General features: G+C 70.0%; 58 protein-coding genes and 2 pseudogenes (2 of these 60 running past the window's edge). 20 read left to right on the top strand and 40 right to left on the bottom strand.

Annotation, left to right across the window (positions count from 1 at the left end; translation table 11 throughout):
• From ACZ5NH_RS14100 to ACZ5NH_RS14085, 4 genes are all read right to left on the bottom strand, one after another.
• Positions 1-410, bottom strand: the 5' portion of a protein-coding gene (locus tag ACZ5NH_RS14100; RefSeq protein ID WP_388620293.1) for a hypothetical protein. Its footprint begins 16 nt before the window's first position; the window shows 410 of its 426 coding nt (coding positions 1-410); it begins with the start codon at positions 408-410; its stop codon lies beyond the left edge, outside the window.
• Between the two features lie 3 nt (positions 411-413).
• Positions 414-800, bottom strand: coding sequence for a roadblock/LC7 domain-containing protein (locus ACZ5NH_RS14095; protein WP_468775127.1), 387 nt, complete (start codon positions 798-800; stop codon positions 414-416).
• Positions 801-861: 61 nt separating this feature from the next.
• On the bottom strand, positions 862-1728 hold the full coding sequence (locus ACZ5NH_RS14090) for a MarR family transcriptional regulator (protein WP_468775125.1): 867 nt from the start codon (positions 1726-1728) through the stop codon (positions 862-864).
• Between the two features lie 174 nt (positions 1729-1902).
• Positions 1903-2850, bottom strand: coding sequence for a LysR substrate-binding domain-containing protein (locus tag ACZ5NH_RS14085; RefSeq protein WP_388621049.1), 948 nt, complete (start codon positions 2848-2850; stop codon positions 1903-1905).
• A 138-nt stretch (positions 2851-2988) separates the two neighbouring features.
• On the opposite strand from ACZ5NH_RS14085, the gene ACZ5NH_RS14080 reads away from it, so the two are divergent.
• On the top strand, positions 2989-3543 hold the full coding sequence (locus tag ACZ5NH_RS14080; RefSeq protein ID WP_067047469.1) for a peroxiredoxin: 555 nt from the start codon (positions 2989-2991) through the stop codon (positions 3541-3543).
• Positions 3544-3546: 3 nt separating this feature from the next.
• Positions 3547-4080 (top strand): alkyl hydroperoxide reductase, encoded by a 534-nt coding sequence (locus tag ACZ5NH_RS14075; protein WP_388620284.1) that lies wholly within the window; start codon positions 3547-3549, stop codon positions 4078-4080.
• Positions 4081-4101: 21 nt separating this feature from the next.
• On the opposite strand, the gene ACZ5NH_RS14070 is transcribed toward ACZ5NH_RS14075, so the two are convergent.
• From ACZ5NH_RS14070 to ACZ5NH_RS14050, 5 genes are all read right to left on the bottom strand, one after another.
• A complete protein-coding gene (locus ACZ5NH_RS14070) occupies positions 4102-5436 on the bottom strand; it encodes an AI-2E family transporter (RefSeq protein ID WP_468775122.1) in 1335 nt (444 codons plus the stop codon).
• Positions 5437-5586: 150 nt separating this feature from the next.
• Entirely contained in the window at positions 5587-6285 is a 699-nt protein-coding gene (locus ACZ5NH_RS14065) for an aggregation-promoting factor C-terminal-like domain-containing protein (RefSeq protein WP_388620278.1), read from the bottom strand.
• A 400-nt stretch (positions 6286-6685) separates the two neighbouring features.
• The gene (locus ACZ5NH_RS14060) at positions 6686-8011 is read right to left on the bottom strand and encodes a PhoH family protein (protein WP_351799110.1); all 1326 of its coding nucleotides are present in this window, start codon (positions 8009-8011) and stop codon (positions 6686-6688) included.
• A gap of 345 nt (positions 8012-8356) precedes the next feature.
• A complete protein-coding gene (locus tag ACZ5NH_RS14055; RefSeq protein ID WP_468775120.1) occupies positions 8357-9130 on the bottom strand; it encodes an isoprenyl transferase in 774 nt (257 codons plus the stop codon).
• Positions 9131-9869: 739 nt separating this feature from the next.
• The gene (locus tag ACZ5NH_RS14050) at positions 9870-10652 is read right to left on the bottom strand and encodes a class I SAM-dependent methyltransferase (protein WP_468775118.1); all 783 of its coding nucleotides are present in this window, start codon (positions 10650-10652) and stop codon (positions 9870-9872) included.
• 68 nt (positions 10653-10720) lie between these two features.
• Between ACZ5NH_RS14050 and ACZ5NH_RS14045 the strand changes: the two genes are divergently transcribed.
• Positions 10721-11218, top strand: coding sequence for a DinB family protein (locus ACZ5NH_RS14045; protein WP_468775116.1), 498 nt, complete (start codon positions 10721-10723; stop codon positions 11216-11218).
• Here the strand turns inward: ACZ5NH_RS14045 and ACZ5NH_RS14040 are convergent.
• The 3 genes from ACZ5NH_RS14040 to ACZ5NH_RS14030 form a co-directional block, all read right to left on the bottom strand.
• Complete coding sequence (locus tag ACZ5NH_RS14040) at positions 11202-11465, bottom strand: hypothetical protein (RefSeq protein ID WP_468775114.1); 264 nt, start codon at positions 11463-11465, stop codon at positions 11202-11204. The two genes, ACZ5NH_RS14045 and ACZ5NH_RS14040, sit on opposite strands and share 17 nt — an antisense overlap.
• 204 nt (positions 11466-11669) lie before the next feature.
• Positions 11670-12158 carry a GNAT family N-acetyltransferase gene (locus ACZ5NH_RS14035; RefSeq protein WP_468775112.1) on the bottom strand — a complete coding sequence of 163 codons (489 nt, stop codon included), beginning with the start codon at positions 12156-12158 and terminating at the stop codon, positions 11670-11672.
• A gap of 45 nt (positions 12159-12203) precedes the next feature.
• The gene (locus ACZ5NH_RS14030) at positions 12204-13112 is read right to left on the bottom strand and encodes an LLM class flavin-dependent oxidoreductase (protein ID WP_468775110.1); all 909 of its coding nucleotides are present in this window, start codon (positions 13110-13112) and stop codon (positions 12204-12206) included.
• Between the two features lie 42 nt (positions 13113-13154).
• Between ACZ5NH_RS14030 and ACZ5NH_RS14025 the strand changes: the two genes are divergently transcribed.
• A complete protein-coding gene (locus tag ACZ5NH_RS14025) occupies positions 13155-13592 on the top strand; it encodes a DUF192 domain-containing protein (RefSeq protein ID WP_468775478.1) in 438 nt (145 codons plus the stop codon).
• Positions 13593-13627: 35 nt separating this feature from the next.
• Positions 13628-14047, top strand: coding sequence for a DUF3224 domain-containing protein (locus ACZ5NH_RS14020; RefSeq protein WP_388620259.1), 420 nt, complete (start codon positions 13628-13630; stop codon positions 14045-14047).
• Positions 14048-14124: 77 nt separating this feature from the next.
• On the opposite strand, the gene ACZ5NH_RS14015 is transcribed toward ACZ5NH_RS14020, so the two are convergent.
• From ACZ5NH_RS14015 to ACZ5NH_RS13950, 14 genes are all read right to left on the bottom strand, one after another.
• Entirely contained in the window at positions 14125-14739 is a 615-nt protein-coding gene (locus ACZ5NH_RS14015; RefSeq protein ID WP_451555820.1) for an OmpA family protein, read from the bottom strand.
• 7 nt (positions 14740-14746) lie between these two features.
• On the bottom strand, positions 14747-15328 hold the full coding sequence (locus ACZ5NH_RS14010) for a hypothetical protein (RefSeq protein WP_468775108.1): 582 nt from the start codon (positions 15326-15328) through the stop codon (positions 14747-14749).
• 34 nt (positions 15329-15362) lie between these two features.
• Positions 15363-15953, bottom strand: a complete 591-nt coding sequence (locus ACZ5NH_RS14005; protein WP_468775476.1) for a pilus assembly protein TadG-related protein — start codon at positions 15951-15953, stop codon at positions 15363-15365.
• A complete protein-coding gene (locus tag ACZ5NH_RS14000) occupies positions 15953-16150 on the bottom strand; it encodes a Flp family type IVb pilin (RefSeq protein WP_388620251.1) in 198 nt (65 codons plus the stop codon). The genes ACZ5NH_RS14005 and ACZ5NH_RS14000 overlap by 1 nt, the downstream gene beginning before the upstream one ends.
• Before the next feature lie 125 nt (positions 16151-16275).
• The gene (locus ACZ5NH_RS13995; protein ID WP_388620248.1) at positions 16276-17028 is read right to left on the bottom strand and encodes a response regulator; all 753 of its coding nucleotides are present in this window, start codon (positions 17026-17028) and stop codon (positions 16276-16278) included.
• A 14-nt stretch (positions 17029-17042) separates the two neighbouring features.
• Positions 17043-18407, bottom strand: coding sequence for a sensor histidine kinase (locus tag ACZ5NH_RS13990; protein ID WP_468775474.1), 1365 nt, complete (start codon positions 18405-18407; stop codon positions 17043-17045).
• Between the two features lie 79 nt (positions 18408-18486).
• Entirely contained in the window at positions 18487-19374 is an 888-nt protein-coding gene (locus ACZ5NH_RS13985; protein WP_468775472.1) for a DUF5936 domain-containing protein, read from the bottom strand.
• Positions 19375-19393: 19 nt separating this feature from the next.
• Positions 19394-20338 carry a type II secretion system F family protein gene (locus ACZ5NH_RS13980; protein ID WP_468775106.1) on the bottom strand — a complete coding sequence of 315 codons (945 nt, stop codon included), beginning with the start codon at positions 20336-20338 and terminating at the stop codon, positions 19394-19396.
• A 7-nt stretch (positions 20339-20345) separates the two neighbouring features.
• Positions 20346-21683, bottom strand: coding sequence for a CpaF family protein (locus ACZ5NH_RS13975; RefSeq protein ID WP_468775104.1), 1338 nt, complete (start codon positions 21681-21683; stop codon positions 20346-20348).
• Between the two features lie 18 nt (positions 21684-21701).
• On the bottom strand, positions 21702-22046 hold the full coding sequence (locus ACZ5NH_RS13970; RefSeq protein WP_451555815.1) for a TadE/TadG family type IV pilus assembly protein: 345 nt from the start codon (positions 22044-22046) through the stop codon (positions 21702-21704).
• 1 nt (position 22047) lies between these two features.
• The gene (locus ACZ5NH_RS13965; protein ID WP_388620237.1) at positions 22048-22428 is read right to left on the bottom strand and encodes a TadE family protein; all 381 of its coding nucleotides are present in this window, start codon (positions 22426-22428) and stop codon (positions 22048-22050) included.
• A 7-nt stretch (positions 22429-22435) separates the two neighbouring features.
• A complete protein-coding gene (locus tag ACZ5NH_RS13960; protein ID WP_468775101.1) occupies positions 22436-23677 on the bottom strand; it encodes an AAA family ATPase in 1242 nt (413 codons plus the stop codon).
• Positions 23678-23689: 12 nt separating this feature from the next.
• Complete coding sequence (gene cpaB, locus ACZ5NH_RS13955) at positions 23690-24397, bottom strand: Flp pilus assembly protein CpaB (protein ID WP_388620232.1); 708 nt, start codon at positions 24395-24397, stop codon at positions 23690-23692.
• A gap of 58 nt (positions 24398-24455) precedes the next feature.
• Positions 24456-25337, bottom strand: coding sequence for a hypothetical protein (locus tag ACZ5NH_RS13950; RefSeq protein ID WP_468775099.1), 882 nt, complete (start codon positions 25335-25337; stop codon positions 24456-24458).
• Between the two features lie 310 nt (positions 25338-25647).
• Between ACZ5NH_RS13950 and ACZ5NH_RS13945 the strand changes: the two genes are divergently transcribed.
• Positions 25648-27369, top strand: coding sequence for a chitinase (locus tag ACZ5NH_RS13945; RefSeq protein WP_468775097.1), 1722 nt, complete (start codon positions 25648-25650; stop codon positions 27367-27369).
• A 165-nt stretch (positions 27370-27534) separates the two neighbouring features.
• Here ACZ5NH_RS13945 and ACZ5NH_RS13940 read toward each other — a convergent pair whose 3' ends face one another.
• A complete protein-coding gene (locus tag ACZ5NH_RS13940; protein ID WP_468775095.1) occupies positions 27535-27945 on the bottom strand; it encodes an ATP-binding protein in 411 nt (136 codons plus the stop codon).
• Positions 27946-28149: 204 nt separating this feature from the next.
• On the opposite strand from ACZ5NH_RS13940, the gene ACZ5NH_RS13935 reads away from it, so the two are divergent.
• Both ACZ5NH_RS13935 and ACZ5NH_RS13930 read left to right on the top strand, forming a co-directional pair.
• Positions 28150-29001, top strand: a complete 852-nt coding sequence (locus ACZ5NH_RS13935) for a helix-turn-helix domain-containing protein (protein ID WP_468775093.1) — start codon at positions 28150-28152, stop codon at positions 28999-29001.
• Positions 29002-29003: 2 nt separating this feature from the next.
• Positions 29004-29207, top strand: a complete 204-nt coding sequence (locus ACZ5NH_RS13930; protein ID WP_468775091.1) for a DUF397 domain-containing protein — start codon at positions 29004-29006, stop codon at positions 29205-29207.
• Positions 29208-29237: 30 nt separating this feature from the next.
• On the opposite strand, the gene ACZ5NH_RS13925 is transcribed toward ACZ5NH_RS13930, so the two are convergent.
• From ACZ5NH_RS13925 to ACZ5NH_RS13905, 5 genes are all read right to left on the bottom strand, one after another.
• On the bottom strand, positions 29238-29795 hold the full coding sequence (locus ACZ5NH_RS13925) for a hypothetical protein (RefSeq protein ID WP_468775089.1): 558 nt from the start codon (positions 29793-29795) through the stop codon (positions 29238-29240).
• A 73-nt stretch (positions 29796-29868) separates the two neighbouring features.
• Positions 29869-31347 carry a GntP family permease gene (locus ACZ5NH_RS13920; RefSeq protein ID WP_468775087.1) on the bottom strand — a complete coding sequence of 493 codons (1479 nt, stop codon included), beginning with the start codon at positions 31345-31347 and terminating at the stop codon, positions 29869-29871.
• A 122-nt stretch (positions 31348-31469) separates the two neighbouring features.
• The gene (locus ACZ5NH_RS13915) at positions 31470-31880 is read right to left on the bottom strand and encodes a RidA family protein (protein WP_468775085.1); all 411 of its coding nucleotides are present in this window, start codon (positions 31878-31880) and stop codon (positions 31470-31472) included.
• 22 nt (positions 31881-31902) lie between these two features.
• A complete protein-coding gene (locus ACZ5NH_RS13910; protein ID WP_468775083.1) occupies positions 31903-32676 on the bottom strand; it encodes an IclR family transcriptional regulator in 774 nt (257 codons plus the stop codon).
• The gene (locus ACZ5NH_RS13905) at positions 32673-33704 is read right to left on the bottom strand and encodes a sugar kinase (protein ID WP_468775081.1); all 1032 of its coding nucleotides are present in this window, start codon (positions 33702-33704) and stop codon (positions 32673-32675) included. The genes ACZ5NH_RS13910 and ACZ5NH_RS13905 overlap by 4 nt, the downstream gene beginning before the upstream one ends.
• Positions 33705-33864: 160 nt before the next feature.
• On the opposite strand from ACZ5NH_RS13905, the gene ACZ5NH_RS13900 reads away from it, so the two are divergent.
• Positions 33865-35139, top strand: a complete 1275-nt coding sequence (locus ACZ5NH_RS13900; RefSeq protein ID WP_468775079.1) for an amino acid deaminase — start codon at positions 33865-33867, stop codon at positions 35137-35139.
• A gap of 20 nt (positions 35140-35159) precedes the next feature.
• Complete coding sequence (locus ACZ5NH_RS13895; RefSeq protein ID WP_468775077.1) at positions 35160-36770, top strand: N-acyl-D-amino-acid deacylase family protein; 1611 nt, start codon at positions 35160-35162, stop codon at positions 36768-36770.
• A gap of 3 nt (positions 36771-36773) precedes the next feature.
• Here ACZ5NH_RS13895 and ACZ5NH_RS13890 read toward each other — a convergent pair whose 3' ends face one another.
• Positions 36774-37607, bottom strand: coding sequence for a trypsin-like serine peptidase (locus ACZ5NH_RS13890; protein ID WP_468775076.1), 834 nt, complete (start codon positions 37605-37607; stop codon positions 36774-36776).
• Between the two features lie 202 nt (positions 37608-37809).
• Positions 37810-38634, bottom strand: a complete 825-nt coding sequence (locus ACZ5NH_RS13885; protein ID WP_468775074.1) for a hypothetical protein — start codon at positions 38632-38634, stop codon at positions 37810-37812.
• A 216-nt stretch (positions 38635-38850) separates the two neighbouring features.
• Here ACZ5NH_RS13885 and ACZ5NH_RS13880 point away from each other — a divergent pair, with 216 nt between their 5' ends.
• The 5 genes from ACZ5NH_RS13880 to ACZ5NH_RS13860 all read left to right on the top strand — a co-directional run bounded on the left by ACZ5NH_RS13880 (position 38851) and on the right by ACZ5NH_RS13860 (position 43459).
• Positions 38851-40062, top strand: coding sequence for a pyridoxal phosphate-dependent aminotransferase (locus ACZ5NH_RS13880; protein WP_468775072.1), 1212 nt, complete (start codon positions 38851-38853; stop codon positions 40060-40062).
• 112 nt (positions 40063-40174) lie between these two features.
• Positions 40175-40597 (top strand): SCO4983 family protein, encoded by a 423-nt coding sequence (locus tag ACZ5NH_RS13875; protein ID WP_468775070.1) that lies wholly within the window; start codon positions 40175-40177, stop codon positions 40595-40597.
• Between the two features lie 250 nt (positions 40598-40847).
• The gene (locus ACZ5NH_RS13870; RefSeq protein WP_468775068.1) at positions 40848-41402 is read left to right on the top strand and encodes a tetratricopeptide repeat protein; all 555 of its coding nucleotides are present in this window, start codon (positions 40848-40850) and stop codon (positions 41400-41402) included.
• A 52-nt stretch (positions 41403-41454) separates the two neighbouring features.
• Positions 41455-42750 carry a glycosyltransferase gene (locus ACZ5NH_RS13865; protein ID WP_468775066.1) on the top strand — a complete coding sequence of 432 codons (1296 nt, stop codon included), beginning with the start codon at positions 41455-41457 and terminating at the stop codon, positions 42748-42750.
• 121 nt (positions 42751-42871) lie between these two features.
• Complete coding sequence (locus tag ACZ5NH_RS13860) at positions 42872-43459, top strand: tetratricopeptide repeat protein (RefSeq protein WP_468775064.1); 588 nt, start codon at positions 42872-42874, stop codon at positions 43457-43459.
• A 54-nt stretch (positions 43460-43513) separates the two neighbouring features.
• Here the strand turns inward: ACZ5NH_RS13860 and rfbD are convergent, their stop codons facing one another.
• The 5 genes and pseudogenes from rfbD to rfbA all read right to left on the bottom strand — a co-directional run bounded on the left by rfbD (position 43514) and on the right by rfbA (position 48010).
• Positions 43514-44425: a dTDP-4-dehydrorhamnose reductase gene (gene rfbD / locus ACZ5NH_RS13855; protein ID WP_468775062.1), complete on the bottom strand. Its 912-nt coding sequence runs from the start codon at positions 44423-44425 to the stop codon at positions 43514-43516.
• Positions 44422-45396: a dTDP-glucose 4,6-dehydratase gene (gene rfbB / locus ACZ5NH_RS13850; protein ID WP_468775060.1), complete on the bottom strand. Its 975-nt coding sequence runs from the start codon at positions 45394-45396 to the stop codon at positions 44422-44424. Before rfbB ends, rfbD begins: the two co-directional genes overlap by 4 nt.
• Before the next feature lie 169 nt (positions 45397-45565).
• Positions 45566-46201 carry a hypothetical protein gene (locus tag ACZ5NH_RS13845; protein ID WP_468775058.1) on the bottom strand — a complete coding sequence of 212 codons (636 nt, stop codon included), beginning with the start codon at positions 46199-46201 and terminating at the stop codon, positions 45566-45568.
• A 217-nt stretch (positions 46202-46418) separates the two neighbouring features.
• Positions 46419-47047: pseudogene (locus ACZ5NH_RS13840) on the bottom strand (dTDP-4-dehydrorhamnose 3,5-epimerase family protein).
• 30 nt (positions 47048-47077) lie between these two features.
• The gene (gene rfbA / locus ACZ5NH_RS13835) at positions 47078-48010 is read right to left on the bottom strand and encodes a glucose-1-phosphate thymidylyltransferase RfbA (protein ID WP_468775057.1); all 933 of its coding nucleotides are present in this window, start codon (positions 48008-48010) and stop codon (positions 47078-47080) included.
• Between the two features lie 312 nt (positions 48011-48322).
• Between rfbA and ACZ5NH_RS13830 the strand changes: the two genes are divergently transcribed.
• Positions 48323-49744, top strand: a complete 1422-nt coding sequence (locus ACZ5NH_RS13830; protein WP_468775055.1) for a DUF2079 domain-containing protein — start codon at positions 48323-48325, stop codon at positions 49742-49744.
• 195 nt (positions 49745-49939) lie between these two features.
• Positions 49940-50647 (top strand): annotated as a pseudogene (locus ACZ5NH_RS13825) (hypothetical protein); the annotation flags it as partial.
• 286 nt (positions 50648-50933) lie between these two features.
• Here ACZ5NH_RS13825 and ACZ5NH_RS13820 read toward each other — a convergent pair.
• On the bottom strand, positions 50934-52754 hold the full coding sequence (locus ACZ5NH_RS13820; protein WP_388620184.1) for a phosphoenolpyruvate carboxykinase (GTP): 1821 nt from the start codon (positions 52752-52754) through the stop codon (positions 50934-50936).
• 286 nt (positions 52755-53040) lie between these two features.
• On the opposite strand from ACZ5NH_RS13820, the gene trhA reads away from it, so the two are divergent.
• The 3 genes from trhA to ACZ5NH_RS13805 all read left to right on the top strand — a co-directional run.
• Positions 53041-53751, top strand: a complete 711-nt coding sequence (trhA, locus tag ACZ5NH_RS13815) for a PAQR family membrane homeostasis protein TrhA (protein ID WP_388620181.1) — start codon at positions 53041-53043, stop codon at positions 53749-53751.
• 217 nt (positions 53752-53968) lie between these two features.
• Entirely contained in the window at positions 53969-54604 is a 636-nt protein-coding gene (locus ACZ5NH_RS13810; RefSeq protein WP_468775053.1) for a TetR/AcrR family transcriptional regulator, read from the top strand.
• A gap of 33 nt (positions 54605-54637) precedes the next feature.
• On the top strand, positions 54638-54980 hold the 5' end (the start) of the coding sequence (locus ACZ5NH_RS13805; protein ID WP_451554764.1) for a Mut7-C RNAse domain-containing protein. It continues 380 nt past the right edge of the window; only the first 343 of its 723 coding nucleotides appear in the window; the start codon lies at positions 54638-54640; its stop codon lies off the right edge, out of view.

Genomic DNA, 54980 nt, shown 5'->3' with positions numbered 1-54980 from the left:
CGCACCACCCTCCGCGCCTGGGCGAACAGCATGCCGACGTTCACCGACTTACGGCAGACGACGACGGCGACGACGTCCTGCTGGTCGTTCATCCGCAGGAACAGGTGGGTGAGGTTATCGCTGTTGACGAGGATCTCCTGGAAGAAGTGGTTGTCGTCGCTGACGCCACGGCGCTCCTTGAAGACGTCCTCGATCATGACGACCGTACGCCCCTGGAACAGGTCGAGGGTCGCACCCGCCAGCAGGTCCAGCACCTCCGGCGGGTGGTTGTCGACGGTCTCGTAGGACAGCAGCATTCCGGTGGCCATGTCGACCACACCGGCCGCGACGCAGTCGGGCGTCTCGGCGCGCAGCGACTTGACCAGGCTCATCACCTGGTCGGAGAAGCCCGTCATGCGTTTCGTCGCCATCCCTCACACCCCCTCTGGCGTCTTCTCGGTGAGGATCGATCCGATGCGGTCGAGGGCCGGGTGGGTCGCCCGGTGCAGGCGGCTCACGTCCATCCCCTCGTCGCCGAGGACCACCATCAGGGCGGTGTCGCCGACGGCGTAGAAGGCGACGCAGCCGTGGCTGCCGTACGTCACCGTCTGCCGCAGCGCGCCGCGCGCCGTGGCGGCGGTGGTGCGGCGCGCCAGGCACAGGCCCGCCGCCGCGAGCGCGGCGAGCCCCTCCGGATCGATCGACTCCGCGGTGTCGGCCGCGATCAGCATGCCGTCGGCCGCCGCCAGGGCGGTGTCGGTGATCCCGGTCACCTGTTCGCGCAGTCCGCGCATCTCCCGCGCCAGGGCTTCGTGGTCCATGTGCTCAACTCCCTTGTTTTCCTTGCCGGTTCGACCGCTGCGAGCCGTCGGCGGACCACTGTCAGCCAGCGGTTCCGTGGCGCAGCCGGAAGAACCCTTTCCAGCCCGTCCCGCTCACCGGCGGGACGAGGACTTCGGTGATGCCGCTGGCGCCGGGTGCGCGGCGCGGCAGTTCGGCGGGGGCGGTCGGCGCCGGCTCCGGCGGTGACTGCTCGCGATGCCGTACGACCGGAGCCTCGGGCGCCACCAGGAGCGGGGTCCGGGCGAGCGGGCCGGGGCACTCCAGCAGCCCCTCGCTCAGCATCCGCGCGACCTCCACGGTGACCGTGTAGACCCCGCGGCCGGTGCGGAAGGCCAGGTCGCGGGCGGTACGGCGGCCGTCGGCGTGCGCGAGCAGCTCCCGTTGCAGCGGGGTGCCGGCGTCCTGCGGCGCGGCCATGGGCAGGGGCCGTTCCCGGTCGGGGCGCACGGGGTGCGGCAGCGCGTCCACGGCGGCCACCTTGCGCACCGCGTCCTCCAGCAGCCGGGCGGGCCGCTCGCCGGTGGCGACCGGGGCGTGCGGCTCGGTGCCGGTGATGCGTGCACAGGCGTCCACCCGGCCGGCGACGACGGCGAAGGCCGCGTCCCGCAGCGCCAGCAGGCACACCACCCGGAGCTGGGCGGCCCCCGCGTAGCCGTGCGCGATCAGCCCGGCGGCCGGCCAGCGCGCCCCGGATTCACGCACCAGCTCCGCCCACTGCTCGCCGTCGATGCGCTCGGAGCGCAGCAGCAGCGCCTCGGCGCCGGGGGCGCCAGGACTCTCCGCCGCCACGACGAGTCCGTCCCGCAGATGGAAGGCGCCGCCGGGGCTGCCCGGCACCCGCAGTTCCCCCGTGAATCCGTCACGCCCGCACGCGGTCAGCGCGTGCGCGAGCCCGCCGTGATCCATCGCTCCCCTTGGCATTTCGTACAGACGCCTGACGTGTCGCACCGAGGGGGTATGTGTATCAGTCGATCGGCATATTTCAGCCGAAGGTTTCCGACCTGACCCGGACTGACGGAACTTGGAGTTTCGAGCCGATCACATCGCTTTGTTCGACACTCATTTGATCGATCGGCGGGCTCAGGCGTCCCGGTCGAGCACCCGCACCGGGAGCGAGCGCAGCGCCCCGCGCAGGGCCGCCGCCAGCTCCTCGTACTCGGCGGACCGGGCCGCGCCCGCGCGCATGGCGAAGGCGACCCGACGGCTCGGTGCCGGCTCGGCGAAGTAGCCGGTGAGGAGCTGGCTGCTGCGGGTGGTCTCCAGCTTCAGGGCGGTGCGCGGGAGCAGGGTGCAGCCGAGGCCGCCGGCGACCAGCTGGACCAGGGTGGACAGGCCGGCGGCCGTGGTCGTGACCGGGGCGTCCTCGCGGCCCGCCTCCCGGCAGATGTCGAGGGCCTGGTCGCGCAGGCAGTGGCCCTCGTCCAGGAGCAGCAGGTTCAGCTCCCTCAGCGCCTCGCGCGGGATGCCCTCGCGGCCACCGAGCCAGTGGTCCAGCGGGGTGACCAGCACGAAGTCCTCGTCGAAGAGCGGGAGTTCGACGACTCCGGGCACGCCGAGCGGCACCGCGAGCAACAGCAGGTCGAGACGGCCGGAGCCCAGGCCGTCGATCAGGTTGGCGGTCTGCTCCTCGTGCACCTGGAGGTCGAGGTGCGGATAGCGCTCGTGGACCAGCCGCAGCACGGTCGGCAGCAGGTACGGCGCGACCGTGGGGATCACTCCGAGGCGCAGGGCGCCCGTGAAGGGCGCCCGGACCGCCTCGGCCTCCTCCAGCAGTGCCCCGACCGCGTCCAGCACCGCCTTCGCGCGTACGGCCAGCCGCTCGCCGGCGGGCGAGAGCAGCACCTTGCGCGTCGTACGCTCGAGGAGGGTCACCCCGAGGGTCTCCTCCAGTGCCGAGACCGCGCCGGACAGAGCGGGCTGGCTCATCCCGATGGCGGCCGCCGCGTCCCGGAAGTGCAGATACTCGGCGACAGCGGCGAATGCACGCAGCTGTGCGAGGCTCGGCTGCCTCCGCTTGCCGTTACTCATGGTCACTGATAACTACCTCCGATCAACATGACCGAGTGTAGCTATTTCACTAATCAATGCACCCTGTGCCAACATCGACAAAGTCCAACCCATGGGAAACGCCCTCAAAAGGGGTGTTCCTCGCTGCAAGGAGAGCGTGTGCTCACTGTCGGTGACAAGTTCCCCGAGTTCGAACTGACCGCCTGCGTCTCGCTGGAGAAGGGCAAGGAGTTCGAGCAGATCCACCACAAGTCCTACGAGGGCAAGTGGCTGGTCGTCTTCGCATGGCCGAAGGACTTCACCTTCGTCTGCCCGACCGAGATCGCCGCGTTCGGGAAGCTGAACGACGAGTTCGCCGACCGCGACGCGCAGATCCTCGGCTTCTCCGGTGACTCCGAGTTCGTCCACCACGCCTGGCGCAAGGACCACCCGGACCTGACCGACCTGCCGTTCCCGATGATGGCCGACTCCAAGCACGAGCTGATGCGTGACCTGGGCATCGAGGGCGAGGACGGCTTCGCGCAGCGCGCCGTCTTCATCGTCGACCCGAACCGCGAGATCCAGTTCACCATGGTCACCGCCGGTTCCGTGGGCCGTAACCCCAAGGAGGTCCTGCGGGTCCTGGACGCCCTGCAGACCGACGAGCTGTGCCCGTGCAACTGGACCAAGGGTGAGAACACCCTGGACCCGGTCGCGCTGCTGGCCGGTGAGTGACCCATGTCGCTCGACTCGCTGAAGTCCCGCGTCCCGGACTACGCCAAGGACCTGAAGCTCAACCTGGGCTCGGTCATCGGCAACTCCGACCTGCCCGCGCAGCAGCTGTGGGGCACGGTGCTGGCGACCGCCATCGCCTCCCGTTCCCCGATCGTGCTGCGTGAGCTGGAGCCGGAGGCGAAGGCGAACCTCTCGCCGGAGGCGTACACGGCCGCCAAGTCGGCCGCCGCCGTCATGGCGATGAACAACGTCTTCTACCGGACCCGCCACCTGCTGTCCGACCACGAGTACGGCACCCTGCGCGCCGGTCTGCGGATGAACGTCATCGGCAACCCGGGCGTGGAGAAGGTCGACTTCGAGCTGTGGTCGTTCGCGGTGTCCGCCATCAACGGCTGCGGCATGTGCCTGGACTCGCACGAGCAGGTGCTGCGCAAGGCGGGCGTGGAGCGCGAGGTCGTCCAGGAGGCGTTCAAGATCGCATCGGTGATTCAGGCCGTGGGCGTCACCCTCGACGCAGAGGCCGTGCTGGCCGAGTAGGCGGTTCTGCGAAGGCCCCGCTCACCCTTGGTGGGCGGGGTCTTCCGCGTTCCGAGCGACGGACTCGTCCGCGGCGGCCTTCTGCCGCTGGAGTTCCTCCGAATACTGCCGCAGATACCCGACCACCGTGTTCGTCACCGCCACCAGCGGTACGGCCACCACCGCGCCGCCGATGCCGGCCACCATGCCGCCGGCGGCGACCGCGAGGACGACGGCCAGCGGATGGACGCGGACCGCACGGCCCAGGATGAACGGCTGCAGGACGTGGCCCTCGATCTGCTGGACCGCGAGGACGACCACCAGGGTCATGACGGCCGTGAAGACGCCCTGGGTGACCAGCGCCACGATCACCGCGAGCGCGCCGGAGGCGACCGCGCCGACGAGCGGGATGAACGAGAACAGGAAGATGAAGACGGCCAGCGGGACGGCCATCGGCACGTTGAGGAAGTAGATGCCGATGCCGATGAAGGTGGCGTCGATGAGGGCGACCAGGACCGTGCCCCGGACGTAGGCGGTCAGGGTGCGCCAGGCGCGCGGGCCGGCGCCGGCCACGCCCGGGCGGGCCGCGGCGGGCACCAGCTTCAGGAACCACTCCCAGATGCGCCTGCCGTCGTAGAGCAGGAACAGCGTCGAGAAGAACACCAGCAGGAGGCCGGTGAGGAAGTCGACGATGACCTGGACGCCCTCCAGACCGGCGGACGTTATCTGGTCGGTGTTGGCGCCGATCGCCTCGCGGAGGTTCTTGGCGATCTGATTGATCTGCTTGTCGGTGACGTGGAAGGGGCTCTTCAGCAGCCAGTTGCGCAGGTCGTCGATGCCGGACTGGATCTGGCTGGAGAGCGTGTCGATGTTCTCCATGACCTGCCAGGTCACGAACCAGCCCATCAGCCCTATGACCACGAACCCGCTGATCGCGGTGAGCGCGGTGGCCGGTCCGCGCGGCACTCCGCGGCGGGTGAGCCGGGCCACCGTCGGCTGCAACAGCGCGGTGACGAGCAGCGCGATGACAAAGGCGAACACCACCAGCTGGACCGCGCTGATGACCTGGATCAGCACCCAGACGGTGCCGGCGAGGACCAGCACGCGCCAGCCGGCCTCGGCCGCGACCCGCACACCCCAGGGCACGGCCTCGGCGGGGTCGGGGCGGTGGCTGGCCGCGGGTGCGGGTACTGGCCGGCGGGCGGGCGGTACGACGGCCTCGGCGGCGGGCTGCGGCGGAGGCAACGGGGTGTCCGAGGGGTCCGGCGGCTCCGGGGCGTGCTCGCGCTCCACCTCCGCACGGCGCTCGTCCAGGCGCTCGCCCATCTCGGTGAGACCGGCACCGAGCCTGCCGAGCCACCCTGGCACTCGCGACATGATCCGTCCTCTTCCCCCGCGTCCCCGCGTGCTCGCCACCTCTCCTCCCCCTGGAGGCATCCGGGTACGACCGTACAGGGCGAAAGCCCCTCCCCTAAGGACGGGGAGGGGCTGCGCGAGGTTGAGTGCGACCGGCGGTGACCGACGGGCCTAGTACCAGTGGTTGGCCGCCCAGAACGACCAGGCCTGGCAGGGGCTGCCGTACCGGCTGTCCATGTAGTTGAGGCCCCACTTGATCTGGGTGGCGGGGTTGGTCTGCCAGTCGGCGCCGGCCGAGGCGTACTTGCCGGCGGGCAGAGCCTGGAAGAGACCGTAGGCGCCGGAGGAGGCGTTCGTGGCCTGGTAGTTCCAGCTGGACTCGTGGTCCACGATGTTGCTGAAGCACTGGAACTGGTCGCCCGCCACCATCTGCCGTGCCATCGCCTGGATCTGCGCGACGGTGTAGCTGCTCTGGACGGGGAAGCTGGAGGAGTCGCGGGCGCTGTCACGGCTGGCCGCGGCCTTCGCCTCGGCGCGCGCCTTGGCCTCCTTGGCCGCCTGCTCGGCCGCCGCCTTCTTGGCGATCGCGGTCTCGGCGGCAGCCTTGCGGGCCGCCTCCTCGGCGTCCTTCTTGGCGCTCGCGTCGGCGGCGATGGCCTGGGCGTCCGCCTGCTGCGTCAGGGAAGCGGACTGGACCTGGGCCTGCTGACCCGCGGGTATGTCCGCGAGGAGCGTGGTGTCGGCTGCCGTCGCCTCGGCGTCGTTGTTGTTCTGCGCGACGCTGCCCGAGGCAACTCCGACGACGCTTCCGACGGCGGTGACCGCGGTGGCCGAAGCCACTGCGAATCCCCGGACCGAAATCCGGCTCACACGGTTTCCTTCCAGCATCGCCCGCTTCGGTGACCCTGGCGGACGCAATCGTGCCCCTGGCACTGGCCTCCCAACTGCGGGGTCACGGGAGGCGCGGGCCCGGTGGGCAACTCCCCCTTCGGGGAGTGCCGCGAGGTGCTCGGGCGGCATACGACGAGCTCTATGGAGTTGGTGGTGCTGCTGTGGTGCCGTACCGCTGGGGGTACAGGTGTGTCGTATGCGGGGCCTGACAGGACTGAGACTCTGCCGTAACCGGACGCCGGGTGGCAATTCTGAGTTGAGTGTGAAAGCTCACATCCCGTTTGGCCCTGGGGATTTCCGGAAAGTTCCGCACACCAAGGCGCCGCCCGGCTAGGCTCTTGGCCTTTGCCGGACGGCGCCAACTGCCGTGCGGGTCGAATCAGATGTGACCGTCCTCCAGCATTTCGGTCACAAGTGCGGCAATCTGGGACCTCTCGGACCGGGTCAGCGTGACGTGCGCGAAGAGCGGATGCCCCTTCAGCTTCTCCACGACGGCGACGACACCGTCGTAGCGACCGACCCGCAGATTGTCCCTTTGTGCCACGTCATGGGTGAGAACGACCCGTGAATTCGCGCCGATTCGGGACAGAACAGTGAGAAGCACATTCCGTTCGAGGGACTGCGCCTCGTCCACGATCACGAACGCGTCGTGCAGGGAGCGGCCGCGGATGTGGGTGAGCGGGAGGACCTCCAGCATCCCGCGCGCGGTGACCTCCTCGATGACCTCGCGGCTGGTGACCGCCGACAGCGTGTCGAAGACGGCCTGCGCCCACGGGCTCATCTTCTCCGCCTCGGTGCCCGGCAGATAGCCCAACTCCTGCCCGCCGACCGCGTACAGCGGCCGGAACACCATCACCTTCTGGTGCTGGCGGCGCTCGAGGACCGCCTCCAGGCCCGCGCACAGCGCCAGCGCCGACTTGCCGGTGCCGGCCCGGCCGCCCATCGAGACGATCCCGACGTCCGGGTCGAGCAGCAGGTCGAGCGCGATGCGCTGCTCGGCGCTGCGGCCCTTGATGCCGAACGCCTCCCGGTCGCCGCGCACCAGGCGGACGTTGCCCTCGGCGGTGATCCGGCCGAGCGCCTTGCCGCGCTCGGAGTGGATGGTCAGGCCGGTGTGCACGGGCAGCTCGGCGGCCTCGGGGACGTACAGATGCCCTTCCTCGAAGAGGATGTCCACCTGCTCGCCGGAGAGCGTCAGTTCGGACATTCCGGTCCAGCCGGAGTTCTCCGTGATGGCGAGCTCGGCGCGGTACTCCTCGGCGAGCAGACCGACCGAGGACGCCTTGATCCGCAGGGGCAGGTCCTTCGAGACGACGGTGACGTCGTACCCCTCGGCCTGCAGATTGCGGGCCACCGCGAGGATGCGGGAGTCGTTGTCCCCCAGGCGGTAGCCGGTGGGCAGCACGCTGGGGTCCGAGTGGTTGAGCTCGACACGGACGGTCCCGCCCAGCTCCCCGATCGGGATGGGGGCGTCGAGGCGACCGTTCTTCACCCGGTAGTCGTCCAGCAGGCGCAGGGCCTGGCGGGCGAAGTAGCCGAGTTCCGGATGGTGCCGCTTGGCCTCCAGTTCCGTGACCACCACGATGGGGAGCACGACCTCGTGCTCGTCGAAGCGGGTCAGGGCGTTCGGGTCGGCCAGCAGGACGCTGGTGTCGAGAACATAGGTGCGCCGGTCTGGCTTGTGGCGCTTTGTGCTGGTCACCACGGAAGGACGTACCCCCTCGGATGAGGTCGGGGAGCGACGAGATCGAGCTGGGCCGGTCGTCGGCCGCCCTGCACGGGCCGACAGCCGGCCCTCCGCCTCTTCGTCCGTGCTGTGACCGCACGATCGGGCTGGTGCAAAGGGCCTCCCGGGCGGACGGCCCCGTGCCGCCCGCTGAGATCCGACACCCGTGGTTCGGGCGTCGACCTGTTTGGCTTATGCCCTCGAACATGCACTGCCATGCAAAAGTGGCCACCGGCGTACCGGTGAACTCATCGTTACGTCCGCAAGAATCCGGGTGTGCGAACGCCCCGCTGCCTTGGCGGCCGGCGGGGCGTCGGTCGGGTCTCAGCCGCCGTAACGGCGGTGACGTGCGGCGTAGTCACGCAGGGCGCGCAGGAAGTCGACCTTGCGGAAGGCGGGCCAGAAGACCTCGCAGAAGTAGTACTCGGAGTGCGCGGACTGCCACAGCATGAATCCGGACAGCCGCTGTTCGCCGCTGGTGCGGATCACGAGGTCCGGGTCGGGCTGGGCGCCCGTGTAGAGGTGACGGCCGATCATGTCGATGTCGACGGACTCGGCGAGGTCCTCCATCGGCACGCCCTTGTCGTGGGCGTCGAGCAGCATGGAGCGCACGGCGTCGGCGATCTCCTGCCGGCCGCCGTAGCCGATGGCCACGTTGACGAGTATGCCGTCGATGTGGGCGGTGGCCTCCTCGGCCTCCTTCAGGGTGCGCTGCATGCCGCCCGGCAGCAGGTCCATGGTGCCGACGTGGTGCACGCGCCAGCGGCCGTCGGCGGCGAGTGTGCGGACGACGTCCTCGATGATGCCGAGCAGCGGGACGAGTTCCTCCTGCGGCCGGTCGAAGTTGTCCGTGGACAGCAGCCACAGGGTGACGACCTCGACATCGGTCTCGGTGCACCAGCCGAGGAACTCCTCGATCTTGTCCGCACCGGCCCGGTGGCCGTGGACGGTGGTGGAACCGGACGCCTTCGCCCAGCGGCGGTTGCCGTCCATGATGACGCCGATGTGCTTGGGCACCTGAGCATGGTCCAGGTGGCCCTCCACCCGGTGTGCGTAGAGCCTGACGAGCAGGCTGCGCAGGTTTTCGCGCAGGTTCACGTGGCCCTCCGGGGGTGTGGCGGCGGGTTCGGGGTGCGGGGGTGTTTGAGCCTACCCCGCTGGCGGCTTCGTGTCGGCCGGGGGTTTGCGGAGTGGGGTCGGGGTCCTGCGGATGCGCCGTCGAGTGCGGCCGTGTGGGGTGATCGCCCGGTTCCCGCGCCCCTTGGTGGGGACGCCGAGCCGGCCCCGAGCGGTTCCCGGAGCCCCCGCCGAAAGGGCTGCCGATGGACGGAACGAAAAACGGGCCGGTCCGTGGGGGGGAGACGGACCGGCCCGAGGGGGGGTTTCCACCATAACCCTTCGTAAGGGATGGTGGGTGCATCGGCGGGACACAACTACTCTCCGGAATCATCCGGCAACGCCGTGGTGGGCGCGGAAGGCTGGATTCAGAGGTGTCACATGGCCGGTTCGCAGTGGATTCCCAGGGATGACGGTCAGATGCGAAAGGATTCAGAAGGAATCCGAACGGTTTACGCCATCTTGCGGAGATGTCGGCGAGTTGCGCCGGGGTCCCCCCGATGGGCTACCCGACCGGCGAACGGCGACTTGACGGTTCCGGTACGGCGACCCGGGGAGCGCGCTCGGGCTCACAGCACCGCGCAGCCCCCTCCACTGCGCGGTGCCAGCCGCGCGGGGTTTGCCGACGCGAATTACCTTGGTCTGAACTTATGTGACAGATGAGGCCGATGTGAACCGCACTGCATAACGATGTGGAAACCGTTGGCAAACTGCGGGTGAATCAGCGGGGTTTGCGGACATCGAAGAGGTGCCGGGTGCTGTGCGCCACGAACGGCCCCTCCCTCTCGATCCGCTCGTGCAGTGAGCGGAGTTGGGGTTCGTAGGCCTCCACCGTGAAGCCCGGGACCATCCACACCACCTTGCGCAGGAAGTGGACGACGGCGGCGATGTCGTGGAACTCCATCCGCAGCCGCTCCGCCCGCAGCCCGGCCACCGCCAGGCCCGCCGCCTCGGCGTCGGCCCGCTCCCGCTCGGAGTCCCGGCCCGAGCGCGCCTCCTCGGGCAGCGGCCCGAGGAAGTACTCCACCAGCTCGAAGACGCTGGCCGGACCGACGTGCTGGGCGAAGTACGTGCCCCCCGGCCGTAGCACCCGGGCGATCTCGTCCCAGTACGGCCGCACCGGATGCCGGCTGAGCACCAGGTCGAAGGTCTCGTCGGCGAACGGCAGCGGCGCGTCGTCCGGGGCGGCGACGACCACCACCCCGCGCGGTCGAAGCAGCGCGGCGGCCCTGGCCACATTCGGCGGCCAGCCCTCCGTCGCGGCGGCCACCACCGGCCGGGCGGGCTCGGCCCTGCCCAGCGCGAAGTCCAGGACCTCACCGCCACCGGTCTGGATGTCCAGCACGGCCTCCGCCCGGGCCAGCCGCTCCCCCGCCGACACGGCGTACCCCCACGAGGGCCGCTCCTCACTGGCCCGCCCCTCGAACCAGGAGAAGTCCCAGCCGTCGGTGGGCACGGCGGCGCCCTCGGCCACGAGGTGTTCGAAGGAGTGGTTCACGGACATGCCGTCCATGATCGCAGGGCACTGCCCGACGGGGCCTGCTAATTTCCGCCCGTATGACGAGCTCCCGCATGACGACCTACTCCGCCGGAGAGAAGCAGACGCTGCACGCGAGCCTGGACCGGCACCGGAACGCCGTGCTGTGGAAGCTGGACGGCCTCGACGACGAGCAGTTGCGCCGGCCGATGACACCGTCCGGCACCAACCTGCTGGGCCTGGTGAAACATCTGGCCTGCGTCGAGTACGGCTGGTTCGTGGACACGTTCGGCGGCGAGGCCGAGCCTTTGTGGTTCGACCCCCATGACGACATGCGGGTCACCCCCGAGGAGACGACCGAGCGGATCGTCGCCTTCTACGGCCGCGCCCGCGCCGCCGCCGACGCCGTGATCAACGAGCTGCCACTGGACGCCCAGGGCAGCCCAGCCTGGCGGGACATCACCGTGACCCTGCGCTGGACCCTGGTCCACATGGTGGAGGAGACCGCACGGCACGCCGGCCACATGGACATCCTGCGGGAGCTGATCGACGGCGCCACCGGGGACCATCCGCCGGTCACCGGCGCCGGCTGACCGTGCTGTACATCGACCCGTACGCCGGCTGGGCCGTGGCCGCGTCGAGCAGGCCGGCGTCCAGGTGACGGCGGGCCGCTCGGGGGGCGGGGCCCTCGGGCACCAGGTCGTGCGTGTGCACCAGCCCCCACAGCGTCATGAGCAGGGCGCCGAAACGGGCCGGCGGGTGGAGCGGGCCGTCCGGCGGACCCTCGCGGGTGGCCCAGCGGGCGGCTGTCGTGCCGCCGACCTCCGGGACGCGCTGCACTCCGCGCCGGCGGAGCGTCGGCGGTGGCGTGGACGACGTGCGGGACCTGGGCGTGGATCAGCGCGCCGCTGCACAGCGGTGGCCTCCCGGCCGCGACGGCATCGCCCTCCGGGTCGTACAGCGCGGCACCGATGGGTCGGCTGCCGGCCCGCAGCGCCTCCCAGGCCAACTCGAAGGGAAGGCGCCAGAGGAGGGGGATCGAGGTCACGGGGCCGCCCCCGGCCCCCCGAGCACGAGGAGGATGTGCTCGTCTTCGCCGTGCCGGATCGTGCCGGCCCGCTCGAAGCCGTGTCTCTCCAGCAGCCGGACGGAGGCGGTGTTGCCGCCGAAGGGGTCGGCGTACAGGGGCCGTACGCGCTCCAGCTCCAGGAAGAGGCCGAGGGCGCGGGTGCCGACGCCGCCGCCCCAGTACGGCCGCCCGAGCCAGTAGCCGACGAACCGCCGCTCGCCCTCCGTCCAGGAAACGACGTGCCCGGCGGCCGCACCGCCCACGGTGACCGTCCGCACGAGGCAGTCCGGATCGCCGAGAACACGCTCTCGCCAGTGCCGCAGGAAGGCGTCCCGCGGCCGGGGCGTGAATCTCGACCGCCGGACGGCCTCCGGGTCGTGCTCATAGGAGAGGAAGGCGAACAGGTCGTCGTCCGTGACGCCCCGAAGGCTCACTTCGCTGTGCTCGTCGCGCTCGTCGGTCATGTCGGGCAGTGTGGCAGCCGCCACTGACAACGCCCCCCTGTCGCGTCAGGCCACCAGGAGCCGTACCTCCTCGGCGGCGAACCGCACGAACCCCTCCGGGTCGGGCTCGTCCCCGGTCGGCTGGAGCACGACGGTGTCGGCACCGGCCTCGGCGAGCCGCCGTACCGCCGCGGCCACGGCCGCCGCGTCCCCCGCGACCCCGACGCCCGGCACCGACTCAAGCCCCTCGTCGGCGAGTTCGGCCCGCAGCCGGGCGGCGGCGTCGGCCCCCGTGGCGGCGAGCAGATAGACGACGACCGGGTGGTGCTCGCCGCGCCCCGCCTCCTTCTGCCCCTCCTCGATGAGCTGCCGGGCCTGGCGTACGCCGTCCGGGGAGGTGGCGGCGGTGAGGAGGGTGCCGTCGGACTTGGCGCCGGAAAGGCGGAGGGTACGCGGGCCGGTGGCGCCGGTGAAGACGGGCACCGGCTGCTCCGGCGGCCAGTCGAGGGCGACGTCGTCGAGGGAGACGTACCGGCCCCGCACGGTGAGCCGTTCACCACCGAGCAGGGCGCGCAGGGCGTCGAGATGCTCGCCGAGGAGGGTGAGCGGGGAGGCGGCACGGGCACCGACCTGCCCCATCCAGTCCTGCACCCCGTGTCCGACGACGATAGTGGCCCGCCCGGGGAACATCCGGTGCAAGGAAGCGGCCTCCATCGCGGTGATTGCCACGTTCCTGAGGGGCACGGGCAGCAGCCCGACACCGACCCGCACCCGCTCGGTCCAGGCGAGCGCCGCGGCGGCGGTCGTCATGCCGCCCTCCCGGAAACAGTCCTCCCACAACCACAGTTCTTCAAGGCCTGCTTCGTCCGCCGCACGGGCCACGGCCCGCAGCCGCTCGGGCGGAAGCTGGGGGCGGAAGACGACACCGAGTCCAGTCATGGACCTCTTCCTAGTGGGGAGGACGTGGGGTGACAAGTGGTTGTGCCCGGCGGAGAGTTGGAGGGGACGGGGATGGGGATGGGGAGACGCTGGCGGGACGGGGTCGGGAGGCTGATCGTGCCCCGGGGTGAGGGAACGGAAGACCCGCTGGTGCTTCCGCTGGAGATCTCGGCCTCCTACCGGGCCCGGACGAAGGGCCTGCTGGGCCGGGAGTCCATCGCCGGGGCGATGCTGCTGTCACCGGCGAGCGGGGTCCACACCTTCGGCATGCGCATCCCGATCGACGTCGCCTACCTGGACCGCCGCCTGACCGTCCTCGCCGTCCGCACCGTGCCCCCGGGCCGCCTGGGCCTGCCCCGGCTGCGGGCACGGCACGTACTGGAGGCGGAAGCGGGCGTGATGGCGGGGTGGGGGCTGCGGGCGGGGGTGCGGGTGCGGGTGGAGGCCGGGGGCGACGCAGACGGTGTTCGCGATGGCGGTGTCGGCGATGCCGGTGGGGCGAACGGCCCGGGTTGAGGGCTGTTGTCAGTGGCACGTCCTAGCATCGCGGCATGAGAGCTTCAGGGACGTTCAAGGTCGAGGAGTTCACTCCGGCGGAGGTGCGACTGCCGGAGCCGGTGGTCGAGACGGCGGTGCCGGTCGGGGTGGCCACGATGCGGAAGCGGTACGAGGGTGAGGTCGCCGGGGTGTCGCAGACGCTGTTCACCGCGGCGTACGACCAGTCCAGTGGGACCGGCACGTATGTCGCCATGGAGTCCTTCGAGGGGAGCCTCGGCGGGAGAAGCGGCAGCTTCAACTTCGCCCACTCGGCGACGACCCTCGGAGAGGGCAGAGAGGCCGAGTTTTTCGTGATCGTGCCGGGGAGCGGGACGGGGGCGCTCGCCGGGATCCGAGGGGCCGGCGGTCTGCGGATCGATGCGGACGGCACCCATCGGATCTGGTTCGAGTACGAGGTGGGCGGCAGATCCTAGGGTTCCGCGGAAAATCGGACCCTGCCGATATCCACATGGTCAGCGGTTGAGGTCGACCCTTCGGAATGCGGGTGCGGTCAGCTCTCCGAGCGCGGAAAGGACACCTCGACACGTCGGTTCTTCCGCCGGCCCTCCTCCGTCGAGTTGTCGGCGATCGGATACTGCTCGCCGTAGCCGCGGACCTCGAAGGTGATGTTCGGGTCGTTCAGGTCCTGGCCCAGGACTGCCTGTACGGCGTTGGCTCGCTGCCTGGACAGGATGTCGCCGTGGGCGGACGAGCCGAGGTTGTCGGTGAACCCGAAGACGCGGACCCGGGTCGCGTTCTGCTTCTTGATCTCGTCGGCGATGGTGGCGATCCGCGCCTTGGCCTCTCCGCTGAGCCTGGCGCTGTCCTTGCTGAAGAGGACTTCGGCCTGGAGCGCGAAGGTGACGTCGGCGTTGGTGTCCTCACGCCGCTCGTCCCCGCTCTGGTCCTCTACGACCGACTTGATGTCCAACACCTTGGGCGCGGCGAGCGTGGCGCCCTCGGGGAGCTTGAGGTCGGGGTCGGTGGGGTCGATCTTCACCGGGGCGGCGGCGGAGGGCGCGGTGTCGGGAGGCTGACTGGGGTCCGTGTCGTCGGCGTAGGAGGGGGTGGCGGTGAGGAGGAGGGCGACAGCGGTGAGGGTGGCGGCGAGACGGGGGGTGGTCACTTTGGCCTCACCCGGAGATCTTGATGGTGGCGGAGGAGAGGGTGGGCAGTTGGAGGGTCACCTCGGTGGTGTTCGTGGGCGGGGAGGGGAACTGCATGAAGACCTGCAGTGACTGACCCGCCTTGAGCGTGCCGAGTCCGGTTGTGGTGAGCGGGCGGCCCTCTGTGTCGCGCAGTACGTAGTAGCGCTTCTTGCCCTTGGAGTCGACAAGGGTGGCTCCACCCAAGGACGGGCCGTTCTTGGTGATCTCGGTTTCATTGCCGCTAAGGGCGGACGGGATGAGCAGATCACCGGCCCCGTCGTTCTTCAGGGTGCCGTTCACCGTGACGAAGCCACCAGAATCACGTTGCACGGAGGTGATCTGGAGAAGCAGGCCATCCGAACCCTTCAGTTCGGCCAGAGGTTGATCCGACTGCCCCTCCTGGGCGCTCGGGCCGGAGTTGGCACCCTGGGAAGCGGACGCGGAACTGTGCGGCTTCTTGTCGTCGCCGGTGCCTCCGCCGCAGCCGGCCACACCGACAGCCAGACCAGCCGCAACGGTCAATGCGACCATCCCCCTGCGGGCCTTCGCAGTGAACCGAATGCTCATCGCTCCGCTTCCTTCGTCATTGATCGTTCGCTCGTCAGTCGGCCAGATGGACGTCGAAGAGGTCTTGGGGCTTCGGCAGCCCCGTTGTGTCGTCCGGCTTCAGATGCCAGACCTTGTCCCTGCAGGTGAGTTCGGGCAGGGCGGCGCCGTCCGCACCCTTGTCGGGGAGCTTGAAGGTGCAGAGGGGCTGGATCTCGGCGGTGGCGGAAGCCCTCGACTTGTAGTTCTCCGACCCGGGCACCACGGACCTGCCGACGGACTTGTTGGTCTGCACGTCGACCCGGTACTTCAGCAGCCCTTGCGGAGAGCAGCCCGTCAACGAGGCATGGTTCTGCCCGGCGAGTTGGCCGGCCCGCAAGCACGGGGCGACGTCGAACGTCACCCTGCCGTCGAAGATGTCCTGCCATTTGTTGGGATCGGCCAGTACGCGCACCCACTGTGCCGTGAGCTGCTCCCTCGCGTTCTGGGCCGCCGCAAGTGCTGCCGCGTCCGCAGCTGTCTGGGCACCGCTGCGATTCACCGACGCCTGGCCGACCGCGAGGTAGGCCAACGCAAGAAAGAGCAGGCCTGCCACCACCGTGATGTAGATGGGGAAGGCCTGCCCTGCGTCGCGGCGTGGAGAAATCAGCCGCCGGTGACCTGGGCGATCTTGTTCCTGATCGCGTCGAAGATCGTCTGACCGATGCTCGTACCCGTGATCGCCAACACGATGGCCACCACCACCGCGATGATGCCCAGATACTCCACCGCGGTCTGCCCCTTGTCGCTGCGAGCAACCCGGGCCTGCAGGTACGCGACGGTGGTGTTGAACCAGTTGCTCATGGTGGTCCCCTCCGGGTTCGCCTCCGATCCGGGAAACGTACGCCGGGACCCAGCCCTCTTGAGAGGGCCCCAGGACCCAACCCCGGACCCATTCCCCCCGCCGTCCGCTCCCCCACGCTCCCACCTCAAGCCACCCCCAACCACTTCGCGGTCGCCTGGGACCGGGTGGTGGTCTGGAGCTTGGCGAAGATGCGGTTGATGTGGTTCTTGACCGTCTTCTCGGAGATGAAGCACGCGGCGGCGATCTGCTGGTTGGTCATGCCGGACGCGATGAGGTCCATGATCTCCGCCTCCCTCGTGCTCAGCCGGAAATGTGAACGGAATGACTGTCCCATGGAGGATTGCAGTTGCGAAAGAACTTGGGGCGCAGTTTTCCGCAAATATTGCGGGACTTGAGGTTCCGCCTGTGCAGGTGCACTGGCCCGCAACTCCGTCAGCAACGCCTTCGCCGCCCCGGGAGTCACATGCGGCCGCCCCTCCCGGACGTCCCGCACCGCCCGCACCAACTGCTCCGTCGTGAACTCGCCGTGCACCAGGTATCCCCCCGCACCCAGCCGCAACGCCTCCCGCACGGTCTCCGTCTCATGGCTGTAGGTGAGCATCATGACCGGCGCCACCCGTACCAGGTGCGGCAATGCCGAGATTCCGTCGACTCCGGGCATGCGGACGTCGAGGAGGATGACGTCCGGGCGGTGCCGTACAGCCGCCTCGTACGCCTCCCGGCCGTCCGTCGCCTCCGCCACCACCGTGGTGTCCTCGCGGCCGGACAGCAGGGCCGTCAAACCCGCCCGGACCACGGGGTTGTCGTCGGCCACCAGCAGGCGCAGGGGAGGTGCAGCCGGTGCGGCCTCCTTCGGCCAGGGGGGACTGTGCTGCATGATGCCGCCTCCTCTCAGGCTTCCCGGGATGCGGGGTCGGAGCCGTTCATGGACGGCACGGAGGGCGTAAAGGACACGGAGGGCGGGAACGACACGGGAAGCTCCACCCGCACCTCCGTGCCCCGTTCGTGGTCGCCCCTGCCGATGCGGATCCTCGCGCCCATCTGCGCGGCCCGCTCCACCATGCCGAGCAGCCCGAAGTGGCCGGAGTCGCGGAGCCGGTCGAGTGTGGTGCCGGGCGGCAGGCCCCGGCCGTCGTCGTGGATCGTGAGGCGCAGCAGGCTGCCGTGCACCGCCGCTGCCACCTCCACCTGGGTCGCGGAGGCGTGGCGGTACGCGTTCTCCAGCGCCTCTGTGGCAATGGAGAGAAGGTGACGGGACAAGGGGGCGGACAGGGTGGGCAGGTCCGGAGCGCCGGCGGGGTCGTTCGGCCAGCGGCAGGTCACCCGCAGGCCCGTGCGGGTCGTGAAGCTCCGGGCCACGGAGGTCAGTTCGTGCCACACCGCCGTCTCGGTCTCCCCCAGCGGATCCGGCTGCTGTCGGCGCAGGTCCGTCAGCAGTTCCCGCGACTCCGCCGCCGCCCTGCGGGCCGAGCGGGACACCAGGTCCGCCTGTTGCCGGATGCGGCCGGGGTCGGGTGCGTCGGCGGAGGCGGTCGCCGCCAGGCCGTCCGCCGCGAGGGCCACGCCGTACAGGGTCTTGGCCACGGAGTCGTGCATCTCGCGGGCCAGCCGGGCGCGTTCCGCGCTCACCGCCTCCGCCGCCGCGAGGCGCGCCTGGACCGTCGTCAGGGCGTGGGTCGCGGCGCCGAAGCGGAGCATCAGGTTGCGCAGGGTCGAGCCCATGGCGCCGGAGATCACGCACAGGCCGGGGAGCAGGAGGGCCTCGGCCACCGGGGCGTGGCGGTCGGCCTTCAGGGTGGCGTGGACCAGCAGCAGGATCAGGGACTGGAGGGAGGCGAAGCACGCCGCGCCGCGCCAGCTGTAGACCAGGCCGGCCAGCAGCGGGGTGCAGACGCTGACGTAGGCGAGGGTGGTGTCCGGGCCCGCCGAGATCAGGAGGAACGAGCCGAAGAGGGTGTCGGCGGCAAGGAGGCTGGGGTGGCGCAGGAGGAGCGGGCCGAAGCGTTCCCAGTCGCGGAAGAGGACGTACGACACCATGAAGGTGACCACCACGGCCGCACCGACCAGGCGGGCGCCCAGGCCGGGGGCCGCGTGGAGCAGCGCGGCGGGCGCGGCCAGGGCGATCATGGCCAGGCGGAAGCCGAAGACCTGCCGGCACATGGCCTGCAGCGCACGGATCTGGATCTTCTCCGAGGGTTCGGCGGTGGCGGAATCCGCATGGGCAGTCGCCCGCCAGCGGCGTACGAACCAACCCATGACCGCGCGCACCCGGCCGCCGGCCCCGGAGAACACTCCTCCCCCGCGCCCCATCAGCCCCGCCACCGTCACGCCCGCCTCACTTCCCCGTGAGCGAGCCGAAGTCCACGCCGGAGCCGAGGATCAGGCCGGCGCCCAGCAGCAGCATCGTGGCCGGGACCATGAACGTGGTGATCACCAGCGTGGCCTTGGGCACCGCGCGGGCGGCCTTGCGGCGGGCGTTCTGCGCGTCGGTGCGGCGCATGTCCTTGGCCAGGGAGACCAGCGTGTCCACGATGGGGGCGCCCAGTTCCTCCCCCTGCTGCAGTGCCGTCACGAACATCGCCACCTGTTCCGAGTCGTTCCTCCTCCGCAGCTCCGCGAAGGCCTGGCGGCGGCTCATGCCGAGGTCCATCTGGCGGAGGGTGATGCGCAGTTCGTCCGCCCAGGGGCCCTCGTACCTCGTCGCCACCCGGTCGAGAGCCTGGCGGAAGCCCAGCCCCGCGCTGACCACCACGGCCAGCACGTCCAGGAAGTCCGGCAGCGTGCGCTCGATGACGTCCCTGCGGACCCGGATCGCCGACCAGATGCCCACCTCCGTCCAGAAGGCGCCGAAGAGCAGCAGCAGTACGGCCACGAACCACTGCCCGCGCAGCAGGAACACCAGACAGCCGACCCCGCCCAGCGCGCCGTACACCGCGCGGCGGGCCGCGTAGCGGTCGATGGTCAGGCCGCCGGGGTTGCCCGCGAGGTCGATCTTGCGGCGGTACTTGGCCACCAGGCGCGGGCCCATCAGGCGCAGCACGGCGGGGGCGTAGCGCATGCCCATCCGGTCGATGACCGAGCCCACCGCGCCGGTGCGGGTGGCGCCGACCTCCAGGGCCACCGCCAGGTCGCCGGGGAGTTTCGCGTCCGCGCGGTACATCCGGAGGCCGGCGAAGGCGCCCCAGACGCCGAGCCCCATCAGCAGGGCGAGCAGGAATCCCACCATCGGGCCGACCCTCCCCTCACACGTCGATCCGGCTCAGGCGCCGGATGAGGACGAATCCGACGGCGTACATCGCGAAGGCGATCAGCACGCAGGCCTGGCCGACCGGTGAGCCGGTCATGCGGGCCAGCGCGCCGTCCTTCACGCCGTTCATCAAGAACAGCGCGCCGACGCCGAGGACGGGGACGGCGTACGACGTCATGGTCACCTGGGAGAGCTGGGTGCGGATCTCACGCCGGGTCTCCTTGCGTTCCTCCAGGGTCTCGGTGAGGTTCCGCAGGGCGGACACCACCTGGCCGCCCGCCCGGTTGGACAGGACCAGGGTCGTGACGAGGACGACGAGCTCCCGGGACGGCAGCCGGTCGGCCAGTTCGCCGAGCGCGTCGTCGAGGGACTGGCCGATGGCCAACTGGTCGGACACCTTGGCCAGTTCCTCGCCGGCCGGGGCCTCCAGCTCCTCCGCCGCCATGCCGATCGCGGTGCGCAGGGCGAGGCCGGCCTGGGTGGCGTTGGCCAGGATGCGGGCGAGTTCGGGGAGTTGGTTGATGAAGCGTTCGATGCGTTTCTGCCGCTGCCAGTTGAGGAACTGCACCGCCGCCCAGATGCCGAGGAGGCCGGCGAGGGGACCGAAGAAGGGGGCCAGGGTGGCCTGGCCGATCAGCCAGAGCGCGGCGACGGTGGCGAGCATGTAGACGAAGAACTCGCCCGGGGTGACGTCCAGGCCGGTCGCCGCCAGGCGCAGTTCCAGCCAGCGGCCGAGGCGGGTGCGGCGCAGTCGCCGGTCCAGGTCGCGGAAGCGGCGCCTGCGGCCGGTCGCGGGGACAGGGCCGGTGTGGGTGAGCCGGTCCACGAGGGCCGCGCGCTGGGCCCGGCCCGAGGCGTAGGTGTGTACGCCGGCCACCGCCAGGACGCAGGTCAGCAGCGTCACTCCGGCGGTGAGCTGGACGAGGGTGTGGAGTTCCATGGGTGGCCTACCTGGCTTCTCGGGTGGCGAGCTGGTCCACGGAGTGGGCGACTCCGAAGGCCTGCGGGACGGGCTGGCTCGCCATGTAGAGGCGGTCGGCGGTACGGCGGGGCAGGGGGAAGTACTGGAAGCTGCCGTACACGCGCCCGTCGGGGGTCATGGGCTGGGCGTCGAACCGGGCCACGGTCGCGATCCGGTACGGCTCCCCGCCGTGGCTGTCGAGCAGCGCGATCTCGGTGATCCGGCGGGCGCCGTCGGCGAACCGGGTGAGCTGGACGATGACGTCGACCGCGCTGTTGATCTGGTCGTGCAGGGCTACGAAGGGGACCTCGACGTCGGACATGGAGGCGAGGGTCTGCAGCCGGGTGAGCGCGTCCTCCGCGCTGTTCGCGTGCACGGTCGCCAGCGATCCGTCGTGGCCCGTCGACATCGCCTGGAGCATGTCGAGGGACTCGCCGCCGCGGACCTCACCGACCACGATCCGGTCCGGGCGCATCCGGAGGGAGTTGCGGACCAGGTCGCGGATGGTGACCTGGCCCTGGCCCTCGACGTTCGGCGGCCGCGACTCCAGCCGGACCACATGGGTCTGCTGGAGCTGGAGTTCGGCGGAGTCCTCGATGGTGATGATGCGCTCGTGGGACGGGATCAGGCCCGACAGCGCGTTCAGCAGGGTCGTCTTTCCCGTGCCCGTGGCGCCGGAGACGATGATGTTGAACTTCGCCTGCACCAGCCCGGCCAGCAGATACAGCATGTGCTCGTCCAGCGAGCCGAAGGAGATCAGCTCCTGGAGGGTGAAGGAGCGCGGGAAGCGGCGGATGGTGAGGATCGGGCCGGTCAGCGACAGGGGCGGGATGATCACGTTGACGCGCTCGCCGGAGGGCAGGCGGGCGTCCACCATCGGGTTCGACTCGTCCACCCGCCGGTTGACGGTGGACACGATCCGCTCGATGGTCTGCATCAGCTGGTCGGCGGAGGCGAACCGCAGGGGCAACTGCTCGACGCGGCCGCCTCGTTCGACGAAGATCGCGTCGGGGCCGTTCACCATGATCTCGGTGATCGACGCGTCTTCGAGGAGGGGCTCCAGGATGCCGAGGCCCAGCGCTTCGTCCACCACCCGACGGATCAGCTGCGAGCGCTCGACCGTCGACAGCACCGGGCCCTCACGGCTGATGATGTGCCCGAGCACCCGCTCGAGGCGCGCCCGGCGCTCGGCCGCCGCGAGCGAACTCATCTCCGCGAGGTCGATCTCCTCCAGCAGCTTGGCCCGGTAGGAGGCGACCAGATGCCCGTCCTCGCCCCGGCTGCCGTGCTCCTCCGGAGTGCTGATGCGTGCGCGCAGGCTCATTTGTCGGCACCTCCTCGCTTAGTGGTCGAGCGGCATGGTGGCGGACTTGGTGGCGTAGCCGAAGTCCCAGATGACCTTCGGGATCCTCACCTTGGCGATGACGGTCACGGAGCCGTCGCCTCCGGGGCCGGGTGCGCAGGTCACGGAGATCCCACTGCTCACGGCGTCCGCGCATGCTTGTGCGTACGACTGCTGGAGGGACGCCGCCCGCGCCCCCGCCCGGGCCGCCGTACCGGCCTGCTCGGCGGCGTAGGCGACGGCGCCGATCTGGATGCCGGCCAGCCCGACGAGCAGCAGTACGGGAACGAACCCGAGGTACTCGATGGCGACCTGGCCCCGGTCGCGTCCACGGCGGTGCGGCATCTCAGTGCTTCACCTCCTCGACGGCGCCGGCGTGGCCGTACACCGTGACGGGGAAGTCGATGGAACCGGGGAAGAGGACGGGGACTTTGATGCCGACCTTCGCGGTCACATAGCCGGTCCCCCCGCACTCGTCCACGCTCGCTCCCCCTCGCCACGCCCCCGACAGATGCTTCAGCGCCGCCTGTCGGCACACCCCGTACCGCTCCCCCCGAGGCGCCGCCGTCCCCGCCCGCACCCCCTCGTCCGCGGCATTCCCCGCGAGTGTGAAGGCGTACCCCACCAGCACGGCCTGCCACACGAGCACCAACGTCAGGACGATCAGCGGCGTCATCCCCAGGAACTCGATGCTGACCTGCCCCCGATCCCCACCCGGCCTCCTCATGGAGCACTCACTCCTTCCGCCGCCGGAACCCGCCCGGACCACGCCCGCTCCCCCGATGGCCCGCGGTTCCCTCGGCCGCCCGCACCAGCCCCAGCTCCCCCGCGAGCCCCCACAGCGCCTGCTTCACCGTGCTCCTGCTGTCGAGCTCATGGACCCGGCCGGCATCCACAACGGCCTGAAGTTCCTTGAAGTTGGCGGGAATCGCCGTACGCGCCAGCGCGGTTCCGGTGATCCGCTGCACGAGCGCGGGCTGGATCTCCGTACTGCGCGTGTGCCGGTTGACGACCACCGTCGTCTCCTCGGCCTTGCGGATCTGCAGCCGGTCCCACATCCGTACGGTCCGCTTGGCGGCGCGGACGGCGATGACGTCCGGGGTGGTGACCAGCAGCGCGATGTCGGCCATCTCCACCACCGCCGCACCGGCCCCGCTCAACTGGGCGCCGCAGTCGACGACGACCACCTCGTAGCGGGAGCGCAGGGCGCTGACGATCTGGCGGGCGGCGCGGTCGGTGACCTCCTCGCCGCGTTCGCCCTCGCCGGGCGCGAGGAGCAGGGCGAGCCCGGTGTCGTGGCGGAAGACCGCGTCGGCGAGGACGCGGGGCGAGATGTCGGTGATGGCGGCGAGGTCGACCACGGACCGGCGGAACTGGATGTCCAGGTAGCCGGCGATGTCCCCGGTCTGCAGATCCAGGTCGACCAGAGCCGTCGCCCGCCCGGAGGCCTGCGCGGCGAGGGCGAGCTGAATGGCCGCCAGCGTCGCCCCGGCTCCCCCCTTCGCGCCGCTGACCGTGACGACCGTGCCGCCGACCCCGCCGAGCGCATCGGCGGCGCCGTGGCCGAGATGGCGCCGTACTCCCGTCGACCACTGGGCGACGGCCTGGACCCGGCTGGCGAGTTCCTCGTACGACAGCGGGAGCGCGACCAGGCCGCGGGCGCCGGAGTCCATGGCGGCGGAGAACAGACCGGGGCCGGCGTCGGTGGTGACGAGGATGACACCGACGGCGGGGAAGCGGAGCGCGACCTCGCGGATCAGCTCCAGGGCCGGTACCGGGCCGATCCGCTCGTGCACGACGACGACTTCCGGGAGTTCGTCCACGGACTCGGCGGCGAGCCGGGCGAGGGTGTCGACGAGCTGGGTGGAGTCACCGACCGGCGGCTGCGGTTCGGCGTCGGGGAGCTGGCTGAGCAGGGTGGTCAGGGAGCGTACGGCGTCCGGGTCGGCTCCCGCCGGGAGGATCCTGGTAGGCATGCGGGCCGCCTCTCACTTGTCCGTCGCGAGTTCGTAGGTGCGGTCCTTGTCCGGGACGCTGGTCTCGCTGCCGGGCGCCACCAGCGCGAGCCGGACGCGCTGGGCGAAGGACTCGGCGTAGGTGATGCGCTGGGCGTCGAGGGTGGACAGCGCGAAGGTGATGGGGACGGCCTCGCTGGGCTGCTGCTGGTTCTTGCTCTGGTCCGGGTCGAGGGCGGTGATCTGGCCGACGTCGAGGACCCGGGCGTCGGTGACGATGATCTTCGACTGGTCCGGGTCGCCTTCCTTCTTTCCGGAGAAGGTGGCGTACACGTTGACGTGCGATCCGGGGGTGATCTTCCCCGCCACGCCGGTCGCCGCGTCGATCATGATGGCGACCTCCTGCTGTCCGGGCTGGAGGGCGGGCTGGTCGACGACCATGTCGGTCTGGAGCAGGGAGCCCTTGCGCAGGGTGGTGACCGCAATCTTGCCCTGGATCTGCCGCAGATCCGTGACCGCGTTGTCCGACAGCCACCGCTTGGGCATCTCGATCTTCTCGAACTGATCCGCGCCCAGGGTGGTGTACGGCTTCACATCGGACCGCACCCGGTAGGCGGTGACCTCCGGTCCGACCTTGGAATCGACGTCGTGGACGACGGAGAGCACGCCGGCGAACGCGCCGAGAGCGCACAGGACCGACAGGATCAGGAGTATCACGCCGCGGCGCTGACGGGAGTTCATGAACCGTGCAACCTCATTGGGGGAATCGGTCGAGCGGACTGGGGACGTACGGGGCGGGTCAGGCGGGCGTGCGCTGTTCCAGGGCGCGGGGCGCGGCGGGTTCGTGGGTGGGCGGGGTGGCGGAGCAGAAGACACAGCGGTCGCCGATGACGTCCAGTCCGCACCAGTGACAGGCGGTCTGCCGTACCGAGGTGACCAGTTGGTAGAGAACGGACAGATCGGCGAGGTAGCTGCAGAACTCGGTCATGCGGCCGGTCCCCCACCACACCGGGGACTCGGCTGGCAGCGGGACCTCGCGCAGCCCGTGCACGCTCCACTGCCCCGCGAGCCCGGCGACCCAGTCACCCTGCGTCTGTCCCTTGGCGACGAGCATCCAGGTGTTGAACTCGGGCCCCTTGAGCGTGGCCCCGGGCCCGATGCGCACGAGCTGGGGCTCGGGATGCGCGAGCACGGCGAACTGGCTGCCGGGCACCCAGGACTTGGCGTGCGCCTTCAGCGCGACCGGCACCCGGTCCAGCTTGGCGACCGAGCCGAGCACGGCCCCGGCGTGGATGTAGTGGGTGAGCAGCCGGCCGGCGGAGGCGAGCACGCCCGGGCTCAGATCGCAGGAGGCGAGCTGCCGGAGCTGCCGGGCGAGCACGGCGATGCCGAGCGGGGGCAGCTCCGGCCGGAAGAGGGCGATGCGATCGCTCTCCAGCAGTGAGCGCAGGGTGTGCAGCCGTCGTACGACGGGCTCGGGGGTGGCCGCCGAGCAGACGACGACCACATATCCGTACTGCTCGGTCAGGGTGTGGAGTTCGGTGAGCGCGTGCTCCAGGGGCCGCTGGTCGAGGCCGCCGAGCACGACGGCCGGCATGGTCCGTTCGTCCTGCGCCGGCAGTGCCAGGTCGGCACTGGTCACGGCAATGGCAGTTGGCACGCGCAGCTCCCCGCTCTTCACATCCGCCGGCCCACGGAGGTAACTCCCGTACGCCGGGACGACTTCACTGCGTGACTATGTGAGCACTGTATCCACGGCCGTATGACCGGAGAACAGCGTTTGTGAAGCCCGCGTGGAACTCTCTGGTCACAACTCCCGCCAAATCCGGACAGCTTGAGCTTCGATCCGGAAGCCGATCTGGTCTGGACCTCTTGACACCTCGATTGGTCTGGACCAACTTGTATGCCCGACGGCGGCGACCGCATCTCTCCCTCCCCCTCTTCACCGAGGCTCCCCCTTCTCCGACCCCACTTCCCCACCGGAGGCCCCAGTGGACCATGCACCAGGCATACCCAGACCCCGCGGACGGCGAATCACCCTGTGGTCCGCCGCCACGGCCCTCGCCCTCTCCGTGGCGGGCCTCACCGCGGCCGCGGGCCCGGCCTCCGCGGCGGACGTGAACAACGTCAAGAACGCCGGCTTCGAGTCGGGCCTGACCGACTGGACGTGCACGGCCGGCAGCGGCACCACCGTCTCCTCCCCGGTGCACTCCGGCTCCTCCGCGCTGAAGGCGACCCCGGCGGGCCAGGACGACGCCCAGTGCACCCAGACGGTCGCGGTCAAGCCCGGCTCGACGTACACGCTCAGCGCATGGGTCCAGGGCGGCTACTCCTTCCTGGGCGTGACGGGCACGGGCACGACGGACGTGTCCACATGGACGCCGGACACGACGGCCTGGAAACAGCTGTCCACGACCTTCACCACCGGCGGGTCGACGACCTCGGTCACGGTCTACACGCACGGCTGGTACGGCCAGGCGGCCTACTACGCCGACGAGGTCTCGGTCTACGGCCCCGACGGCGGCGGAGGCGGCGACCCGGCCCCGACGGTCCCGGCGGCTCCCACCGACGTGACGGTCTCCGGTACGACATCCTCCTCCGTCTCGCTGTCCTGGTCCCCGGTCTCGGGCGCGACGGGCTACAGCGTCTACCGCGACGGCACGAAGGTGACGGCGGTGACGGGAACGTCGGCGACCGTGACCGGACTGGCCGCCGCCACGTCGTACACCTTCCAGGTGACGGCGACGAACGCGGCGGGCGAGTCGGCCAAGTCGGCGGCGGTGACGGGCACGACGGCCTCCGGCGGCAGCAGCGGTGGCGGTGGCTCCCTGCCGAAGCACGCGGTGACCGGCTACTGGCAGAACTTCAACAACGGCGCGACGGTCCAGAAGCTGTCGGACGTCCCGTCCTCGTACGACATCATCGCGGTGGCCTTCGCGGACGCGACGTCCACGCCGGGTGCCGTGACCTTCAACCTGGACTCGTCCGGCCTGGGCGGCTACACGGTGGACCAGTTCAAGGCGGACATCAAGGCCAAACAGGCGGCCGGCAAGAAGGTCGTCATCTCGATCGGCGGCCAGAACGGCACGGTGTCGGTCAACGACTCCACGTCGGCGACGAACTTCGCGAACTCCGTCTACTCCCTCATGCAGACGTACGGCTTCGACGGCGTGGACATCGACCTGGAGAACGGCCTCGACGCGACGTACATGACCCAGGCGCTCCGCGCCCTGTCCGCGAAGGCCGGCTCGTCGCTGGTCATCACGATGGCCCCGCAGACGATCGACATGCAGTCGACGTCGAACGCCTACTTCCAGACGGCCCTGAACGTGAAGGACATCCTCACGGTCGTCAACATGCAGTACTACAACAGCGGTTCCATGCTGGGCTGCGACGGCAAGGTCTACAGCCAGGGCTCGGTGGACTTCCTCACCGCCCTCGCCTGCATCCAACTCCAGGGCGGGCTCGCCCCGTCCCAGGTGGGCCTCGGCCTCCCGGCCTCGACCAGCGCGGCGGGCAGCGGTTATGTGTCCCCCACGGTGGTCGACAACGCCCTGGACTGCCTGACGTCCGGCACCAACTGCGGCACCTTCAAGCCGTCCAGGACCTACCCCGACCTGCGGGGCGCGATGACCTGGTCGACGAACTGGGACGCGTCGGCGGGGAACGCCTGGTCGAACGCGGTGGGGGCGCATGTGCACGCACTGCCGTGACGTGAGCTTCGCCTAGTGACGGCGCCCGGGCCCTCGGCGGCCCGGGCGTCCTCGCACGCCGGGGACGCGGGTGGCAAATCCGCGACCCGGAGGGCCCGGAGCGGCGATCATGAGAGCGCGAGGCGGCCGCCCGGGACATCCCGCGCGCGTGAGCGCGCCTACCCGTCACGCGGCCCCCAACTCACACCACACGTACTTCCCCCGGTCTCCGAACCTGGCCGTCGGCTGCCACCCCCAGTACTCCGCACACGCCTTCACCAGCCCCAGCCCGCGTCCGTCCTCCAGCTCCGCCACCTGCTCCAGCGGGCGCGGCGGATCCGGTGGCGCGGGGTCGCTGTCCCACGCCCCGATCCACACCGTGCCCTGCGGGGTTCGGCGGACCCTGAGCGCGGCCGGTCCCTTCGTGTGGCGTACGGCGTTCGAGACCAGCTCTGCCGCCAGCAGCTCCGCCGTGTCCACCAGGCCGATCAGACCGTGCAGGGTCAGGACCAGGCGCAGGGTGCGACGGCAGACGGTCACGGCTCTGAGGTCGTTCGGGATGTAGAGCGTGTAGTCCCAGGTCTCGTTTTCGGGCATGCGTCATCGACTCCAGTCGGTGGGTGGGGAGTTCACGCACGGTGGCATTGCCGCAGCCGCCATGGCAGGACGGAGCGGTGCGCTTCCGCTGTGTGTGCGCTACGTGACCGACGGTAGACCTTAGAATTAAGAGCGAGCAAGCCGATCCCGTAATCTGGCCCCGAACGAGTCGCACAGCCAGGCGCGTTGAGAAAGGAGCGGCCGATGGGGACCAAGCGCGAACCCACAGCGCGGCAGATGCGGTTGGCCGTGGAACTGCGCCGGCTCCGTGAGGCAGCAGGTCTCAGCTCCCGTGAGGCGGCCGCGATGCTCGGTGTGAACTCCGTTCAGATCAGTCAGATCGAGGCCGGTACCTCAGGAGTGAGTGAGCAACGTCTGCGGCGTATGGCCGCCAACTATGCCTGCGACGACGCAGGCTTGATCGAGGCGCTCGTAGCAGTCGCATCCGACCGGACTCAAGGCTGGTGGGAGAAGTACCGAGGCCACCTGCCCACGGCTTTCCTGGACCTTCCCGAGCTGGAGCACCACGCCGCCTACCGATGGGACGTGGAGTTCCTGCACGTCCCAGGCCTCCTCCAGACCGCCGAGTACGCTCGCGGCCTCTTCACCTACGTGAACCCCGAGTTCCCGAGCAGCGATGTGGACCTGTGGGTGGAGCACCGGATGCAGCGCAGGATCATCATCGAGCGCCCGGACCCGGTCCCGTACGAGGCGGTGATCCACGAGGCGGCACTGCGCATCAGGGTCGGTGACCGGCTCGCAGCTCGCGGTCAGCTCAACCGTCTCTTGGAGCTCTCCGAAGCCGAGCACGTCACCATGCGGGTCATCCCCTTCGATCTGGACGATTTCGGCGGCGCCGGAAGCGCCATGGTGTACGCGGGAGGTCCTGTTCCCAAGCTGGACACCGTTGTTCGCGACGGCCCGAACGGCCCCGTCTACATCGATGCCGAGGCTCAGCTCAACCGCTATCGAACGCTCTTCCGTAGGGTGGAGGCTGTCTCACTGGACCCAAGTGGTTCGCGTGACTTCATTCACCGGCTGGCGAAGGAGCTGTGAGCATGCTGACCCCCGACATCTGGCAGAAGTCCTCCTTCTCGGGCGGCGGCCAGGGCGATGCCTGCGTGGAAGTCGCCAATCGCCGCACCCACATAGCCATCCGCGACTCCAAGACCCCGGCCCGAGCCTCCCTCACCTTCCAGGCCGCCGCCTTCGTCCCCTTCGTCAACGCCCTGAAGGGGACTCCTCCCACCAGGCCTCTCTGACCTGGTCCACCGGACCCTGACCCACTTCGGTCACTCGGAGGAGTCCTCGGCGTCCTCGAAGTACGCGTCCAGCACCGCGTCCAGCTGCTCGTCCCACTCCTTGAAGCGGGACTTCGTCGTCGCCTCGATCTCGATCGGGTACCAGCGGCGGTCCGGGGTGTGGACGGTGATCGTGTAGCGCTTGCCGAAGCGGGAGGTCTCCGTCTCGACCGCCGCGATCTCGTCCCAGCGGAACTCGCAGGCCTCCTCGTCCAGGCGGAGGCGGACGCCCTTGCGGTCGGCCACGATCTTCGCCCGGCGGTCGGAGGCCTCGAAGACCGGGCCGTCGACCGGACCGTCCTCGTCCACGCCTTCGTCGTCCCCGGACTGCGAGGTCCCCTCGGTCGCCTCCGGCGCCCTGGAGTCCTCCGGCTCTGCCGGCTCCGCCTTCACCTCCGCGTCCTGCGGCTCCGGTTCGTCGGAATTCGCCGGTGCCGGGACCGTGATTCCGGGGATGAACGCCGGGTCGAAACCGGCGCCCGTCACTGGCTCGGCCTTCAACGGCTCGGCCTCGGACGGCTTGCTGCTCGCTCCTATGCGCTGCTCCACGGCGGCAGTATGGACGACTTCCCTGTGCCGGAACCAGTCAGCCCGCCCATCCCCGGTTTCACTCACGTCACGTTCACGCGAACACACTCACCACCGCCGCCACCGCGAACCCCGCCACCGACAGCACCGACTCCAGAACCGTCCATGTGCGCAGCGTGTCCCGTTCGCTGATGCCGAAGTACTTGGCCACCATCCAGAAGCCGCCGTCGTTGACGTGCGAGGCGAAGATGGAGCCGGCCGAGATGGCCATGATGACCAGGGCCACGAAGGGCTGGGAGTGGTGGCCCTCGGAGAGCAGGGGCGCCACGATGCCCGCCGTCGTCACGATCGCCACCGTCGCCGAGCCCTGGGCCACCCTCAGGACCAGTGAGATCAGGTAGGACAGCAGGATCACCGGCAGGCCCACGCCGTGGAAGGTGTCCGACAGGGCCTGGGCCACGCCGCTCGCCTTCAGTACGGCGCCGAAGATCCCGCCCGCGCCGACGACCAGCAGGATGTTGCCGACCGGCTTCAGCGAGGAAGTGGACACCGTTTCCAGGGACTTGCGGGACCAGCCCCGGCGCAGGCCCAGCAAGTAGTACGCGAGGAGGAGCGCCAGCGTCAGGGCCACGAAGGGGCTGCCGAAGAACTCCAGCACCGAGCGGGTGGGGGACGGATCCAGGGCGATCGAGGAGAAGGTGGCCGCGAGGATCAGGATCAGGGGTGTGCCGATGATGGCCAGGACCGTGGCGAGCGGGACCGGACGCTCCTGGGGTGCCACGCCCTGGGCCCGCTGTTCGGCCACGACCGCCCGCTTCGCCTCCTCCGCCGCCTCGACCATGTCCTGCGGTACGGCGACGAAGATCCGCTTGCCGATCCAGGCGGAGTACGCCCAGGCGGCCAGTACGGCCGGGATGCCGCAGACGATGCCCATGAGGATGATCCAGCCGAGCTGGACGTGGAGGAGGCCCGCGGCGGCGACCGGGCCGGGGTGCGGGGGCAGGAAGGCGTGGGTCATCGAGAGGCCGGCCAGCAGGGGGAGGCAGTAGAGCAGGATCGAGTTGCCACCGCGCTTCGCCGCCGCGTAGACGAGCGGGGCCAGGACGAAGATGCCCACGTCGAAGAAGACCGGGATGCCGAAGATCAGGCCCGTCAGGCCCATCGCCAGGGGGGCTCGGCGCTCGCCGAAGAGGGCCAGCAGGCGGGCCGCGAGCACCTCCGCTCCGCCGCTTACCTCCAGGATCGCGCCGAGCATCGTACCGAGGCCGATGATGATCGCGACGTGGCCGAGGATGCCGCCCATGCCGGACTCGATGGTGGAGACGGCGTCGGAGCGCTGGACCGTGCCGAAGAGTTCGGTGACCGACAGGCCGGCCAGCAGGCCCACGGCTATGGAGACGGCCAGGAGGGCCACGAAGGGCTGCAGTCGGACCTTGATGATCAGGAACAGCAGGAGGGCTATGCCGAGGGCCGCGACCGTGAGGAGGCCGGGCGTGCCGTCGATGAGGAGGAGCAGGCCTCCGGTGTGGGGTGGTGGGGCGGTGGGGGCGGTTGCGGCGAGCAGGAAGGACATTCGGGGGTCCTCTTCGTAAATGCATTGTGCTTTCGGGCAGGGGGGATCGCGGTGCGGCGGCCCGGGGGTGAGGGCCGCCGTACCGTGAAGGGGCGTGCGGGTGGTGAGGGACCGTCAGATGCTCAGCCGAGTACGGCGAGCGCGTCGATCTCGATGAGGAGGCCGGCCGGGAGACCGACGTAGACCGTGGTCCGGGCGGCGGGCGGCTGGGTGAGGCCCTGCTCCTCGAAGTACGCGTTGTAGATCTCGTTCATCTCGGCGAAGTGGTCCACGTCGGTGAGGTAGACGCGGATCATCATCACGTCGTCCCAGCTCGCGCCGCCCTCTTCGAGGATCGCCCTGACGTTGGCGAGGGTCTGGAGGGTCTGCTCGCGCAGGGTGGGACCGGCCGGCGTCGGGGGCCTGCCCTCCTCGGCGGGCAGAAAGCCGACCTGGCCGGCGACCTGCAGGATGTTGCCCTTCCTCACGCCGTGGGAGAACCTGGCGGGCGGGGTGGTGTGGGTCTTCGGGGTCAGGGCGATCTTGTCGGTCATACGGTGGGGTCCTTCGTCTCGGTCATGCGGGGTCCTTCGTGGGGTCCGACACCGGCGTTCGTCCGGAGTACTCGCCGCTGATCGCGTCCGCGGTACGGCGGACCTGCGGGAGCAGGGTGAGGAGTTCCTCGGCGGTGACGACCACGTTCGGCGCGGACACCGACATCGCGGCGACCACGCGGCCGTCGGCGCCGCGGACGGGGGCGGCGACGCAGTTGATGGACTCCTCATGGCCACCGAGGTCGGTGGCCCAGCCCTGTTCGCGGACCTTCTCCAACTCCCGTAGGAACGCGGGGGCGTTGGGGGTCGAACGGGGCGTGTACAGGGGGTATTCGAGCCGGTCCGCGAGGGCGCGCCGCTCGGGTTCGGGCAGGTCGGCGAGGAGGAGCTTGGCCACGGCCGCGACGGTGATGGCGACGGGCTTGCCGATCCGCGAGTACATGCGGACCGGGTAGCGGCTGTCCACCTTGTCGATGTAGAGGACCTCGCCCTCCTCGTACACGGCGAGGTGCACGGTGTGCCCGCAGGCCTCGTTGAGGCGTACGAGGTGGGGGTGGGCGATCTCGCGGATGTCGAGGTTCTCCATCGCCTCCTGGGCGAGGGCGAAGAGGCGGGCGCCGAGGCGGTAACGCTGGTCGGACTGGCGGTAGACCAGGCCGTGCTCGTGCAGGGTGCGCAGGAGGCGGAGGGCCGTGGATTTGTGCACGCCCAGGCGGTCGGCGACCTGGCCGAGGTCCGCCGGGCCCTCGGCGAGGAGCGGCAGGATGCTCAGGGCGCGGTCTACGGTCTGACTCATGGGGTGTTCGCCTCCTCCGTTGCCCGCTCGGCCTGCGTCCAGCCGGGGGCGAGTCGAAGTCTCCCCCATGCGGTGGCGTCCAGGGCCGTCAGCCGGTCGGCGTGGTCCCGGGCGGGGGGTGTGGCCAGGTCGCCGGGGGCGGTGAGGGCCGCGGCGGCGAAGAGGTGGCCGAGCCGGAGGCGGGTCCCCAGGGGGAGGTCGCGGAGGGTGCCGGAGAGGAAGCCGGCGGCGAAGGCGTCTCCGGCGCCGGTGGTCGCCACGACGTCCACGTCGAGGGCGGGTTCGAAGGTGGCCGGGGTAGCGGTGGGGCGGCACCGTTCGAACGCCGTCGCGCCCCTCTCACCCTGCTTCACCACCAGCACCCCCGGCTCCGGAAGCGCCGATCGGATCGCCTCCGGCCCGCCGGTGATGCCCCAGGCCTGCTCCGCCTCGTCCTCGCCGACGAAGACGATGTCCGCCCGGCGGGCCAGGTCGAGCAGCACGCGCGGCCCCTCGGGGCTCCGCCAGAGGGCCGGACGGTGGTTCACGTCGAAGGACAGCAACGGGCGCGCCGGGCGGGCAGCCGTCAGCGTCCGCAGCAAGGCTCCGCACTCCTGGGACAGTGCCGCCGTGATGCCCGACAGGTGCAGCACGCGCCCCGCCCGCACCGCCGCCGGATCCACGTTGGCCACCGACATCGCCGACGCCGCCGAACCCGCCCGGTAATAAACGACCTCGTGCGCGCCCGTTCCCCGGTCGCCGGCGGTGCGGAAGTAGACGCCGGTCGGGCGGGCCGGGTCCCGGGACACGGACGAGACGTCGACGCCGTACCCGGCGATCCGCTCCACCAGGTGCTGCCCGAACCCGTCCGCGCCCACGCGGCTCACCCACCGCGCGCTGTGCCCGGCGGCGGCCAGTACGCAGGCCACGTTGGACTCGGCGCCGCCGATCGCGCGGTCGAAGGAGGGCACGTCCGCGAGGCGGCCCGGCCGGGCGGGCAGGAAGGTGACCATGGACTCGCCGAGCGCGACCACGTCCACAGCCTCCATGACCGCACCCTTCACGCCGTAAGCAGCGTCGTTGATGATGACTCCTGTCAGATGTCCGGGTCACGGTTCCGTTGACCCGGTGTCGGCGAGATGCTAGACACCATTCAGCAATCCGTGCAATGACCGTTGCAGAGAGTGCAACAGTTCAGAGAGGGGCTCCATGAGCAGCAGCGAAGCGCTCGCCCGGCTGGCCGAGGAACGCGTCGACCACCGCTTCAAGGGCCTCCCGCCGGACGCCGCCGGCCTCACCGTCGGCGAGCTGGCCGCCCAGCGCCGCAACCTCTTCGCCGAGGCCGACGGCTTCACCACGCCCGTGCTCGCGCTGTCCGCCGAGCGCCTGGAACACAACCTCGCGCTGATGGAGACGTACGCCGCCCGGCACGGCCTCGCCTTCGCCCCGCACGGCAAGACCTCCATGGCCCCGCAGCTCTTCCACCGTCAGATCGAGCACGGCGCCTGGGGCATCACGCTGGCGGTGCCCCACCAGGTGCGGGTCGCCCGGGAGTTCGGCATCCAGCGGGTCTTCCTCGCCAATGAGCTGGTCGACGCCTCGGCGCTGCGGTGGATCGCCTCCGAACTCGCCGCCGACCCGGACTTCCGGTTCGTCTGCTACGTCGACTCCGTGGGCGGCGTCGAGTTGATGGACTCCGCGCTCAAGGGCTGCCCCTTGCCCGTGGACGTCGTGGTCGAGCTGGGCGCCGGTGACGGCGCGCGGACCGGCGTACGGACGGAAGCCGAGGCCCGGGCCGTCGCCGATGCCGTGGCCCGGGCGCACACGCTGCGGCTCGTGGGCGTCGCCGGTTACGAGGGCGAGGTGCCGCGGGCCGATCCGGAGCGGGTGCGGGCGTATCTGCGGCGGCTGGTGGCGCTCGCCGCCGGTCTCGACGGGGCCGGGCTTCTCAAGGACGCGGCGGAGATCGTGGTGAGCGCGGGCGGCAGCGCCTGGTTCGACGCGGTGGCCGAGGTGTTCGAGGAGATCCCCGAGCTCTCCCTCCCGGTGCTGAAGCTGCTGCGCTCGGGGGCATACGTCTCGCACGACGACGGGCACTACCGCAGGCTCACCCCGTTCACCCGCGTCCCGGAGGAGGGGGCCCTTGAGCCCGCGTTCCGGCTGTGGGCGCAGGTCGTGTCCCGGCCGACCGCGGAGCAGGCCTTCGCCAACGCGGGCAAGCGCGACGCGGCCTACGACCTGGACCTGCCCACCGCCCAGGTGGTACGCCGGAACGGTGTCGAGCGCCCGGCCGCCGGGATCACCGTGACCGGCCTGTCCGACCAGCACGCCTGGCTGCGCACGGAACCGGGCGTGGATGTCGAGGTCGGCGACTGGATCGGGCTCGGGCTGTCGCACCCGTGCACGTCGTTCGACAAGTGGCAGCTGATCCCGGTGGCCGAGGCCGACGGGACGGTCGTCGACTACATCCGCACGTTCTTCTAGAGGATCTCAGGAGGCCTGGCATGGAGGACCTGGTCATCCGGGACGCCGACGTCGTGGACGGCAGCGGCGAACCGTCGTACCGGGCCGATGTGGTGATCGACGGCGGCCGGATCGTGTCGATCGTCAAGGAGGCCGCCGCGGCCGGCTGCCAGCGCCCGCGCGCCATGCGGGAGCTGGACGCGGAGGGCCTGGTCCTCTCCCCCGGCTTCATCGACATGCACGCCCACTCCGACCTCGCCCTGCTGCGCGACCCCGACCACAGCGCCAAGGCCGCGCAGGGGGTCACGCTGGAGGTCCTCGGGCAGGACGGGCTGTCGTACGCGCCGGTCGACGACCGCTCGCTCCAGGAGGTGCGGCGGGCGATCACCGGGTGGAACGGATACGGCGACGACATCGACTTCGACTGGCGGTCGGTCGGCGAGTACCTGGACCGACTGGATCGCGGGATCGCCGTCAACGCCGCCTATCTCGTCCCGCAGGGCACGGTCCGCGCGCTCGTCGTCGGCTGGGAGGACCGCGCGGCGACGCCCGAGGAGCTGGGCCGGATGCGGCAGTTGGTCGCCGAGGGGATGGGGCAGGGCGCGGTCGGGCTGTCCTCCGGGCTGACGTACACGCCCGGCATGTACGCCCCGGACGCCGAACTGACGGAGCTGTGCCGGGTGGTGGCGTCGTACGGCGGCTACTACTGCCCGCACCACCGCTCCTACGGCGCCGGTGCCCTGGAGGCCTATGCCGAGATGGTCGCCCTGACCCGTCAGGCCGGGTGTCCGCTGCATCTGGCCCACGCGACGATGAACTTCGGCGTGAACGAGGGCCGGGCGCCCGAGCTGCTGGCCCTGCTCGACCGGGCCCTGGACGCCGGCGCGGACATCACCCTCGACACCTATCCCTACACCCCCGGCTGCACCACCCTGGCCGCGCTCCTGCCGAGCTGGGCGAGCGAGGGCGGTCCGGAGGAGATCCTGGCGCGGCTCACCGACCCGGCGACGGCGGCGCGGATCCGGCACGGCCTGGAGGTGACCGGCTCGGACGGCTGTCACGGTGTGCCCGTGGAGTGGGAGACGATCGAGATCTCCGGTGTCACCGACCCGGCGCTCGGCGACCTGGCGGGCCGTACGGTCCGGGAGGCGGCCGAGCTGAGGGGCGAAGCCCCGTGGGACACGGCCCGCCGACTGCTGGTCGAGGACCGGCTCGGCACGACGATCCTCCAGCACGTCGGACACGAGGACAACGTCCGTACGATCATGCGGCACCGCACCCACACCGGCGGCTCCGACGGCATCCTGCGCGGCGACAAGCCGCACCCGCGCGCCTACGGCACCTTCCCGCGCTATCTCGGCCACTACGTACGGGAATTGGGGATCCTGTCGCTGGAGGAGTGCGTCGCCCACCTCACGTCCCGGCCCGCGGCCCGGCTGCGGCTGCCGGACCGGGGGCTGGTGCGCGAGGGGTACCGGGCCGACCTGGTGCTGTTCGACCCGGAGACGGTGGCGCCCGGCGCGACCTTCGCCGAGCCCCGCACGCTGCCGACCGGTATCCCGTACGTCCTGGTCGACGGCAGGTTCGTCATCGAGGACGGGAAGCGGACGGACGTGCTCGCGGGCCGGTCCGTCCGCCGTACTTCCGTGTGACCGTTACGGCTTGGGCAGGACGCAGCCGGCGGCGCTCAGGTCCAGCTTGTTGCCCGTGGTGAAGCAGGCGGGGATCTGGTAGGTCTCCTCGGCGTAGTTGATGCCCTGGTGAATGGTGACGTTGCCGCTCTCGTCCACCTCGCACGGGTTGTTCACCGTGCAGGTCTCGCCGTCCTCGTTGCCGGTGTTGTTCACGGCGACGACCTTGCCGGTGGTGGTGTCGATCACCGGGGAGCCCGAGGTGCCGCCGATGGTGTTGCAGGCGGAGGTGTAGCGGACCGAGTCCTTCCAGGTCCAGTCGCCCTCCTTCAGCCGGTACACGAAGCCGTCGATGCTGCAGCTGTAGGTGCGCTTCCAGTACCCGGAGACGACCTTGATGGCGGTTCCGGCGGTGGGGTGGGTGTCGTTCACGGTGAGCGGGCTGATCCCGTACGCGCTCTTGATCCGCGCGTACGTGGTGGTCAGCCGGTAGATCGTGACGTCCGTGTCCGTCATGGTCGAGTAGACGACCTGGTTGGCGCGGAGGGTGGCGACCCTGCTGCCGGAGGCGTTCAGCAGGCCGAAGCTGCGGCTGGAGGACTGGCCGGTGATGACCTGGCCGGGGTCCGGGAAGCCGCTCTCCAGGCAGTGGCCGTTGGTGAGCACGAGCGCGGGGTCGCTGTCGGCGGAGTTGGGGAAGCGGATCACGGAGCCGGAGCAGTTGCTGAGCGCGACGGTGCCGGCGTAGTCGACGGTCACCGCGGGCTTGACGGCGGTGTGCGGCGCGGCGACCGCGGGTGCGGCGCCCAGCCCGGCCATGGCCACGGAGGAGAGTGCGGCAAGGAGAGGCTTGTTCATGTGGGGGTCCCCTCTGACGACTTGGGCGACCGGAGTCCTCCGGTCGCCCTTTCGTTTGTCATGCACATACTCAGTGCACGAGGGGTGCGGGAACAAGAAGGCGGCTCAGGTCATAGGGGTTTCCCTCTGCGGGACACCTCGCGGTCCTCGCCGGAAGCGAGCACATCGGGCACCTGGGCATGCACGAAGCCGCGTCCACCGGTCAGTGGGGGCGTTTGGTGTTGCCGTGGCCGTGGCCCCGGCCGCCGGGGAAGCCGGAGGTGGAGGGGGCCGGGTCGGCCGTGGTCGCGGGGGGCTCGGAAGCACCGGAGGTCGTAAAGGGCGTGGCGGGGGCCGAGGCGGCCGGGCCGGTGCTCCCCTTCCCCTGGGACGCGCCCGCGCCCGCGGCCGGGGCCGCGGACGAGCGGGACGCCGTCGCCGAGCCGTCCGCGGCCGTCGGGGTGGCCCCGGCCGAGGAACCGGCGTCCGCGGAGGGGCTCGCGGTGGCAAAGTCGCCGACGACGGATGGCTTGCCGCCGGCCGGACCGTCCGAGGCGGGGGAATCCGAGCCGCCCGCCATGGCGGCGATCATCGCGACGGCGCCGGCCACTCCCAGCGCCCCGGTGACGGCCACGACCCGGCGGCGGCCGCCCGTGCGCCGCTCGGCGCGCCGCCGCGCGGCCCGCCCCTCGCCCGGCCGGGACCGGCCGGGCGACTCGGTCACCGCGGCCGGCCCCGCCGGCTCGACGACCCCGGTCGGCTCGGCCAGTGGGGGCAGCTCGCGGGTCTCGTCATAGGCGCTCGTCCAGCCGTGGGCGGCGGCCGGGTCGGCGTACTCGTCGTACGCCGGAGCGGACACCGCCCTGGGGAGATACACGTTCGGCGAGACCGACGGCGCGTGACCGGCGTCCGGCAGCTGCGCGGCCGCCTGCGCGGGACCGGCGTCCGGCGGGGCCGCCTGCCCCGGCTCGGTGCCGTACCCGTTCGGCGGTACCTGGTGGGCCCCACCCGGTCCGCGTCTGCCGTCCGTCCCCGTCTCTCCGCGCATCCCCGCCCCACTCAGCCTCGCCGTTCACGCAAGCCACCCGCTCGGGCCCACCCCCTGACGCCCCCGCCGTACCGGCCCGGCCCGGCGGAGCGGCACCGCATTCTAGGGACGCGAGTGGCTCCTGAGACAGCCATCGGCGATATCCGGGCAAACCGCCGTGTCTCACGTGGCGGAAAACACGACTCAAGAGGGGTGGGCGGGCCGTAAGCTCACGACATGCAGGTGATCCAGTCGACCAAGCTCGCCAACGTCTGTTACGAGATCCGGGGCCCGGTTCTCGAGGAGGCCATGCGGCTTGAGGCGGCGGGACACCGCATCCTCAAGCTCAACACCGGCAACCCGGCCGCCTTCGGCTTCGAGTGCCCGCCGGAGATCCTGGAGGACATCCTCCGCAACGTCTCGACGGCCCACGGCTACGGCGACGCCAAGGGCCTGCTGGCCGCCCGCCGGGCCGTCGTCATGCACAACCAGACCATCGGCATCGAGACGGACGTAGAGCACGTCTTCATCGGCAACGGCGTCTCCGAGCTGATCGTGATGGCGATGCAGGGGCTCCTCGACGACGGCGACGAGGTCCTCGTACCGGCCCCGGACTACCCGCTGTGGACGGCGGCGGTCTCCCTCTCCGGCGGCACGGCCGTGCACTACCGCTGCGACGAGCAGTCCGACTGGATGCCCGACCTCGCCGACGTCGAGCGCAAGGTCACCGACCGAACCAAGGCCATCGTCATCATCAACCCCAACAACCCCACGGGCGCGGTGTACGACGAGGCGATGCTGAAGGGCCTGACCGACATCGCCCGCCGGCACAACCTGCTGGTCTGTTCCGACGAGATCTACGACAAGATCCTCTACGACGGCGCCACGCACACCCCGACCGCGAAGATCGCCCCCGACCTGCTCACCCTCACCTTCAACGGCATGTCGAAGGCGTACCGGGTGGCCGGCTACCGGGTCGGCTGGATGGCGATCTCCGGCCCCCGCGCCCACGCCGACTCCTACATCGAGGGCCTGACGATCCTGGCGAACATGCGGCTGTGCGCCAACATGCCGGGGCAGCACGGGGTGGTCGCCGCGCTCAGCGGACGCCAGTCGATCAAGGACCTGGTGCTGCCGGGCGGGCGGCTGAAGGAGCAGGTGGACACGGCGTACGAGCTGCTGACGCAGATCCCGGGCGTGAGCTGCGTCCGCCCCAAGGGCGCGCTGTACCTCTTCCCGCGCCTCGACCCGCAGGTCTTCAAGATCAAGGACGACCGGCGGATGGTCCTGGACCTGCTGCGCCAGGAGAAGATCATGGTTGTCCAGGGCACGGGCTTCAACTGGCCCGAGCCGGACCACTTCCGGGTGGTGACCCTGCCGTCGGTCGGCGACCTGCGGGACGCGGTCACCCGGATCGGGAACTTCCTGGACGGATACGGCCAGCCGTAGCCGACGGGCACAGCCGGCCGTAGCCGACGGACTCCATTCCGTGACACAGCTCAACTTTAGACGAAATCCAAGCTAGGATGGTTTCCTGTCAGCGCACAGGAGGCCATCCCCCATGTACGAACCGATCCGCACCAAGTCGGTCCACAGCACGATGGCCGGCGCCGCCTCCGACTTCCCCCACCGGTCGCGCGAGGAGGAGCTGGACATCCAGCTCGCCGGCCACCTCGCGGCCCTGCTCGCCGTCACGGACGAGCTGCGGGCGCTCGCGCCCTCCGCCGACCTGGACCAGGCGGCCGAACGTCTCGTCGAGCAGGTGGCCCGGCTGCGGAGCGGACGAACGCCGGCCCGCGCAACCGGCACCGCGCCCGAGGCCCGGCTGGCGGCCCTGCACGAGCGGGCCCACACCCTCGCCGGTCGCGCCCTCGTCGTCGCGGCCTCCCGCGCCGATACGGCGGCGGCGATCCTGTCCGCCGCACGCATGGACGCGCACACCGCCGCACTGGGCGACCCGACGGAACTCAGCGCGGCCCACTGATCCCTCTCCCGGGATCCCTCGACGGCCCCGGTCCGCGTGCACCCGCAGCGACGCGCGGACCGGGCGCCATTTCTTCGTGCGTGCGACGCGTACATTCGGGTGGACTGCACACCCCAAGCGGCCGCCAAAGGGCGGCCGCACCACCACTGCCTCGTAACGTCGGTGGAAATGACGGTGGTTCGGACTCCGACGCCCCATCGTCCCTCACTATTCCACGAGATATGACAAAGTGAAACGTAGGCAATTGTTGGTGGGGCTCTTCACTGCGGCGGCAGTTGCCACCGGAGTGACAACGTGGGCCATTCATGCGTACTCGGCAGCGCCCCCGGATTCCAAGGCCCCGTCATCAGCGGACCAGAACCTGCAGGATGCCGATATCCCGTTGCAGGCGGGCATCGCGCAGCAGCAGAATCACGACGCCCAAGGGGCCGACCGTACCTACCGGCGCGTCCTGGAGCTGGACCCGCAGAACAAGTACGCCTGGTACAACCTGGGAGTCATGGCGCACGAGGCCGGCAGGACGGCCAATGCCCGTGCGGACTACGACAAGGCCCTGAAGATCGACCCGATGTTCACATCGGTTCTCTTCAACGAGGCGCTTCTGCTGGAGTCGAGCGACCCCGACCAGGCCGGTGAACTCCTGAAGCGTGCCACTGCCGGCAAATCCAAGGCGGGCACGGCACATCTGCACCTCGGACGAATCCGAGCGCGGCAGCACCGTACCAAGGAAGCCGCGGACGAGTTCCGTCGTGCAATCGCCGCCGATCCCTCACTGCGTTCCCAAGTGCCGGCGGAATTCCGATGATTTCGGACTCCTCAACCCTCTCACCGACATCGAGCCAAGCAGGGAGCAACAGATGACGTCGACCGCGACACCGAGGTTCTCCGTCTTCACCCCCAGCCACCGGCCCCGTTTCCTCGATGAGTGCCTGGCAACCCTGCAGGCACAGACCTGTTCGGACTGGGAGTGGATCGTCCTGCTCAACAACGGCGCCCGGTGGCGCCCGGAGCGGCCCGACGACCGCGTCCGCGTCGAGATCGCCGACGGCGTGAACGGCGTAGGGGCTGCGAAGCGCAAGGCCTGTGAACTGGCGCGCGGGGAGATCCTCGTGGAACTCGACCACGACGACCTGATGGCGAAGTCGTGCCTGGCGGAGGTCGGCAAGGCGTTCGACGAAAACCCCGACGTTGTCTTCGTCTACAGCAACACGGCGCAGATCGCCGAGGACGGGGGGCGGGACGAGAGCCGTTTCGACGAGACGTTCGGCTGGCAGTACGAGGAGGTGGAAGTCGACGGCCGCAAGCTGCTGCAGGTCATCTCCCTCGCGCCGACGCCGCACAACGTCGCCTACATCTGGTACGCACCCAACCACGTGCGGGCGTTCCGCAAGGAGAGCTACGAGAAGGCCGGCGGGTACGACGCCGAGCGCACTGTTCTGGACGACCAGGACCTGATGTGCCGCCTCTTCCACCTCGGCGACTTCCACCACATCAACAAATGCCTCTACCTCCAGCGAGTCCACCCCGAGAACACCCAGCGCGACCCGGAGATCAACGCGCACATCCAACGCGAGACGGTCGCCCTGTACGACAAGTACATCGAGGCCAACGCCCTCGCATGGACCTACCGGCGCGGACTGATCGCGTTGGACCTCGGCGCGGCCCACCGCAAACCGCCGGGCTATGTCGGCGTGGACCAGCGGCCGGGAGACGGGGTCGACATCGTCGCGACCCTGCCCGGGAAGCTGGACCTGCCCGACGGCTCCGTCGGCCTGATGCGGGCGGTGGACTTCCTCGAGTACGTGCCGGCGAAGGTGCCGCTGATCAACGAGCTGTACCGGCTGCTGGCGCCCGGCGGCATGCTCCTCACCATGACGCCCAGCGCCGACGGCCGCGGCGCCTACCAGGACCCCACGCACGTCGCCTACTACAACGAGAACTCGTTCTGGTACTACACCGACGACCAGTACCGCACCTTCGTGCCGGACCTGGAGGCCCGGTTCCAGTCGTCGCGGCTGGTCACCTACTTCCCGAGCGAGTGGCACTCCCAGAACGACATCTCGTACGTGGTCGCGAACCTCATCGCGATGAAGGACGGCGCCCCGCGATGCGGCGGAAAGCTCCTCGTCCAGGCCGCCCCGGCATTCGAGTGATCTGAACTCCCCTCGCGCCTGCCGTACGACAGCACCATCAAGGGCGCCTCGTAACGTCGGTGCCGACTACCTGAGACAGGCGAACTCCATCCGTCCGCCACCTTCCACGAAAAGTGACCAAGTGAAACGTACGAGATTGTGGGCCGGGCTCGCCGCGACGGCGATGGTTGCCACCGGGGTGACCGTCTGGGCGATTCACTCCCCGTCGGCCGAGCCGTCTGAATCCAAGGCCGCTTCAGTGACCGGAAACGCGAAGTCGGTGGATGCGCTGCTGAAGTCCGGCCTCCAGCGGCAGGTCCAGCAGGATTCCACCGGGGCCGCCCAGGACTACCGGCAAGCTCTGGAACTGGACCCCAGGAACAAACAGGCCTGGTACGGCCTCGGGCTCGTCGATCAGCAGTCGGGCCGGACGGCGAATGCCCGGGCAGAGTTCGACAAGGCGCTCGAAATCGATCCGCACTTCATGTCCGCGCTCTACAGCGAGGCGTACATGCTGAGAACGAGTGCCCCCGACCGGGCCATTGACCTCCTCCGGCGTGCCGCCGCCCTCGATCCCAAGGCGGCGATGACCCAACTGCAACTGGGTCGGCTCCTGGCGGAGAACAACCGCAAGGGCGAGGCCGAGACTGTGTTCCGTCGTGCGGTCGCCGCCGATCCGAAGTCCCTCTCCCAAGTGCCGGAAGAGTTCCGGGACGCCGTGCGCCGATGAGTGCCTGGCGCCCGGCAGGCGCCCGGCGGACCCTGAGGTTCCGCCGGGCGCCTGTCATGTGCGCCGGGCGCTGACGCGCGCCGCGGCGGCCGGTGCGGCGAACTCGGGCTCCTTCAGGGCGGCCGTCAGCTGGTCGTCCCAGGGCGAAAGGGGCTCCAGGCCGGCTCGCAGCCAGTTGCCGCGGCCGAGGACGCCGAAGGCCGGACGGGCGGCCGGACGCGGGAACTTGTCCGAGCCGACCGGGCGGATCCGCTCGGGATCGAGACCACTGAGCCGGAAGGTCTCACGCGCCAGACCGCACCATGTGGTGCGGCCTGCCGCCGTGCCGTGGTAGATGCCGGCCGGTGCCTGTCCGGCCAGCGCCGCGCGGCCGAGAGCGGCCAACTGCCGGGCGAGCGCCCGGGACCAGGTCGGCTGACCGTGCTGGTCGGCCACCACGTCCAAGGTCTCGCGGCGGGCGGCGAGTTCGAGCATGGTGGCCACGAAGTTCGGGCCGTGCGCGCCGTAGAGCCAGGCGGTGCGCACGACGTAGCCGGTACGCGGGAGCAGTTCGACGACCGCCCGCTCCCCCGCCAGTTTGCTTCGCCCGTATGCGTTGACGGGCCCTGTCGGCGCGTCTTCCGGGTACGGGCGGCGGGCGTCGCCCGGGAACACGTAGTCGGTGGAGATGTGCAGCAGGATGGCGTCGGCGTCTGTACACGCGTGGGCCAGGTGGCGGACGCCCGTGCCGTTCACGGCGGTGGCCGCCGCCTCGGACCGCTCCGCGCCGTCGACGTCCGTCCATGCGGCACAGTTGACGACCACTCGGTGACCGGCCACGGCGGCCTGCACGGCTGTCGGGTCGGTGATGTCGAGCCTGTCCCGGCTCAGTCCCGTCACCTTGGCGTGCGGATCTGCGGCGAGTTCGGCCAGTACGTCCTGGCCGAGGAGCCCGCGCGCACCGGTCACCAGCCAGTTCGTGGTCATCGCAGCTCGGCCCTCTCCTTGAGCGGCTCCCACCAGGAACGGTGGGCGCGGTACCAGGCGACCGTGGTGGCCAGGCCCTCCGTGAAGGACACCTGCGGGACATAGCCGAGGTGCTCCCGGATCTTGCTGTCGTCCAGCGAATAGCGCAGGTCGTGGCCCTTGCGGTCGGCCACGTACTCGACCTGGTCCCAGCCCGCGCCGACCGCGTCCAGCAGCAGTCCGGTGAGCTTGTGGTTGCTCAGCTCGGTTCCGCCGCCGATGTTGTAGACCTCCCCGGCCCTGCCGCCGTGCAGGACGAGGTCGATGCCCCGGCAGTGGTCGGAGACGTGCACCCAGTCGCGGATGTTGCGGCCGTCTCCGTAGAGGGGGACCGTCTTTCCGTCGATGAGGTTGGTGATGAAGAGCGGGATGACCTTCTCGGGGAACTGGTACGGCCCGTAGTTGTTGGAGCACCGGGTGATCACGACGTCCAGTCCGTGAGTGCGGTGGTAGGCGAGCGCCAGCAGGTCGGAGCCGGCTTTCGAGGCGGAGTAGGGGGAGTTCGGCGCCAGAGGCCACCCCTCGGTCCATGAGCCTTCGCTGATCGAGCCGTAGACCTCGTCGGTGGAGACGTGGACGAAGCGGCCGACACCGTGCCGGTGGGCCGCGTCCAGGAGCACCTGAGTGCCCCTCACATTGGTGCGGACGAACGGACCGGCCCCGTCGATCGACCGGTCCACGTGCGACTCGGCGGCGAAATGGACCACCGCGTCCTGGCCCGCCATCACCTGGTCGACCACGTCCGGGTCACAGATGTCGCCGTGGCGGAAGGTGTAACCCGGGTGTTCCGCCACCGGTGCCAGATTGGCTTCGACTCCCGAATAGGTGAGTTTGTCGAGGACGGTGATCCGCGCTGTCGGATCCGAACTGAGATTTCGGCGGACAAATTCCGAACCGATGAATCCAGCAGCGCCGGTCACAAGGATGCGCATGGTTCTCCGAGTCCTTCTTGCTGCCCGGAGTCCGGCGCCAGGGCCTCGGACGCCAGGTCGCGGGCGCGGACACAAAGCGGACGGTGCCCGCGAGGCCGAGCCTCGGGGGCACCGTCACTAGTTCCCGTGTGGAGCGGTCGACCCGAACGGTAGTGCCGCTCGCGTGGGGTCAGTGGGCGTTGCAGACCACGAACGCGGTGATGGTGGCGGTGCCAGGAGCCGTGACCACCGTAGCCGGGGTCCCAGCCTGCCACCCGTTGGGGATGGTTCCGTCAGGGCCGGGGGGGAGGGGCCTGTTGATCGAGATGTTGCCGCCGGTGGCTTCGTATCCGCCGCCGGTGGCCACGTCGCCCGTGTCGCAGAAGACTTCGGCGTGGTGGACGTTCTCGTCGACAGTAACCTGCTTGTAGTACGTGTGGACGCCGCTGGAGCCCTGGGCACCCTGCGAGCCCTGCGGGCCCTGCGAGCCCTGCGGGCCCTGCGAGCCCTGCGGGCCCTGCGAGCCCTGCGGGCCCTGCGGGCCCTGGGCACCCTGCGCGCCCTGGAAACCCTGGGCACCCTGAGCGCCCTGAGCACCCTGGAAGCCCCGCGGACCCTGCGGACCCTGCGGACCCTGCGGACCTCGCTTGCCCGGCTTGCCGTCATGGCCGTCATGGCCGTCATGGCCGCCCCGGCCGCCGGCCTTTTCTTCGTTCATGCTGGTGGACGCCGCCTTGGGCAGAGAGCCCGACCGGTGGATCGCGTCGGCGATGGCCACCGAGCTCTGCCCGACATTGAGCGCCAACGCGAGAGCGCCCGCGGACATGAGCGTGGCGGACCTCAGGCGTGAACTTCGGATCGTTCTACGGTTCAAGAGAACCTTCCTCAGTAACTGGGAGTCAGACCGCAAGCATGCGCACCGGTGTACGCTTTCCGCATGCGCGTCACGTCGCCTCTGGCTACGGACAAGCCATTCTTAAACTCGCGGCAACTGAATGGTTACGGATCACACCGCGACTTGCGCCAAGATCACCCGTGCGGCCTCAAAGAACCTGCTTCCTCCGTGCCTTCCTCGCGGATTCCTTGACGAGCCCTCTGCGATACGCGACGCAGTCCTCGAAGGACGGCAGCAGGCCAAGTCGTCCGGCTTCCTCCAGCGTTGGCGCCGCAGCGTCCTTGCCGAAAAGGCGGGGGGTGAGTTCCTCGGGCCAGGAGATGGCCAAATCGGGGTCGAGCGGGTTGATCCCGTATTCACGGTGCGGCGCGTATCCCTCCGAACAGAGGTAGATGACGGTTGAATTATCCTCCAGGGTCATGAAGCCGTGGCCCAGGCCTTCCGAGATATAGACGCAACGGTGCGTCGTGTCGTCGAGCCTGACCGCTGCCCATTTTCCGAAGCTCGGAGAACCGGTGCGGATGTCGACCACCACGTCGAGGACGGCCCCGCTGACGCAGGTGACGAACTTGGCCTGCCCCGGTGGGACCGACGCGTAGTGGATGCCGCGGAGGGTGCCGAGAACGGAGCGCGAGCAGTTGGCCTGCGCGAGTCGGAGTCCCTGGCCGGTGGAATCAAGAAACCGTTCCCCTTGAACCACTCATGGAATCTGCCCCTGGTGTCCGTGAACACCTCGGGCGTGTCCACCCAGGCCCCTTCGATGCCAAGCGGCTCCATGTGAATGCTCCTTTCCATCTCGCAACCGGCTCACGGTCGGCCGAGCGATTCCTGGTGGTGCGATCCGCTGCTTCTCTGGGGCAGGACGACATGCCGGTAGTCCTCCAGCAGCCCCAGCAGATAATGGCCGTATCCGCTCTTGAGCAGGGGCTGGGCCAGTTCCCGGAGCCGGTCGTCGTCGATCAGCCCGGCACGCCACACCGCTTCCTCCACGCACCCCACCTTGAAGCCCTGGCGCTCCTCGATCACCCGGACGAACTCCGAAGCCTGCATCAGGGAAGTGAAGGTTCCGGTGTCCAGCCATGCGGTGCCGCGGTCCAGCCGGGTGACCTGCAGCATCCCGGCTTCCAGATAGGCACGGTTGAGGTCGGTGATCTCCAACTCGCCTCGGGCGCTGGGTCGCAGACCGCGGGCGATCTCCACGACGTGATGGTCGTAGAAGTAAAGGCCGGGCACGGCGTAGCGGGACTTCGGCCGGGCCGGTTTCTCTTCGATGGACAGTGCCCGGCCCGCCTCGTCGAACTCCACCACACCATAGGCCGAGGGGTTGGCGACCTGGTAGGCGAACACCCGACCGCCCTTGAGTTCGTCGTCGTGGCGGGCTAGCCGGGTACCGAGGCCACTCCCGTAGAAGATGTTGTCGCCCAGGATCAGGGCCACCGATTCGTCGCCGATGAACTCGGCCCCCAGAAGGAAGGCCTGGGCAATGCCCTCCGGACGCTCCTGCGCCATGTACTCCAGCCGCAGGCCGAGTTGACGACCGTCACCGAGCAAGCGGCGGAACTGGTACTGGTCTTCTGGTGTGGTGAGGACAAGGATCTCACGCACACCCGCCATCACCAGTGTGGAAAGCGGGTAATAGACCATCGGTTTGTCGAAAACCGGCAGCAGTTGCTTCGACACCGAGCGGGTCAGTGGCCACAGCCGCGAGCCGGTACCCCCGGCCAGGAGAATTCCACGCATGGCAGCACCATAGGTGGACTGCCTATCGGTGCCAGCATTACACGCGACGGACGGCGTAAGCGGAGAACAGCGCGGACCGGCCGGTCGGCCATTCGGTGGATTCTCGGCACACGGGAGTTCGCTCGTGTCCAAATGCCGCACGGTGCTGGCATTTTGATGGCCGCACGTCTCTGTTTCCCGAGGGGGTCCCCGATGCACACACCGCTCGCCAACGGCGCGACAGTTCCGGCGCAACAACAGACTCATGGCAAAGCGGCGGTGGCCGAACCACCACGCAAAGGCCGCTTCGACGGCACATGGTGGGTCTGGGCCATGGCGGGAGCGCTGTTCGTGATGTACGCGGCGGTGTCACTGCGGCTCCACCAGCGGATGCTCACGAGCAGCTACGACCTCGGAATCTTCCAACAGGTCGTCCGCTCGTACGCGGAAGGACACCTGCCGGCCTCCGAGGTGAAGGGCCAGGACTTTCCCGTCCTGGGAGATCACTTCTCCCCGATCCTGGCGCTCGTGGCACCCTTCTACTGGGTGTGGCGACGAGCGGAAACACTTCTCGCCGTGCAGGCCGCACTCGTCGCCGTGAGCGTCGTCCCGCTGACTCTCTGGGCGCGCCGGGCCCTGGGCTCCCTGGCCGGCGCGGTGATCGGTGCCTGCTACGGGCTCTCCTGGGGAATCGCGAGTGCGGTCGGCTACGACTTCCACGAAGTGGCATTCGCCGCTCCGCTCTTGGCGCTCTCGCTGACCGCCCTCGGGAACGGCCGGCTGACCGCCGCGGCGTGCTGGGCCCTACCCCTGTTGCTCGTGAAGGAGGACCTCGGCCTCACGGTTCTCGTCATCGGCCTCGTCATCGCCCGGCGAGGCGACCGCAGGCTCGGAACGCTCACGGCTGTGGCCGGCCTCGCCGGGACTGCGCTGGCCCTGTTCGTGGTCCTGCCGGCCTTCAACCCCGGCGGATCCTTCGCCTATTGGTCCCTGCTGAAGGATCCCGCCGCAGGCGGCCAGGGGCCGGCCGGGGGCAGTGCCGGCGGTCTGCTGGATGTGCTCCACCAGGGCACCATCGGTCTCCTCACCCCGCTGCCCAAGGTGACCACCTTCGTCCTCATGCTGGCCCCCACCCTGTTCCTGGCGATGCGGTCACCCCTGCTGTGGGTCGCCCTGCCCACGCTGGTGTGGCGCTTCGCGTCGAGCAACAGCCTGCACTGGGGGACCAGCTTCCACTACTCGCTCGTCCTGATGCCGATCGTGTTCGCGGCCTTCGTCGACGCCCTGGTGCGACGCGGGACGAGCGGCCGCGGCCTGCGCCGCTACCTCGCGGGCTCCGCCGCGATCACCCTCGTGATCCTTCCGAGCTTCCCCCTTTTCCAGCTCGCCCAGCCCGAGACCTGGCGAACCGACTCTCGCGTCACCGTCGCCCGTCGTCTGCTCGCCATGATCCCCGACGGCGTCACGGTCCAGGCATCCGACCATCTGGTACCCCAGCTCGCCGACCGCACGAGCGTCGGCCTCTACGGCTCCCCCGGCACCCGTCCCGATCCCCAGTGGATCATGGTGGACACCGAGGTGCCGGACGAGGACCGAGGGTGGCCGGGCCAGCCGCTCGGCGTCGAGGCGGAGCAGCAGAGCTTGGCAGCCGACCTCGGCAACGGATACGAACTGGTGGCCTTGCAGGACGGCTACATGCTGCTGCACCGCCGGACGGCGACGAGGGACTCGCACCGGCCCCCGACCACCCCCTGACCGAGCATCACCGCCCGAGCCCACGGGCCCCTCGCCACCGGCCCCGGTCCGCGTGGCCCCGCAGCGACGCGCGGACCGGGAGCCATACACTGCGTTGGCTGCAGCCGGCTTCTTGGGGCGCGGGGTGTTTCGTCGCTGAGGCCTGCTGCGCGCAGTTCCGCGGGAATGTTGGCTTCCGGGAGCATGCTCCCCGGCGTGAGACGTATCGCTGGAGTCGTCCTCGCCGTGCTCCTGATCGGTGGCGTGGTGGCCGCCGTCGTCGCGGGCCGGCAAGGGGGACAAGGGCACGGCAACGAAGACCGTGCGTGGCGTGATCGGGTCGGAGGAGGCGGACTTCTTCGCCGATCCCGACGTGGTGAAGGCCCTGGCCGCCAAGGGCTACACCGTGAAGACCGAGGCCTCCGGGTCCTGGGCCATGGAGGGGCTGGATCTCAAGGGGTACGACTTCGCCTTCCCGGGAAGCCAGGCCCCCGCGCACGCGCTGGCCGCGAAGCACCACGCGCAGGAGCCGTTGCCCCGGCCGTTCTACTCGCCGCTGGTCGTCGTGGCCCACCGGAGTGCCGCCGACGTGCTCGCGGCGAACGGGCTGGCCGTACTCGACGGGAAGCACCGCGGCACGTTCCGGATGGCCGCGTACCTGGACGCCGCCCGGCGCGACCGGACCTGGCAGCAGCTCAAGGGGGCTTCGGCGCACGGCGAGCTGACCGGCACGCTCTAATCGCGAGCACCGACCCCGAGAGCTCCAACTCCGGTGCGCTGTACCTCGCCGCCGCCTCCTACGTCGCCAACGGCGGCAAGGTGGTCGCGAGCCAGGCCGACGACGACCGCACCGCACCCCTGCTGCACAAGCTGGTCAGCGTCCAGGGCGCCCAGCAGTCCCGTAGTGACGCCGTGTACCGGGATCCGAGGCCCTGGCCCTGGATCCGGAGGGCGTGCACACGGTGTCCCGCGCGGTACGGCAGGACATCCCGGAGGCCGTCGACGCCTGCGTGCGCACCCGCTGGTGGACCTCAGGGACCGGGAGGCGCGCAGGCAGGAGTCGCACACGCGCTAACTGAAGGAGAGCGCAACAACTGAGCCGGGGCCCCGCACGCCTTTGTGCGGGGCCCCGGTGGGTGGTCACCACGGCCGGTCGTGACGATCGCTGGTCAGGGCATCCGGACCGGCCGTGGAGTCTGCAACGGGCTGTTCAGCCCAGGCGCTCCACCAGCGCGTGGTACTGGTCCCACAGCTCCTTCGGGGTGTGGTCGCCGAAGGTGTTGAGGTGCTCGGGGACGAGCGCGGCCTCCTCGCGCCAGATCTCCTTGTCGACCGTGAGCAGGAAGTCCAGGTCGGACTCGGACAGTTCCAGGCCCTTGGTGTCCAGCGCGCCCTTGGCCGGCAGCACGCCGATCGGGGTCTCGACGCCCTCGGCCTTGCCCTCCAGGCGCTCCACGATCCACTTCAGGACACGGGAGTTCTCGCCGAAGCCCGGCCAGACGAACTTGCCCTCGTCGTTCTTGCGGAACCAGTTGACGTAGTAGATCTTCGGCAGCTTGGACTGGTCCTTGTCCTTGGCCACGTCGATCCAGTGGGCCATGTAGTCGCCCATGTTGTAGCCGCAGAACGGCAGCATCGCGAACGGGTCGCGGCGCAGCTCGCCGACCTTGCCCTCGGCGGCGGCGGTCTTCTCGGAGGCCACGTTGGCGCCGAGGAAGACGCCGTGGTTCCAGTCGAAGGACTCCGTCACCAGCGGCACCGCGGAGGCGCGGCGGCCGCCGAAGAGGATCGCCGAGATCGGCACGCCCTTGGGGTCCTCCCACTCGGGCGCGATGATCGGGCACTGGGCGGCGGGGGTGGTGAAGCGGGCGTTGGGGTGGGCGGCGGGCTCGGCGGACTCGGGGGTCCAGTCGCGGCCCTTCCAGTCCGTGAGGTGGGCCGGGGTCTCCTGGGTCATGCCCTCCCACCACACGTCGCCGTCGTCGGTGAGGGCGACGTTGGTGAAGACCGAGTTGCCCCACAGGGTCTTCATCGCGTTGGCGTTGGTGTGCTCGCCGGTGCCGGGCGCGACGCCGAAGAAGCCGGCCTCGGGGTTGATCGCGTACAGGCGGCCGTCCTCGCCGAAGCGCATCCAGGCGATGTCGTCGCCGATGGTCTCCACGGTCCAGCCGGAGATCGTGGGCTCCAGCATGGCGAGGTTGGTCTTGCCGCAGGCGCTCGGGAAGGCGGCGGCGACGTACTTGGACTCGCCCTGCGGCGGGGTGAGCTTGAGGATCAGCATGTGCTCGGCCAGCCAGCCCTCGTCACGCGCCATGACCGAGGCGATACGCAGCGCGTAGCACTTCTTGCCGAGCAGGGCGTTGCCGCCGTAGCCGGAGCCGTAGGACCAGATCTCGCGGTCCTCGGGGAAGTGCGAGATGTACTTGGTGGAGTTGCACGGCCACGGAACGTCGTCCTGACCCTGCTCCAGCGGGGCGCCGAGGGAGTGGACGGCCTTGACGAAGAAGCCGTCGTCGCCGAGTTCGTCCAGGACGGCCTGGCCCATCCGCGTCATCGTGCGCATCGAGACGGCGACGTAGGCGGAGTCGGTGATCTCCACGCCGATCGCGGACAGCGGGGAGCCGAGCGGGCCCATGCAGAACGGGACGACGTACATGGTGCGGCCCCGCATCGAGCCGCGGAACAGGCCTTTCTCGCCGCTGAAGATCTCCCGCATCTCGGCGGGGGCCTTCCAGTGGTTGGTCGGGCCGGCGTCCTCCTCCTTCTCGGAGCAGATGAAGGTGCGGTCCTCGACCCGTGCGACATCGGTGGGGTCGGAGGCCGCGTAGTAGGAGTTGGGGCGCTTGATCGGATCGAGCTTCTTGAAGGTGCCCTTGGCGACCAGTTCTTCGCACAACCGGTCGTACTCGGCCTCGGAGCCGTCGCACCAGACCACGCTGTCCGGCTGGGTCAGTTCGGCGATCTCGTCGACCCACGAGATCAGTTCCTGGTGGTTTGTGGGAACGCTGGAAGCCGAGTTGTCGCGCGCCACGGTTGCTCCTAAGTGAGGGATTTTGTCCTGGTGGCCCCGTGGGGGCTGCGACCCGGATGCTTCGAATGCTCATCCGGTGCCGACTGCACTCATTTGATCATCCGACGAGAGTGCGCATATGTCCAGGGGGCGTCACAAGTGAGCGACGTGACGAAAACCACGGCTTCCAGGCCTGTTTACGTTCCCTTTACGTCCAGGTTTGTGTCACCTGGAGGTCTTTTTGCGTTCGATCGACCAAGACCCGCGCTGACACCCGACTTACGGTGCCGTAGGTACCATGCCCCGCATGACTGCGTCCGTCCCTGACGCGCCCACGGACACGCCGGCCGACGGCCGCGGTCCGGCGCTCTCGCTGCCGCAACACGTCAAGCCGAAGCTCCGCGGCTGGCTGCACCTCGGCATGTTCCCGGCCGTACTCATCGCGGGCCTCGTGCTCACCGCCCTCGCCGACTCCACCAGAGGCCGCATAGCCTGCGGGATCTACGTCCTGACGGCCTGCCTGCTGTTCGGCATCAGCGCGCTGTACCACCGGGGCAACTGGAGCCCGCGCATGGACGGCGTGCTGCGCCGCCTGGACCACGCCAACATCTTCCTGATCATCGCGGGCACCTACACCCCGCTGACCCTGCTGCTCCTGCCCGGAGCCAAGGGCGAGTGGCTGCTGTGGAGCATCTGGGCCGCCGCCGCGGCCGGCATAGTCTTCCGCGTCTTCTGGGTGGGTGCCCCGCGCTGGCTGTACACGCCCTGCTACATCGCGATGGGCTGGGCGGCCGTGTTCTTCCTGCCCGACTTCCTGCGCACCGGCGGCATCGCGGTCCTGGTCCTGGTGGTCGTCGGCGGTCTGCTCTACAGCGCGGGCGGCGTGATCTACGGCATCAAGCGCCCGAACCCGTCCCCGCGCTGGTTCGGCTTCCACGAGGTCTTCCACTCCTTCACCCTCGCGGCGTTCGTCGTCCACTACGTCGGCATCTCGCTGGTGGCGTACCAGCACGCGTAGACACCCTCAGCCCTCCCTCTCCGGCCACGGCTCACCAGCCGTGGCCGTTTTCGTACGCCTGAAAGCATCTGAGGCAAGCCCTCCATTGACAGTGCCCATATTTTAAGAGCTACTCCCATTTCATGGCTGCGCCGAACACACCCGTCGTACGGCGCACCGGGCGGGAGGGGGCCCCGGCCGTGGCCGCCCCCGTCGCGGATGCCTGACAATGACCGGCATGACGGCCGCACGCACCCCCAGCACCTCCCCCGTCGACCGGCCCCGCCTCAGCCTGCGGGAACGCAAGAAGATCAAGACCCGGGAGGCGATCCGCGCGGCGACGTACTCACTGGTCCGGGAGCAGGGGTACGACGCCACCACGATCGACCAGATCGCCGAGCGGGCCGAGGTGTCGCCGTCGACCGTCTTCCGCTACTTCCCGACCAAGGAGGACATCGTCCTCACGGACGAGTACGACCTGATGATGGCCGAGGAGCTGCGGGCCCGCCCGGCCGACGAACCGCTGATCCAGTCCCTGCGGCACGTCATGCACCGGGCACTCGACCTGGCGCTGTCCGAGGACCCCGAGGTGACCCGGTTGCGCGTGCGGCTCGGGGTCGAGGTCCCGGCCATCCGCAGCCGGATGTTCGAGAGCATGGCGAGCACCAGCCTTCTGCTCCGCCAGGTCATCGCGGACCGCACCGGCCTCGGTCCGGAGAGTCTCGAGGTGCGGGTCTACGCCATGTCGCTCATCGGCGGGCTCATGGAGGTCAACCGGTACTGGGGCGAGAACGACCAGCAGGGCGATCTCCGTGAGCTGATGGAGCGTGCCCTCGACGTCCTGGAGCGCGGCCTGCCCAGGGAAAACCACTGAGGTCACGGCGGTCCGGCGTGCGATGCTGACGAGGTGAACCGACCCGAGATCCACGTCGAAGTGGCCCCCGCACTGCACCTGTTCGTGCCGCACGCCCGGCGGGCCGGTGCCGCGCCCCTGGCCACGGACGGGGTCTCGACGCTCGGCCATGTCATCGAGTCCCTCGGCGTCCCGCTGACCGAGGTCGGCGCACTGGTCGTGGACGGCAGCGAGGTGCCGGCGTCGCACATCCCGAAGGACGGCGAGACGGTGAAGGTACGGCCCGTCGACCGCCCCCAGCGGGTCCCCGGCGCCCCGCTCCGCTTCCTCCTGGACGTCCATCTCGGCACGCTCGCCCGCCGCCTGCGCCTGCTCGGCGTGGACGCCGCGTACGAGT

This window comes from Streptomyces sp. NPDC031426, from assembly GCF_055581585.1.
Note: the sequence above shows the minus strand (reverse complement) of the source record. Positions and strands in the feature narration are given on the sequence as shown.

Bases quoted from the DNA above. Each gene is read 5' to 3' on its own strand.
- ACZ5NH_RS14095 (WP_468775127.1), bottom strand. From the start codon at position 800: ATGGACCACGAAGCCCTGGCGCGGGAGATGCGCGGACTGCGCGAACAG.
- ACZ5NH_RS14090 (WP_468775125.1), bottom strand. From the start codon at position 1,728: ATGGATCACGGCGGGCTCGCGCACGCGCTGACCGCGTGCGGGCGTGAC.
- ACZ5NH_RS14085 (WP_388621049.1), bottom strand. From the start codon at position 2,850: ATGAGTAACGGCAAGCGGAGGCAGCCGAGCCTCGCACAGCTGCGTGCA.
- ACZ5NH_RS14075 (WP_388620284.1), top strand. From the start codon at position 3,547: ATGTCGCTCGACTCGCTGAAGTCCCGCGTCCCGGACTACGCCAAGGAC.
- ACZ5NH_RS14070 (WP_468775122.1), bottom strand. From the start codon at position 5,436: ATGTCGCGAGTGCCAGGGTGGCTCGGCAGGCTCGGTGCCGGTCTCACC.
- ACZ5NH_RS14050 (WP_468775118.1), bottom strand. From the start codon at position 10,652: ATGTCCGTGAACCACTCCTTCGAACACCTCGTGGCCGAGGGCGCCGCC.
- ACZ5NH_RS14045 (WP_468775116.1), top strand. From the start codon at position 10,721: ATGACGACCTACTCCGCCGGAGAGAAGCAGACGCTGCACGCGAGCCTG.
- ACZ5NH_RS14035 (WP_468775112.1), bottom strand. From the start codon at position 12,158: ATGACCGACGAGCGCGACGAGCACAGCGAAGTGAGCCTTCGGGGCGTC.
- ACZ5NH_RS14025 (WP_468775478.1), top strand. From the start codon at position 13,155: ATGGGGAGACGCTGGCGGGACGGGGTCGGGAGGCTGATCGTGCCCCGG.
- ACZ5NH_RS14020 (WP_388620259.1), top strand. From the start codon at position 13,628: ATGAGAGCTTCAGGGACGTTCAAGGTCGAGGAGTTCACTCCGGCGGAG.
- ACZ5NH_RS14010 (WP_468775108.1), bottom strand. From the start codon at position 15,328: ATGAGCATTCGGTTCACTGCGAAGGCCCGCAGGGGGATGGTCGCATTG.
- ACZ5NH_RS14000 (WP_388620251.1), bottom strand. From the start codon at position 16,150: ATGAGCAACTGGTTCAACACCACCGTCGCGTACCTGCAGGCCCGGGTT.
- ACZ5NH_RS13995 (WP_388620248.1), bottom strand. From the start codon at position 17,028: ATGCAGCACAGTCCCCCCTGGCCGAAGGAGGCCGCACCGGCTGCACCT.
- ACZ5NH_RS13990 (WP_468775474.1), bottom strand. From the start codon at position 18,407: ATGGGTTGGTTCGTACGCCGCTGGCGGGCGACTGCCCATGCGGATTCC.
- ACZ5NH_RS13980 (WP_468775106.1), bottom strand. From the start codon at position 20,338: ATGGAACTCCACACCCTCGTCCAGCTCACCGCCGGAGTGACGCTGCTG.
- ACZ5NH_RS13975 (WP_468775104.1), bottom strand. From the start codon at position 21,683: ATGAGCCTGCGCGCACGCATCAGCACTCCGGAGGAGCACGGCAGCCGG.
- ACZ5NH_RS13970 (WP_451555815.1), bottom strand. From the start codon at position 22,046: ATGCCGCACCGCCGTGGACGCGACCGGGGCCAGGTCGCCATCGAGTAC.
- ACZ5NH_RS13965 (WP_388620237.1), bottom strand. From the start codon at position 22,428: ATGAGGAGGCCGGGTGGGGATCGGGGGCAGGTCAGCATCGAGTTCCTG.
- ACZ5NH_RS13960 (WP_468775101.1), bottom strand. From the start codon at position 23,677: ATGCCTACCAGGATCCTCCCGGCGGGAGCCGACCCGGACGCCGTACGC.
- cpaB (WP_388620232.1), bottom strand. From the start codon at position 24,397: ATGAACTCCCGTCAGCGCCGCGGCGTGATACTCCTGATCCTGTCGGTC.
- ACZ5NH_RS13940 (WP_468775095.1), bottom strand. From the start codon at position 27,945: ATGCCCGAAAACGAGACCTGGGACTACACGCTCTACATCCCGAACGAC.
- ACZ5NH_RS13935 (WP_468775093.1), top strand. From the start codon at position 28,150: ATGGGGACCAAGCGCGAACCCACAGCGCGGCAGATGCGGTTGGCCGTG.
- ACZ5NH_RS13930 (WP_468775091.1), top strand. From the start codon at position 29,004: ATGCTGACCCCCGACATCTGGCAGAAGTCCTCCTTCTCGGGCGGCGGC.
- ACZ5NH_RS13920 (WP_468775087.1), bottom strand. From the start codon at position 31,347: ATGTCCTTCCTGCTCGCCGCAACCGCCCCCACCGCCCCACCACCCCAC.
- ACZ5NH_RS13915 (WP_468775085.1), bottom strand. From the start codon at position 31,880: ATGACCGACAAGATCGCCCTGACCCCGAAGACCCACACCACCCCGCCC.
- ACZ5NH_RS13910 (WP_468775083.1), bottom strand. From the start codon at position 32,676: ATGAGTCAGACCGTAGACCGCGCCCTGAGCATCCTGCCGCTCCTCGCC.
- ACZ5NH_RS13905 (WP_468775081.1), bottom strand. From the start codon at position 33,704: ATGGAGGCTGTGGACGTGGTCGCGCTCGGCGAGTCCATGGTCACCTTC.
- ACZ5NH_RS13900 (WP_468775079.1), top strand. From the start codon at position 33,865: ATGAGCAGCAGCGAAGCGCTCGCCCGGCTGGCCGAGGAACGCGTCGAC.
- ACZ5NH_RS13895 (WP_468775077.1), top strand. From the start codon at position 35,160: ATGGAGGACCTGGTCATCCGGGACGCCGACGTCGTGGACGGCAGCGGC.
- ACZ5NH_RS13890 (WP_468775076.1), bottom strand. From the start codon at position 37,607: ATGAACAAGCCTCTCCTTGCCGCACTCTCCTCCGTGGCCATGGCCGGG.
- ACZ5NH_RS13885 (WP_468775074.1), bottom strand. From the start codon at position 38,634: ATGCGCGGAGAGACGGGGACGGACGGCAGACGCGGACCGGGTGGGGCC.
- ACZ5NH_RS13880 (WP_468775072.1), top strand. From the start codon at position 38,851: ATGCAGGTGATCCAGTCGACCAAGCTCGCCAACGTCTGTTACGAGATC.
- ACZ5NH_RS13875 (WP_468775070.1), top strand. From the start codon at position 40,175: ATGTACGAACCGATCCGCACCAAGTCGGTCCACAGCACGATGGCCGGC.
- ACZ5NH_RS13865 (WP_468775066.1), top strand. From the start codon at position 41,455: ATGACGTCGACCGCGACACCGAGGTTCTCCGTCTTCACCCCCAGCCAC.
- rfbD (WP_468775062.1), bottom strand. From the start codon at position 44,425: ATGACCACGAACTGGCTGGTGACCGGTGCGCGCGGGCTCCTCGGCCAG.
- rfbB (WP_468775060.1), bottom strand. From the start codon at position 45,396: ATGCGCATCCTTGTGACCGGCGCTGCTGGATTCATCGGTTCGGAATTT.
- ACZ5NH_RS13845 (WP_468775058.1), bottom strand. From the start codon at position 46,201: ATGTCCGCGGGCGCTCTCGCGTTGGCGCTCAATGTCGGGCAGAGCTCG.
- rfbA (WP_468775057.1), bottom strand. From the start codon at position 48,010: ATGCGTGGAATTCTCCTGGCCGGGGGTACCGGCTCGCGGCTGTGGCCA.
- ACZ5NH_RS13830 (WP_468775055.1), top strand. From the start codon at position 48,323: ATGGCGGGAGCGCTGTTCGTGATGTACGCGGCGGTGTCACTGCGGCTC.
- trhA (WP_388620181.1), top strand. From the start codon at position 53,041: ATGACTGCGTCCGTCCCTGACGCGCCCACGGACACGCCGGCCGACGGC.
- ACZ5NH_RS13810 (WP_468775053.1), top strand. From the start codon at position 53,969: ATGACGGCCGCACGCACCCCCAGCACCTCCCCCGTCGACCGGCCCCGC.